51 protein-coding genes and 1 tRNA gene (2 of these 52 only partly in view) are annotated in these 57,081 nt (G+C 63.2%); 26 read left to right on the top strand and 26 right to left on the bottom strand.

Going from position 1 to position 57,081, the window contains the following annotated elements:
* A protein-coding gene (locus M2342_RS01375; RefSeq protein ID WP_319801072.1) for a multidrug efflux RND transporter permease subunit crosses the window boundary here: on the top strand, positions 1 to 1,531 show its final stretch. 1,691 nt of this gene lie to the left of the window's left edge; only the last 1,531 of its 3,222 coding nucleotides appear in the window; its start codon lies off the left edge, out of view; the stop codon is at positions 1,529 to 1,531.
* Positions 1,532 to 2,125: 594 nt separating this feature from the next.
* On the opposite strand, the gene M2342_RS01380 is transcribed toward M2342_RS01375, so the two are convergent.
* From M2342_RS01380 to M2342_RS01430, 11 genes are all read right to left on the bottom strand, one after another.
* On the bottom strand, positions 2,126 to 2,497 hold the full coding sequence (locus M2342_RS01380; RefSeq protein WP_264577756.1) for a CBS domain-containing protein: 372 nt from the start codon (positions 2,495 to 2,497) through the stop codon (positions 2,126 to 2,128).
* On the bottom strand, positions 2,494 to 3,801 hold the full coding sequence (locus M2342_RS01385) for a transporter (protein ID WP_264577757.1): 1,308 nt from the start codon (positions 3,799 to 3,801) through the stop codon (positions 2,494 to 2,496). The genes M2342_RS01380 and M2342_RS01385 overlap by 4 nt, the downstream gene beginning before the upstream one ends.
* A 49-nt stretch (positions 3,802 to 3,850) precedes the next feature.
* Positions 3,851 to 4,591 (bottom strand): hypothetical protein, encoded by a 741-nt coding sequence (locus M2342_RS01390; protein ID WP_181558609.1) that lies wholly within the window; start codon positions 4,589 to 4,591, stop codon positions 3,851 to 3,853.
* Positions 4,592 to 4,593: 2 nt separating this feature from the next.
* Entirely contained in the window at positions 4,594 to 5,280 is a 687-nt protein-coding gene (locus tag M2342_RS01395; RefSeq protein ID WP_264577758.1) for a C39 family peptidase, read from the bottom strand.
* Positions 5,281 to 5,288: 8 nt separating this feature from the next.
* Positions 5,289 to 5,636, bottom strand: coding sequence for a hypothetical protein (locus M2342_RS01400; protein WP_264577759.1), 348 nt, complete (start codon positions 5,634 to 5,636; stop codon positions 5,289 to 5,291).
* A 67-nt stretch (positions 5,637 to 5,703) separates the two neighbouring features.
* Positions 5,704 to 6,972, bottom strand: a complete 1,269-nt coding sequence (locus M2342_RS01405; protein ID WP_264576803.1) for a hypothetical protein — start codon at positions 6,970 to 6,972, stop codon at positions 5,704 to 5,706.
* A gap of 240 nt (positions 6,973 to 7,212) precedes the next feature.
* A complete protein-coding gene (locus tag M2342_RS01410) occupies positions 7,213 to 8,331 on the bottom strand; it encodes a helix-turn-helix transcriptional regulator (protein WP_264577760.1) in 1,119 nt (372 codons plus the stop codon).
* A 308-nt stretch (positions 8,332 to 8,639) separates the two neighbouring features.
* Positions 8,640 to 13,394, bottom strand: coding sequence for a DUF3320 domain-containing protein (locus M2342_RS01415; RefSeq protein WP_264577761.1), 4,755 nt, complete (start codon positions 13,392 to 13,394; stop codon positions 8,640 to 8,642).
* A 114-nt stretch (positions 13,395 to 13,508) separates the two neighbouring features.
* The gene (locus M2342_RS01420) at positions 13,509 to 14,114 is read right to left on the bottom strand and encodes a BRCT domain-containing protein (RefSeq protein ID WP_264577762.1); all 606 of its coding nucleotides are present in this window, start codon (positions 14,112 to 14,114) and stop codon (positions 13,509 to 13,511) included.
* A 159-nt stretch (positions 14,115 to 14,273) separates the two neighbouring features.
* Positions 14,274 to 15,026 (bottom strand): NYN domain-containing protein, encoded by a 753-nt coding sequence (locus M2342_RS01425; protein WP_264577763.1) that lies wholly within the window; start codon positions 15,024 to 15,026, stop codon positions 14,274 to 14,276.
* Positions 15,027 to 15,144: 118 nt separating this feature from the next.
* Positions 15,145 to 15,531: a hypothetical protein gene (locus M2342_RS01430; RefSeq protein WP_264577764.1), complete on the bottom strand. Its 387-nt coding sequence runs from the start codon at positions 15,529 to 15,531 to the stop codon at positions 15,145 to 15,147.
* A 314-nt stretch (positions 15,532 to 15,845) separates the two neighbouring features.
* Here M2342_RS01430 and M2342_RS01435 point away from each other — a divergent pair, with 314 nt between their 5' ends.
* Positions 15,846 to 16,259, top strand: coding sequence for an MbcA/ParS/Xre antitoxin family protein (locus tag M2342_RS01435; RefSeq protein ID WP_264577765.1), 414 nt, complete (start codon positions 15,846 to 15,848; stop codon positions 16,257 to 16,259).
* The gene (locus M2342_RS01440) at positions 16,256 to 16,969 is read left to right on the top strand and encodes an RES family NAD+ phosphorylase (RefSeq protein WP_264577766.1); all 714 of its coding nucleotides are present in this window, start codon (positions 16,256 to 16,258) and stop codon (positions 16,967 to 16,969) included. The genes M2342_RS01435 and M2342_RS01440 overlap by 4 nt, the downstream gene beginning before the upstream one ends.
* Before the next feature lie 193 nt (positions 16,970 to 17,162).
* Here M2342_RS01440 and M2342_RS01445 read toward each other — a convergent pair whose 3' ends face one another.
* Complete coding sequence (locus M2342_RS01445; protein WP_264577767.1) at positions 17,163 to 17,717, bottom strand: TetR family transcriptional regulator; 555 nt, start codon at positions 17,715 to 17,717, stop codon at positions 17,163 to 17,165.
* 174 nt (positions 17,718 to 17,891) lie between these two features.
* Here M2342_RS01445 and M2342_RS01450 point away from each other — a divergent pair, with 174 nt between their 5' ends.
* Together M2342_RS01450 and M2342_RS01455 are read left to right on the top strand one after the other, a co-directional pair.
* Positions 17,892 to 18,554 (top strand): O-methyltransferase, encoded by a 663-nt coding sequence (locus M2342_RS01450; RefSeq protein WP_264577768.1) that lies wholly within the window; start codon positions 17,892 to 17,894, stop codon positions 18,552 to 18,554.
* A gap of 36 nt (positions 18,555 to 18,590) precedes the next feature.
* On the top strand, positions 18,591 to 19,454 hold the full coding sequence (locus M2342_RS01455; protein ID WP_264577769.1) for an NAD(P)H-binding protein: 864 nt from the start codon (positions 18,591 to 18,593) through the stop codon (positions 19,452 to 19,454).
* 116 nt (positions 19,455 to 19,570) lie between these two features.
* On the opposite strand, the gene M2342_RS17065 is transcribed toward M2342_RS01455, so the two are convergent.
* Entirely contained in the window at positions 19,571 to 19,789 is a 219-nt protein-coding gene (locus tag M2342_RS17065; protein ID WP_413715154.1) for an antitoxin Xre/MbcA/ParS toxin-binding domain-containing protein, read from the bottom strand.
* A gap of 369 nt (positions 19,790 to 20,158) precedes the next feature.
* Entirely contained in the window at positions 20,159 to 21,232 is a 1,074-nt protein-coding gene (locus M2342_RS01460) for a glycosyltransferase family 2 protein (protein WP_264577770.1), read from the bottom strand.
* A gap of 463 nt (positions 21,233 to 21,695) precedes the next feature.
* Between M2342_RS01460 and M2342_RS01465 the strand changes: the two genes are divergently transcribed.
* Genes M2342_RS01465 through M2342_RS01480 form a run of 4 tightly spaced genes read left to right on the top strand, consistent with a single transcriptional unit; the run spans position 21,696 to position 26,364 of the window.
* Positions 21,696 to 22,064, top strand: coding sequence for a hypothetical protein (locus M2342_RS01465; RefSeq protein ID WP_264577771.1), 369 nt, complete (start codon positions 21,696 to 21,698; stop codon positions 22,062 to 22,064).
* A gap of 21 nt (positions 22,065 to 22,085) precedes the next feature.
* Complete coding sequence (locus M2342_RS01470) at positions 22,086 to 22,979, top strand: TniB family NTP-binding protein (RefSeq protein ID WP_264577772.1); 894 nt, start codon at positions 22,086 to 22,088, stop codon at positions 22,977 to 22,979.
* A gap of 9 nt (positions 22,980 to 22,988) precedes the next feature.
* Positions 22,989 to 25,133, top strand: coding sequence for a transposase (locus M2342_RS01475; protein ID WP_264577773.1), 2,145 nt, complete (start codon positions 22,989 to 22,991; stop codon positions 25,131 to 25,133).
* A gap of 55 nt (positions 25,134 to 25,188) precedes the next feature.
* On the top strand, positions 25,189 to 26,364 hold the full coding sequence (locus M2342_RS01480) for a hypothetical protein (RefSeq protein WP_264577774.1): 1,176 nt from the start codon (positions 25,189 to 25,191) through the stop codon (positions 26,362 to 26,364).
* 513 nt (positions 26,365 to 26,877) lie between these two features.
* Here M2342_RS01480 and M2342_RS01485 read toward each other — a convergent pair.
* The 5 genes from M2342_RS01485 to metX all read right to left on the bottom strand — a co-directional run bounded on the left by M2342_RS01485 (position 26,878) and on the right by metX (position 31,406).
* Positions 26,878 to 27,744, bottom strand: a complete 867-nt coding sequence (locus M2342_RS01485; protein ID WP_264577775.1) for a pirin family protein — start codon at positions 27,742 to 27,744, stop codon at positions 26,878 to 26,880.
* Positions 27,745 to 27,859: 115 nt separating this feature from the next.
* On the bottom strand, positions 27,860 to 29,083 hold the full coding sequence (locus M2342_RS01490; protein WP_264577776.1) for a multidrug effflux MFS transporter: 1,224 nt from the start codon (positions 29,081 to 29,083) through the stop codon (positions 27,860 to 27,862).
* A gap of 136 nt (positions 29,084 to 29,219) precedes the next feature.
* Positions 29,220 to 29,813 carry a methionine biosynthesis protein MetW gene (gene metW / locus M2342_RS01495; protein WP_181561002.1) on the bottom strand — a complete coding sequence of 198 codons (594 nt, stop codon included), beginning with the start codon at positions 29,811 to 29,813 and terminating at the stop codon, positions 29,220 to 29,222.
* Positions 29,806 to 30,261 carry a GNAT family N-acetyltransferase gene (locus M2342_RS01500; protein ID WP_264579962.1) on the bottom strand — a complete coding sequence of 152 codons (456 nt, stop codon included), beginning with the start codon at positions 30,259 to 30,261 and terminating at the stop codon, positions 29,806 to 29,808. Before M2342_RS01500 ends, metW begins: the two co-directional genes overlap by 8 nt.
* Before the next feature lie 5 nt (positions 30,262 to 30,266).
* Positions 30,267 to 31,406, bottom strand: a complete 1,140-nt coding sequence (gene metX / locus M2342_RS01505) for a homoserine O-acetyltransferase MetX (RefSeq protein WP_264579963.1) — start codon at positions 31,404 to 31,406, stop codon at positions 30,267 to 30,269.
* 138 nt (positions 31,407 to 31,544) lie between these two features.
* On the opposite strand from metX, the gene hisC reads away from it, so the two are divergent.
* The 3 genes from hisC to M2342_RS01520 all read left to right on the top strand — a co-directional run bounded on the left by hisC (position 31,545) and on the right by M2342_RS01520 (position 34,350).
* Positions 31,545 to 32,660, top strand: coding sequence for a histidinol-phosphate transaminase (gene hisC / locus M2342_RS01510; protein ID WP_264577777.1), 1,116 nt, complete (start codon positions 31,545 to 31,547; stop codon positions 32,658 to 32,660).
* Positions 32,660 to 33,568, top strand: a complete 909-nt coding sequence (locus tag M2342_RS01515; RefSeq protein WP_264577778.1) for a prephenate/arogenate dehydrogenase family protein — start codon at positions 32,660 to 32,662, stop codon at positions 33,566 to 33,568. The genes hisC and M2342_RS01515 overlap by 1 nt, the downstream gene beginning before the upstream one ends.
* A gap of 113 nt (positions 33,569 to 33,681) precedes the next feature.
* The gene (locus M2342_RS01520; RefSeq protein WP_264577779.1) at positions 33,682 to 34,350 is read left to right on the top strand and encodes a hypothetical protein; all 669 of its coding nucleotides are present in this window, start codon (positions 33,682 to 33,684) and stop codon (positions 34,348 to 34,350) included.
* 70 nt (positions 34,351 to 34,420) lie between these two features.
* On the opposite strand, the gene M2342_RS01525 is transcribed toward M2342_RS01520, so the two are convergent.
* Complete coding sequence (locus tag M2342_RS01525; RefSeq protein WP_264577780.1) at positions 34,421 to 36,790, bottom strand: ribonuclease R family protein; 2,370 nt, start codon at positions 36,788 to 36,790, stop codon at positions 34,421 to 34,423.
* A gap of 236 nt (positions 36,791 to 37,026) precedes the next feature.
* On the opposite strand from M2342_RS01525, the gene M2342_RS01530 reads away from it, so the two are divergent.
* The 3 genes from M2342_RS01530 to M2342_RS01540 all read left to right on the top strand — a co-directional run bounded on the left by M2342_RS01530 (position 37,027) and on the right by M2342_RS01540 (position 39,497).
* The gene (locus M2342_RS01530; RefSeq protein ID WP_264579964.1) at positions 37,027 to 37,659 is read left to right on the top strand and encodes a PilZ domain-containing protein; all 633 of its coding nucleotides are present in this window, start codon (positions 37,027 to 37,029) and stop codon (positions 37,657 to 37,659) included.
* 130 nt (positions 37,660 to 37,789) lie between these two features.
* Positions 37,790 to 38,110 carry a DMT family transporter gene (locus M2342_RS01535; RefSeq protein WP_264577781.1) on the top strand — a complete coding sequence of 107 codons (321 nt, stop codon included), beginning with the start codon at positions 37,790 to 37,792 and terminating at the stop codon, positions 38,108 to 38,110.
* Positions 38,111 to 38,246: 136 nt separating this feature from the next.
* Complete coding sequence (locus tag M2342_RS01540; protein ID WP_264577782.1) at positions 38,247 to 39,497, top strand: mechanosensitive ion channel family protein; 1,251 nt, start codon at positions 38,247 to 38,249, stop codon at positions 39,495 to 39,497.
* A 42-nt stretch (positions 39,498 to 39,539) separates the two neighbouring features.
* Here the strand turns inward: M2342_RS01540 and dapD are convergent, their stop codons facing one another.
* Positions 39,540 to 40,382, bottom strand: coding sequence for a 2,3,4,5-tetrahydropyridine-2,6-dicarboxylate N-succinyltransferase (dapD, locus tag M2342_RS01545; protein ID WP_264577783.1), 843 nt, complete (start codon positions 40,380 to 40,382; stop codon positions 39,540 to 39,542).
* Between the two features lie 252 nt (positions 40,383 to 40,634).
* Between dapD and M2342_RS01550 the strand changes: the two genes are divergently transcribed.
* Positions 40,635 to 41,063: a GlcG/HbpS family heme-binding protein gene (locus M2342_RS01550; protein WP_264577784.1), complete on the top strand. Its 429-nt coding sequence runs from the start codon at positions 40,635 to 40,637 to the stop codon at positions 41,061 to 41,063.
* Positions 41,064 to 41,081: 18 nt separating this feature from the next.
* Positions 41,082 to 43,196, top strand: coding sequence for a malate synthase G (locus tag M2342_RS01555; RefSeq protein ID WP_264577785.1), 2,115 nt, complete (start codon positions 41,082 to 41,084; stop codon positions 43,194 to 43,196).
* Between the two features lie 58 nt (positions 43,197 to 43,254).
* On the opposite strand, the gene M2342_RS01560 is transcribed toward M2342_RS01555, so the two are convergent.
* The gene (locus M2342_RS01560) at positions 43,255 to 43,677 is read right to left on the bottom strand and encodes a DUF4168 domain-containing protein (RefSeq protein ID WP_264577786.1); all 423 of its coding nucleotides are present in this window, start codon (positions 43,675 to 43,677) and stop codon (positions 43,255 to 43,257) included.
* A 204-nt stretch (positions 43,678 to 43,881) separates the two neighbouring features.
* Positions 43,882 to 43,956, bottom strand: a tRNA-Thr gene (locus M2342_RS01565).
* A gap of 110 nt (positions 43,957 to 44,066) precedes the next feature.
* Between M2342_RS01565 and M2342_RS01570 the strand changes: the two genes are divergently transcribed.
* From M2342_RS01570 to M2342_RS01610, 9 genes are all read left to right on the top strand, one after another.
* On the top strand, positions 44,067 to 44,234 hold the full coding sequence (locus M2342_RS01570) for a hypothetical protein (protein ID WP_264577787.1): 168 nt from the start codon (positions 44,067 to 44,069) through the stop codon (positions 44,232 to 44,234).
* 302 nt (positions 44,235 to 44,536) lie between these two features.
* Entirely contained in the window at positions 44,537 to 45,142 is a 606-nt protein-coding gene (locus tag M2342_RS01575) for a CerR family C-terminal domain-containing protein (RefSeq protein ID WP_264577788.1), read from the top strand.
* A 4-nt stretch (positions 45,143 to 45,146) separates the two neighbouring features.
* On the top strand, positions 45,147 to 46,151 hold the full coding sequence (locus M2342_RS01580; protein WP_264577789.1) for an HlyD family efflux transporter periplasmic adaptor subunit: 1,005 nt from the start codon (positions 45,147 to 45,149) through the stop codon (positions 46,149 to 46,151).
* A 49-nt stretch (positions 46,152 to 46,200) separates the two neighbouring features.
* Positions 46,201 to 47,955 carry an ATP-binding cassette domain-containing protein gene (locus M2342_RS01585; RefSeq protein WP_264577790.1) on the top strand — a complete coding sequence of 585 codons (1,755 nt, stop codon included), beginning with the start codon at positions 46,201 to 46,203 and terminating at the stop codon, positions 47,953 to 47,955.
* Positions 47,952 to 49,136, top strand: coding sequence for an ABC transporter permease (locus M2342_RS01590; RefSeq protein ID WP_264577791.1), 1,185 nt, complete (start codon positions 47,952 to 47,954; stop codon positions 49,134 to 49,136). The genes M2342_RS01585 and M2342_RS01590 overlap by 4 nt, the downstream gene beginning before the upstream one ends.
* The gene (locus M2342_RS01595) at positions 49,136 to 50,263 is read left to right on the top strand and encodes an ABC transporter permease (RefSeq protein WP_264577792.1); all 1,128 of its coding nucleotides are present in this window, start codon (positions 49,136 to 49,138) and stop codon (positions 50,261 to 50,263) included. Before M2342_RS01590 ends, M2342_RS01595 begins: the two co-directional genes overlap by 1 nt.
* A 5-nt stretch (positions 50,264 to 50,268) precedes the next feature.
* Positions 50,269 to 51,792, top strand: a complete 1,524-nt coding sequence (locus tag M2342_RS01600) for an efflux transporter outer membrane subunit (RefSeq protein WP_264577793.1) — start codon at positions 50,269 to 50,271, stop codon at positions 51,790 to 51,792.
* 345 nt (positions 51,793 to 52,137) lie between these two features.
* Positions 52,138 to 53,655 carry a chromosomal replication initiator protein DnaA gene (dnaA, locus tag M2342_RS01605; RefSeq protein ID WP_264577794.1) on the top strand — a complete coding sequence of 506 codons (1,518 nt, stop codon included), beginning with the start codon at positions 52,138 to 52,140 and terminating at the stop codon, positions 53,653 to 53,655.
* Between the two features lie 412 nt (positions 53,656 to 54,067).
* Positions 54,068 to 54,670: a murein L,D-transpeptidase catalytic domain family protein gene (locus M2342_RS01610; protein WP_264577795.1), complete on the top strand. Its 603-nt coding sequence runs from the start codon at positions 54,068 to 54,070 to the stop codon at positions 54,668 to 54,670.
* Between the two features lie 32 nt (positions 54,671 to 54,702).
* Here M2342_RS01610 and M2342_RS01615 read toward each other — a convergent pair whose 3' ends face one another.
* The 3 genes in view from M2342_RS01615 to M2342_RS01625 are tightly spaced (at most 57 nt apart) and all read right to left on the bottom strand, a layout consistent with a single transcriptional unit that may run on beyond the window.
* Positions 54,703 to 55,899: a L,D-transpeptidase family protein gene (locus M2342_RS01615; RefSeq protein ID WP_264577796.1), complete on the bottom strand. Its 1,197-nt coding sequence runs from the start codon at positions 55,897 to 55,899 to the stop codon at positions 54,703 to 54,705.
* A gap of 30 nt (positions 55,900 to 55,929) precedes the next feature.
* Positions 55,930 to 56,904, bottom strand: a complete 975-nt coding sequence (locus M2342_RS01620) for a TauD/TfdA family dioxygenase (RefSeq protein WP_264577797.1) — start codon at positions 56,902 to 56,904, stop codon at positions 55,930 to 55,932.
* 57 nt (positions 56,905 to 56,961) lie between these two features.
* Positions 56,962 to 57,081 carry the 3' portion of a zinc-finger domain-containing protein gene (locus M2342_RS01625; protein ID WP_181561563.1) on the bottom strand. The gene runs 111 nt beyond the window's last position, so only the last 120 of its 231 coding nucleotides appear in the window; its start codon lies beyond the right edge, outside the window — the gene reads right to left on this strand; its stop codon occupies positions 56,962 to 56,964.

Here is a 57,081-nt window from a genome sequence, read left to right on the forward strand (position 1 = left end):
GCTCACCGGTTGGCGGCTCTATGACACGCCGCGCGGTTTCGTGCCTCAGCAGGATCAGAGCCTCGCCGTCGTCGCGATCAATCTGCCGACCGGCGCCAGCCTTGCACGCACCGATGCCGTCGTGCGGCAGGCCATCGATGTCATGCTGGAGACACCGGGCGTTCAGGCAGCCTCCGTCTATGCGGGCGTGGATGCGATGGGCATGTCCGTCCAGTCCAGCGCCGGACAGCTTTATGCCATCATGGAGCCGTTCAGCGAGCGGTTGCCCAAGGGACTGACCGCGGACGTCATCGTCGCCGACCTGCGCAAGCGCTTCTCGAGCATGACCGAGGCGGACATTCGTCTCATCATGCCGCCACCGGTGCGCGGCCTTGGCACGGCGGGCGGCTTCCGCCTCATGGTGGAGGACCGTGGCGGGCACGGCTACGCGGCGCTCGATGCTGTGACACGCGATCTCGCCGCGGCGGCCGCTGAAGAGCCCGCCATTTCCCAGAGCTTCACTAATTTCAACATGCGCAGCCCGCGCATCGCGGTGGAGGTGGACCGCGATAAGGCCGAGATGCTCGGTGTGGAAAGCCAGGATGTTTATGCCGCGCTCCAGACCTACATGGCGGGCTCCTACGTCAACAACATGACCCTGCTTGGCCATAGCTTCCAGGTGATTGCGCAAGCGGACCCGGCCTATCGGGAGAATGCGGACCTGCTGGGGCAGATAAAAACGCGCTCGGCGTCCGGCACGATGGTCCCGCTCGACGCGGTCGCTAAGCTCACGCCCTCGACCGGGCCGTATCGCGTTCAGCGCTACAATCTCTATCCATCGACCGATATTCAGGGCGAGGCAGCGCCGGGCTATTCCTCCGGCGAGGCGATGGAAGCGATGGAGCGGATCGCCGCTCAGCGCCTCCCCGCAGGCTTTGGCTTCGAGTGGACGGACTTGGCCTATCAGCAGCGTGTTGCGGGCGGCAGCGGTGAACTTGCCTTCGGGCTGGCGATCATCTTCGTGTTCATCGCGCTGGCGGCATTTTATGAGAGCCTGACGCTGCCGCTCGCGATCATCATGATCATACCGCTCTGCCTGCTCTCCGCCATTCTGGGCGTGAACCTGCGAGGCGAGGACAATAATATTCTCACGCAGATCGGCATGGTGGTGCTGATTGGCCTTGCGGCGAAAAACGCAATTCTGATCGTGGAATTTGCACGCCAGGCCGAGGATGAGGGCCTGTCCTCCCGGGAAGCCGCGATCATCGCCGCGCGCATCCGCCTGCGTCCGATCCTCATGACCTCTTTCGCGTTCATCGCCGGCGTGGTCCCCCTCGCTTTTGCGACGGGCGCCGGTGCGGAATTGCGCCAAGCGCTGGGAACAGCCGTCTTCTACGGGATGATCGGCCTGACCCTGCTCGGCCTCATCTTTGCGCCAATCTTCTATGTGGCCTGCAGGATGCTCGGCGACCGGGTTTCAGGCACAATGGAGCGTCGACGCGCAAGACGCCATGTGTCTGACACTGCTGTTGAGAAGATCTCGCGGGAGTGAGCCCTTTCGCCGACTGAGGCCACTAGCAACTCGACTTCACATCATCTGCTGATACGGCCACGACCTTGGAATGCTCAAGCCCCCTGTGTCGGCGATACTCAAGCTCTCTACCCCCGATTGTGCTTCCCCAGAGTAGATGTAGATCAAATCGTGAACGATTCAACGGTCCTGGGCGAGTAATTCACGAATTTGTGGAAAGCGGCTCAGCGGTTCGATGAATTAGGTGTCGTCTGTCAGCAGCGCTGCTCTAATCCCAGCTCACGGGCCTTCCAGGCGGCAAAGCATTACTGCGCTCGTTACTTCCCAAAGGTAGGCAATCAATACTCGCTCTTCAGGTTTAAGAGGCGCGGTATCGAATGCATTTGACACCAAATAGATGATCCACTGCTGACTGCAATGTCCCACGATCCGCGTTCGCTTCCTGCGACAGTCGATCAAAGCCGGTCGTTGGGGTCGGCCTACTTGAACGACTGCTCCAGCCAATAGCAGTCATTCGGGACGTTCAGCCCGCCCTGCGAGACCCGACCCAATTCGAGACTTTGGCTTCGGATCTGTGCATCCCGACAGCGGACGTTCGATCAGTGCTAAGTCATTTTAACGGCCACGGGTGCGTTCCGCCTCATTTCCGATCCGTCGCGCCTTCAACAAATCGTGTCGCGATAGAATACCGATCACCTTGCTGGTGATCGGGTCGATGATCGGAACACGCCCGACGCCCGTCGCGACCATGAGATCGGCCACCACACCAACCGGTGCCTGCGCGGTTGTAAAGGGCTGTGACGCATCCGAAACGACATCAGACAAAGCCACGTCTCCCGGTGCGCTTTCAACTTGCCAGCGCAGCGCGTCGGATCTCGATACCAGACCGAGCAACCGCCCTTCTTCATCTATCACTGGATAGCTGCGGTGCCTGGCCGTGCTCCCGAAAAATGCGATCGTCTCGCCAACTACGTTCCGCGGCGTCACCTGCCCCTAGACAACACGAACGGGATGCGCAGCACCGTGCGCAGATCGGTGGCGTCTTCGGTCGCCCCCACCTCGACCGACCAGTTCAGCGTCGTGCGGTCCGTCGCGCGGTAGCTTACGCCGAACAGCAAGCGGCCGATCTGGAGATCGCGCGCTGTCTGCACCTGCGGGTCGCCCCAGTCCATCGTGGGCATCAGCAGGCGCTGCGTGGTGCGCGTGCCGAAGGACCAGCTGTGCGCATAACCCAGGTTGAAGGAGGTGCGCTGGTTCAATGACACGCCGATCCCCATGCTGACGGAGATCGCGTCTCCCGGCTTCACATAGGTGATACGCACCGGCGGGATGACCGTATCGACCCCGTGACCGAAATTGCGGGTGTAGCCAATGGAGCCAAACAGGACGGCGGGGTCACTGGGCAGAATTGCGGTCAGGCTCGGCGTCACGCCCCAAAAGCCGGACCCCGTGGCCGCACGGGTCGCGCGGCCCAGCGTATCCCGGGAGATGTCGAAGGGGTCGGTGCCGGTAGGCACCACAACCTGCAGATTGCCGATCAGGAATGGCCAGCCGCCGCGCGCGGAGCTCAGCTGATAGCGCGCCGACAGCTCGAGGTCGCCAATCCCCCGGCCGCTGGTGCTGCTATCGATGGTCGCCGCATCGGGATCGCCCGTCGTGCCCTGAATCGGGGCCAGCACCGACTTGTCATTGCGATAGACGAACGGAAGACGGGCGCCGATCTCGACATTGCCGAGGAGCCCATAACGCAGGCCGGCGGATGCCGTGAGCACGTCCTGCCGGCTCTCGTTGATGTCGAACACGCCAACGAGCACGGACTCCACCACTTCGATGCCGCGGAAAAGCGCACGGTTGCGGTCGGCCCGCGCATAATCGAGCTGAAGCTCGGCGGTGAGCTGACCGCGCCGGGTCACGACGCTGCCTTGCTCTCCCAGCACCGCGACCTCGGGCGGGCGATCGATATCCGGTGGCGCTTCCCCCACGGGGCCAGCCGGGGTCTGGGGCGCACCATTGGGCGCGCGCGGCGGCGGGGCAGCGTTGCTGGCGGACTGGACAGTTTGCGGCGGATTTGCTGCCGATGGCGTCGCCGTTGCACCACTTGATTGCGCATCCATGGCAAGGCGCTGCTCCAGCGCGCGAATGCGCGCCTCCTGCGCTTCCAACTGCTGTTGCTGCCGGGCGATGAGGCTGAGCGCCTGCTTCAGTTCGGGGCTGGCATTGCTCGACTGTGGCAGCGCGGTGCCCGTTGGCTGGGCCCATGCCGGTGATGCGGCCAGGACGCCGCCAAGCATTGCCACTCCCCCCAGGAGCCGACCTATTCTGGTCATTTGTGTCCTTCCTTCAACGAATAAGATCCCGCGTCGCGTCAAGCGCCATGCTGTCGATCCTCGGCATGGCCGAGCCGACGGTCGCGGGCGTGGCGTTCATCAGATCGAGGTTGATCGTCGTGCTGGTCTCGATCGCACGGTTGTTACCGCTGTTGAGGAGCACACTGCCCAAGGCCTGCCCAAACACGTGGGTGACCTCCAGATCCTGCTGCGACAAGGTCACCTTGAAACCGCTGCCTAGCCGATCGAGCCCGACCGTGCCGTTCTGGGTTTGCGCGCGATCGCCCGGGCCCAGCGGGAGTGGTGTCGATCCATCGGGGCTGAGGCCGATCTCCGCCTGCTCGCCCGTACTCACGGTGACGGCGCCGACGCTCGGACGATAGCTCCGCTCGACGAGCGAGACACCGCTCTCGCGGTCGAAACTGACCCAGACATCACCCGGGTTGCCCGCGTGTTGCGAGGGGCCGCTGGTGCCTGGCGCATCGGGCTGCCTCGTGGCTTGTGGCGCGTAGATGGCAAGGCGCGGCGCGCCCTGATCGACGGTGAAGACACTGCGCAGGAGCAATTGCCCGTCGACGCTCGTATCGGTCTGTACGGCCATGGCGACTTCCACACCGTTGGGGAGGAGGAATTTGCCGCGGCTTTCGGCAAGAACATCCTCCGGAACCGGCTCGTGTCCCTCGACCGGCGGTTGCGCGAAGACGGGGTTGCAGAGGACAACTGCTGCAACGGCCGAGATGAGATTGCGGTTCATGGCTAGAAGTCCCTCATGAAGGGCGCAGTCAAAGCCAGTGCTTGCTGGCTGAGCGGCTGAACGAATGCGGCGCCGACCGGTGCGCGGGAGAAGGCCCCCCACTGCCGATCCCCATTAAAGGCGCTGCGCCCCACCGCAGTGTCCTCGCCGATCACGAAATAAATGCCGTTCCAAGCGCGCTGGAACGCGGGTCGCGACATGGTGCGCAGACCGAGCGCCGGATCTCCGATCAGCAGCTCCTCCGCGCTGATGCCTTTGACCACGACGAAATGGCGGTAGCCGTTCGCCTCGATCAACGCGATGCCGGGCACGCCTGCCGCAGCGACCTGATCGAGCGAGACCTTGTATCCGTCCGCGCTGAGGCCGGCATTGGCAAGATAGCGCTTCATGTCGAGCAAGGAAAAGCCGAGCCGGGTAATCTGCGCGCGGTCTCCCACGCGCCACATGCCGTTGAACACGTCGGCTTCCGCCCTGCTCCGGCGATAATGATAAGTCAGCAACGTGGCGAGCGCAGCCGAACCGCAACTGAAATCAAATTGCTGCCGAACGACCGTCAAAAAACGCCGGTCCTCGAACGACGTGACAGGCGGCGTGACATCGCCGAGACCCGGCGCTCCGAGCTGGAACGTCGGCCCTCCGCTCACCTGCGCACTGCAGCCGGAGAGCAGCATGAGTGCGGCAAGGAGCATGCGCGCCATTATTGTGCGGGCAGCAGGGCGATGTTGACGTTCATCGAAGCATTGATCGCGACGTTGTTGCCGGAATTGGCATTGATGATCGAGAGGCCGGAAAGGTTCTGGAATGCGTTCCCATCGATGGCCACCGCCCCGGTCACGGAATTGCCGCTCACGCTGCTGTCCGATACGGCGGCAACATGCTCGGACTGGGCGATCTGGTTGAGATCCGCGCGGCCTGTCACCTGCTCGAGCGTGGCGACGTCGACGGGCGGCGCCGCGCCCTCAAATGGCGGTTGCGCAAGGGCAGCCGGGGCAAAACTGCCCGACAAGGTCACAAGCCATGCCCGGCGGAATAGAAATCGGTTCATGCATCCTCTCCCTTTATGATGTAAAAAGACTGGCCGGCGGTGGAGATCGCCGGCCAGTTGGAGAGGCTTAGCGAAGCGTGATGTCGCCCGCGGAGACCGCCACGCTCACCGACGCGTTCTGCGATGCGCCAACGCCGGTGTTCTGGTTGACCGCCTGCATGCCAGCAAAGTTCTGGAATGCGCTGCCACCCGTGCGGATGCTGTTGTCGGCCACCGGGGACTCGCCGCCACGACCGTCGAAGCTGACGCTCACGCCCGTGACATAGCTTGAGAGGTTGGCGCTGGCGACCAGGGCGCTGTCACCGAAGACGGAATCCGACTTGGCGGAACCGGCTGCGGTATCACCGCCGCTGAAGGCCCAGCTGTGATCGGAATTGTCCGAATTGTCTTCCCAGCTGTTGTTGCTGGCAACGGTGTTGGTCGAGCTGTCATCCTGAGAGGACATGTCGCGGCTGTCGGTTGCCGTGCCGCCGTTGTTGGCCGCAACCTGCGCGCCCGAAGCGGAGCTGTTGTCCGACATGTCATGCGTGGACGAGTCATTGCCGCTGTCGGCCGTGTTCACCGAATTATTGGACATGTCGTTGCCGCTATCGGCGACGCTATTGTCCGTGGACGTGTTCGTGGTGGTGTTCGACGTCCAGGCGCTGTTGCCGCTGTCGCTCGTGCTGGTGTTGCCGCTGTCAGCGGTGTTCACGGAGTTGTTCGACATATCATTGCCGCTGTCGGAAACAGTGAGGCTGTTGTCAGACATGTCATTGCCACTGTCGGCAATATCGACGCTATTGTCGGTGTTGGTCGTGGCGTTGGACGTCCAGGCCGAGTTGCCGCTGTCGCTCGTCGTGGTTGTGGTGTTGCCGCTGTCGGCGGTGTTCACCGAGTTATTCGACATGTCGTTGCCGCTGTCCGCCACATCGACGCTGTTGTCGGTGTTGGTGGTGGCATTGGAGGTCCAAGCCGAATTGCCGCTGTCGCTGGTGGTGGTTGTGGTGGCGCTATTGCCGCTGTCCGCCACGCTGTTGTCCGTGTTCGTGGTGGTGTTGGCCGTCCAGGCAGAATTGCCGCTGTCGGACGTCATCGTGTTGCCGCTGTCGGCGGTGTTGACCGAGTTGTTCGACATATCGTTACCACTGTCGGCAACGCTGTTATCAGTGTTGGTGGCCACATTTGTGGACGTGTTTGCGGTCCAGGCGCTGTTGCCGCTGTCGCTGGTGGTGGTGGTGGATTCGGCCATCCAGCTGTTGTTGCCGCTATCGCTGACGGTGTTGCCGTCCTGCGCCAGCGCGGGCGATGCCGCGATAAGCGCGGCGGCCGAGGCCGTGATCAGTAGAGTTTTCATCGATTGTCGTCCTTTCAGGGTTCCCACGCCGCCCTCGGGGCTTTCCCCGATCGACGCATCGACTCCGCCTCCGCGGAGACCCACCCTGAATAGGTTAACGGCGAATTAACCTTCACCCCCACCAAACTATCTCTTCCCCCCTCATAGCGCTGTATGAGTAACCCTCATTTGGGGGTGAATGTGATAATTGTGAAGACGAGCGAAAGCCTAACAATAGTTATAGGGGAATCTGGATGTAAATCAGAGCGTCGAGAAATGACCCAATGATGTTCGGGCAATACTCGATAACATCACTCTGATAAGATCAGATTGCCGGTTTGTGGCCGTTTTTCCGAAGATTTGTTTCAAATAACTTCGGGCGGTTGCTTCCGCTATTTTCATCTTGGCCGCAGCATCACTCAGCGCGAGGCCGCAAACCAGATGTTGGACCAGCTGACCCTCGGTCTTGGTGAGCCGATAGGCGTCGCAACAGCGCTGGAGCGCCAGGGTCACGTCCGTGTCCGAATCATAAATGCACAGAACGAAAGAGGGATCCGCGGAAATTTCCGGGGGCGTGAATGTCGGCGATAAAAGGGCCATAAGAGGCCGGCGATAATTCTTCCGGCTCAGGCTGATCAGCACCGCTTCGCCATCGTGCGACGCATGGTCCATGGCTGCGTGCAGCTTTGTGGTTTCGCCGCGATTGACGGCAACAAGGGAATAGCGCGACTTGTGCACCACATCCCGCTTCTGGAACATCAGCGTGGCGACGGCATTCTCGCCGATCACCGCTCCATGGCCGTCAAGAATTATAATCGCCACGTCGCTCAGGTCGAGCGCCGACTTATAGGCGATCAAGGCCCGCTGCTGGCTTCGCGCATGCAGCCAGAGACGAAAATAGCCCGCCAGCACGGGCTGCAGCTTCTTGGCCATCTGCTCGGCGGCGAGCCGCTGGACCATGTTGGCATGACGGTAAAGCGCCGTGAGGATCAGGCGCAGCCCACCATGTTGTGCCACGGCCAAGGTCATCGCACGCTTCGCTTCCTCGACCTGCGTCAGTTCGTGCCAAGCAACACGCGCACCTTGGCCGGTATAATGAAGCGCGTCGGTATCCTGGCAGGCGATCGCAACCGCCAAGTGCGGATCGGAGAGCAAGGCGCGGTTGGGGCTCACTCGCGCAAGCAGCTCTGGGCTGTTATCGTCTCGATGAAGGGAAAGAACCGCCTCGTCCGCAAAGACGCGACCGGCGAACTTGCTCAGTATCCAGTCCAGATCATCTGCAACCCGGTCAGATTGTCCGTCCTGATCGATCGGGCGCCCACCGTCCGGCTCTGCAAATATGCGGTCTGCGGCCACCTCGGTCTTCGATATCGTGACCATTCCTCCCCCTCAACCCACCATTGTATGGCATGCGCGTTAACCACAATGCGTGGGGGGCTGATTTGGCTCCGCTATCGCGGGATTGAGACTGCCCCGATTTGGTACATATCTGAAATTTGAGGATTTCATGCCGGCAATGCCCATCAATAGCCGACCATCCGGTAATGGGGACGCTACAATTCTGGCGAAACGACATTTACGTTATTAATGAACGGCCGCTTCTGAACTCCAGCATTTGTACGCTAAATGTTTGCTAAATTGGCGTCTACAGTCTTGAGCAGCCTATCAGAGGACCTTAGAGCCACCACCTATGGTCGAGGGATAACCAACAGTCCCGCTTGCTGTACCAGGCGTCCCACAGCGACCAATTCATCCACCCGTCGGACGATGATCTCCCGCAGCTGTGCACTGGTCGCAGAGAATCCGAACGCTCGCGATATCGCCAGGACAAGATCATCGACGCCGGCACCAAAATTTGCGGTGACAATCTGCATCGCCGCCAGTTCGATTTCGGCTGGCGGGAGCATTTCGGGCTTCCGTAGGGAGTTGGAGCTCACAATTGACCGATCGCGAACAACGGTCTCCTGACCAGGCGCTAGGTAGAATGGTCCTCCATCAAGGGACGCTCGCGACTTTGCGACGACGACCGCGCTTTCGATCACCTGCCGGATCCGAGAGCCTGCTCGTGCCAACCCCCAAAGTGAGCGCAGACGTGCGACAATCTCATCGAAATGGATTGGCCCCTCAATCTCCACGATCTTCGAAACATACTCAGCCAGGAGCCCGAGGGGCGCTTCGTGCAGCTCGAAAGCCGTGTTCACTGGAAAGTTCGCCTCGACGTAAGCCAGGGAAACCGAAGGGTTTTGAGCTGCGCTGCTCACAATGGCCGTCAGGACGTCCGTATCATCGACGATCTTTGCGTCGAACGATAGTGGGACAGCCTGTTGGCTTTTGAAGCCCTCTTCGTCACGAGCCGCCCATTCGGCGCGTGCTGCCGCAATGGCCTCTTCGATTTTCTTGAGTTCGGCCTGAGGCCGCAGATACCAGTCCGCGCTCCAAACGCGGTGAATGATCCAACCGTGGGCCTCCAGCACTTGCTGGCGGAGCCGGTCGCGATCTCTAGCCGATCGCGACGAATGATACTGGGCACCGTCACATTCGACGCCTAGTACGAACCGGCCGGGCTTATCGGGATCGCCAATTGCCAGATCGACCCGAAAACCAGAAGCGCCGATCTGCCTCTTTACATCATAGCCGAGCGCCTGGAGACGCTCACAGACTTGAATTTCGAACTCGCTATCGAAGTCCTCGCCGGACACCTCGCCCAAACCGAAGTGGCCCGTCTCCGCAAAGGTCAGGAACAACTTCAGCGCAGCCACGCCCCGGCTCTTGGTTCGTTCCAGATCGATGTCGGCGCCCGTGAAATTGCAGAACACTTCGCAGCGCAGCTTGGCCCGAGAGATCAGGACGTTGAGCCGGCGCTCGCCACCTTCGCCGCTGAGCGGCCCGAAATTATGGGCGAGATAGCCTTGCTCAGTTTTCCCGCAGCCCACGGAAATGAAGATGATGTCGCGCTCGTCTCCCTGGATGTTTTCCAGATTCTTGACGAAGAAGGGCTCAGTCGAGCCGCCGGCGAAGAACTCCTCAACGTCGGGATTGGCCCGCCGGAGCAGTTCGAGTTCCTTCAAAACTGCTTGCCGTTGGGCGACCGAGAATGTGGCGACGCCGAGAGATTGTTCGGGATGTTCGCGTGCATGGCGAATGACGGCCTGCGCGACGATCTTCGCTTCACTAGGATTGGTGCGTGTGCCGCCCCTGTCATACGGGGCATCTTTGAGCAGATTAAACTTGAGCCCCATGCCCGCCACTGCGTCGTAGGGACTAGGCACGATGAAAAGCCGATTTTCGTAGAATTCTCTGTTCGAGACGGCGATCAGCGATTGATGTTTGGACCGGTAATGCCAGCTGAGCATTCGAGACGGCAAACCCTTGGCAAGGCAAAGCTCGAGCACACTCTCGGCGTCTTTGGCCTGGATGGTGATGCCATCGTCGGCGTCCTCGGCATCTTCCTCTCCTACCAGCTTCTTGAAGAAGGCCGTCGGAGGAAGCTGCTTTTCATCCCCGACCACGACGATCTGGTCTGCCCTCGCGATCGATCCTAGGGCGTCGACCGGCTCGATCTGGCTGGCCTCGTCCATGACCAGTATATCGAAATGCATTACGCCGGGCTTGAGGAACTGGGCCACCGAAAGCGGGCTCATCATGAAGACTGGCTTAAGCTGTTGAATGGCCGGCCCTGCTCTCTCGAGCAGGAGTCGTATAGGGAAATGGCCGCGCTTGCGCGCAATCTCTGCGTTCAACACGCCCAAAGGGCCGATGCCGGCAGCTCCCCTTGGACGTCCTTCGGCATGGGCCGAGACGATTTGTTCTTGCGCGAGCCCGATCCGCGCGCGATCCAGCTGCCGGAAGAAATCTACAAGCTTGTTGTGAGCTGCGCCATCGAATGCTCGCAGCTCAGGCCAATTATCGAACAGCGCAGCTCGAAGTATCTCGGAATAGGCCCGCTCGAAGGCGGGGCAGAGCGTCCGATAATCGAGCGCTCCATGGTTCAGTCCGTCGACAAGCGAATTTGCCCCGGTATTATCAAGCGCGCGGGCGCGGCTGGCAAAAGCGATGTAGCTGCTCAATCCCTCGCCATCTTTCTGCCACTGGTCGAGACGATCCGAAAGCTCGATGAGCGAGATAGCCGCTTGCTCATCCCGGCCGAAGGCCAGTTGGAGGTCCAGTTTGAGATCCTCGAATAGCGCAGCCAGCAAGGACTGAAACTCGGGCAGCTTGTCTGCAAGCACCCGGCCGGCCACTTCAATCGCGTTCAGGTCAGCCTGAGCAAGTCTCTCCCATGTTGCTCGTGGAACGTCCGCGTTCTTCACGCGCCAGTCAACGATGGCCTCAAGCTCGTCCCAGTTGGAGGCTTCGCTCCTCCAGGCTGTCCCAAAGGCATCTGCTTTGCTGCTGGCCGCTTCGAACCGGGACTTTGCGGTCTGCGCGCCCATCATCTGATCGACTGTTTCCAAGCGTTCGGATTGCGGCTTGGGAAGCGGCAATTTGAGATAAGACCTTAGGAGAGCGATCTGCGCGCGATAGTTTCCATCAAGAAAGCGAAAGAGACTCCCACCTTTCACGACGATAGCGGTGCGAACAGCATTGTAGTCTGCTGCGAGGCCCGCATCGTTGAAGGTGCCCTCTGCCTGCGACCAGGCTGCTGAATGAGCCCTTCCAGCCTCAACGAGCGCAGACAACGCCGTTGCATCATGATCCCACATTGTATGACCCATGGTGGTCAGATCACAATTTCGGGGTGCAGGCACGACCGCGAGCGTCGCTAGTGATGCGCTCAAGTCGCTGATCGTCTCCGGTATTGGCGCACCCAATTCCCTGCTGGCTACTTCTGCTTGCGACCGCAGCAAGCTGAGTAGCTCGCGCGTTTTGTCCACCCGTTTTGAAAGCTCGTCGCGTTGAACAGGGTCCAATGGATCGCAAGAGGCTCCGCGCCAGATATGGCCGGCGACATCGCCCAGCGCCTGAGCGCGTTCAGCGACCTCTTGTGCCAGAACATAGGTTTTGCGGTATGTCTCGCGGTCCCATTTCTCGGCGCTCTGCAAGGTATATCCCGTCGGCGCACCCGACTCCTGAGCGGTCGCAAGTCTTCCAAGAATTGCCTGGGGTGTAAGACCACTGGGTGACAGCGGCGAATGAAGACGCACGGCAAAGCCGTTAAGCGCTTCGCGCGTTTCGCCAAGCTTTTCGACGATCGTGAGGTCGCTGCGCATTGGCCGAAGCTGCGCGTCACGCGTGCGCTTGAGCTCTTCAAGCAGTGTCCGTTTGTTTGCCTTGTTGGAATGCAGCTCTAGAGTGAGGGGGCCAAGACCAACATTCTTCAGCCGGCGATGGACGACCTCCAACGCTGCCATCTTTTCGGCAACAAAGAGAACGCGCTTTCCTCGCGCAACAGCCGAGGCAATGATGTTGGTGATGGTCTGGGATTTGCCGGTACCCGGCGGCCCCTTGACGACGATCGAGCGGCCGCCGGCAGCTTCGGCAATGGCCACGGTTTGCGAACTGTCAGCGTCGACGACGTGGTGGAGTTCGTGCGGCGGAATGGCTTCATCGATATGGGCGCCGTCACCGACGATGGCTGCGCTCTCTGGAAAACCATCGCGCAGCAGCGAGGTGATCATTTCACTCTGGTCGATGCCGGCTTCTTGCGGCCAGTTGTCGGGATCGAGGTCGCGATACATGAGGAACTTGGAGAACGAAAAGAAACCTAGCACCATGGCATTTGGGAGAACCTCCCACCGGGGTTGGTTTGCCACCGTTTCTGCGATTTTAGCGCAGTAGCCGGTTAGATCGACCTCGTCTTCATTGCCGAAGTCTTCAATCACAAGACCAAACTCGGCCTTCATCTTGGCCTGCAAAGTCAGATTTGGCGAAGGCGGTTCATCGCGCCATTTGAGCTTGAATCGATCCGCAGCACTGCTTCGTTCAAGTTGCACGGGCATGAGAACGATGGGGGCATGACGCGCGATGTCGGAGTTTTCATTGTCAAACCAGCGGAGAAGACCGATCGCCAGATACAGGATGTTGACTCCCTGCTCCTGCTCTAGGGTCTGCGCATCGTACCAAATGTCGAAGAGACGCTTCTGCAATCCTTCGGACGTGAGTCTTGTTTGAAGCTTCGTGTCAGCGTGACGAAAGGCGACACCCCGGTCGTCCAGTTCATCACCTTCTGGCTGCGGAATTCCGCCGGTGACATCATCCTCGGGGTCCAGCTGGGCCCGTTCCTCATCGGAGAGCGCGATCCCGGGGAGGAAGGTGAACGCCTTGTTCGACGTCAGCAGTCGGAAAACCTCTTCGGCTTTCTCATCGACGATTTCGATCGCGCGATTGTTACGTGTGCGAAGCGGTGTGTTGAGCAGTCTATTGCGCGTTGACAGATCAAGCAGCGCATGGCGCTCCTTTAGCAGACGATCACGGATCGAAACTGTAGCTTCGATATCGGCCATTTCAGAATCCCCCTTGGGCGAGGGCTACTACGATCTGAAGCTTTGGCCAAGATGAGCGAGCGTTGCTTTCATGAGTCGTCCATCACCAAACGAAACAGACTTGCATAGAAATAATTAGAGATGCGCGGACCAATGCTCCTCAGCGATAATCGAAATGGGAACGCCTGCACTTCGCATATCGACCGCTTTGAGGATCTTATTTCCAAACGACGAATGCTTCCAGGACTCGGTGGCATAGGCGCCGATCACAAGATAGTTGGTTGCCTTCGTGAGGCTCCCTCCCGTCCCACCCCTCAATATCACCGCTTCTTCGCAATGCTTCCTTTGTCCAAAATTGAATGTGCCTGTGAAGCAATACGTCATGCCTTCAAAGCTAACGCTGGGCGCAGGGTAACAGAGTGGAAGAGACGTTGCTTTGGAAGCTTCGCCCAGTTCAGCATCGCCTGCGGTAAACGCGCTCAACGCGGAGAACAGGTCGTTGCACTCCTCCGGGTCGGCAACACCGTCAGTTAGGATCGCCCTTACCCGATCGTACAAGGTGGCAATGAGGGGTTGCTGGCTGACTGAGAGATTAGCCACCAACCATTTTTCAAGAAAGTGCACTTCAGCGGAATTAATCGAGCCGTCCGCGATCAGACCTCGCGCTAAACCGATCAATTCGTCGACCTGCCTCGACTGTAGCCTATCGCTATTCAAATGATTCAACGTCTGTTCGTCCATAAGCGCCCCTCCGCCCGAAACTAACGTTCCTTACTTTGGAATAACGATCAAGTCGCCCTGCTTGATCGACGGAAGCGGCCGCCTCTCGACAGCTGAACGGACGACCGGTGTTGGGGAGGTGTGGAGTCAACGGAATGACTGAATTTTGGCGAAGCGCGACTATTTTCGCGATGAACCGCGTTTAGGTTTCAGTCGGATATAGACGCCGCGTCCGCGCGCGCGATCGATCTCGAACGCGCCGGTCTTTTCGACGAGATCGCCCAGCTTGGCGAACCCGTAGGTGCGAGGGTCGAAGTCTGAGTTGAGAACGGCCAGGCGTTGCCCCACGCCGCCCAGCGCCACCCAGCCGTCTTCATCGTCGAGCTGCGCCATGGCTGTCCAGATCAATTGCGCCGCTTCCGCGGCAGGCCGCGTCAGCGAGGAAGGGTGCGCATCGGGCTTGTCCGGCTCGTCCGGCGCGGGCGCTCCCGAGAGGAGATTCTCGGTATAGATGAAGCGGCGGCATGCTTGGCGGAAGCTCTCCGGGGTCTTCTGTTCGCCGAAGCCGTAGACATCCACCCCCTGCTCGCGGATGCGCGCCGCCAAGCGCGTGAAATCGCTGTCTGACGACACTAGGCAAAAGCCGTCGAACCTGCCGCTATGCAGGAGATCCATCGCGTCAATTACCAGCGCGATGTCGGAAGCGTTCTTGCCCGCAGTGTAGGCGAAGTTCTGGTGCGGCATGATAGCGTGCGTGGACAGAATCTCCGCCCAGCTCTTGAGCCGGGTGCCGGAGAAATCGCCGTAGATGCGACGGACGCTCGCCTCGCCGATCTTGGCGATCTCCTCGAAAAGACCCTGGGCGATCTTCGAAGAGGCGTTGTCGGCGTCGATAAGGACAGCCAATCGCGGAGAGCGAGGTTCAGTAGCCATCCCAGCTTTATGCCCGAACTCAACTTAGGACGCCACGTCGCTTGGCTTCTTCAAGAGAATCCCTGTGAGTGGATGGTAGCCTGCAGATGTCTAAAGTCCGCGCAGATCTAATCCACCTTCAGATCAAATGCCCATCTTCAGAGGCTTCTAGCGCCTCGACCACTGCCTGCCATTGGTCACGTGCCGCACCCTCGAAAGAGGCGACATCCTCTTCGCTGTATCTTGCGTGGATTTCGTAGTGCTGACCGTAAAGCGCATCGCAGTGATGGCACCCATTGCTGATATAAGAGCGCCCCCACGTCTGACTGTAACGCGATTTAAGCTGCCCGATATCCGCATCTGCCGGAAGGTTCGCCTGGATCTCGCCGATCAAATCCAGATAGTCAGTGAAATCGGAAACACAGCACTCGAGCTTCAAGTCGCCCCGCACGAGTTTAATCGACGGTACGATCTTGAACTCTGCACCGCAACTCCAGCAATCCACCGAAGCAACGCGGACCGTCACCCTAACTTCTGTCATAAGGGCAACGATACCGCTCTATCGGCCCAAGCGCTACGGCGTTCGGCTTCTTGCAACTCGGCGATTGAATGGCCGCTTTTAGGAAGCTCGATAGTGAACCCGAACGTCCGGCTTCAGGGCGGCTACAACCATGCCGTTCTTCAAGATCGTTGATCCCGCGAGGCGCAGCGACGGTTAAGCGCGGCGTTTGGTATCGAATGTTAGGTAGGAACGACAGCTAACGCATTCTGATCCCTCTTTCATGTTGCCATTTGGCATTGGAGTATATATATAATGCCATTATGTAATCGGAGGTGACCATGGCGCTTGTGACACTGATCAATACCGAGCCTCAGCCATTTCGACCGGAGCCAGTCACCGACGAAGAAGCCGCCGCTATGTTTCGTGCGGTGACGAGGTTATTTGGGCTGTGGGATCTGACGGACGAACAAGCCTCGGTCCTTGTCGATCTGCCACTCCGGACCTACCGGCGCTGGAAGGCCGGCGATTTGGGTAGGATCGATCGCGACGGAAAGGCCCGGCTTTCCAACTTGGTGGGGATCCACAAGGCGCTGCGGATCATCTTTAGCGACCCCGCTCGCGGCTATCGCTGGATCAAGTCTTCCAACGAGGCCTTCAATGGACGCTCGGCGCTTGATATCATGATGGGCGGTGAACTGACGGATCTGATGCGCGTGCGGCGTTATCTGGATGCCGAGCGCGGCAGTTGGTGATTGACCGCAATGCGATCGCGCAGGCCCATGTCGAATGGGCAAGCGCCCGTCGCATCATTCGAAGCGCCTATCCGCCGATCGATCTGTTCGAGGACATCGCCGATCCGGCGGACTGGCCGCTTCTGATTTCCGCGGAGCAGAAGACCAATCCTCGATTGATGGAGACGATCGGGGTGCTCGATCTCACCCCTCCCCAGCGTCGCGTCGGTGGTCCCGGCGCAAGCTATCTCATGGCGCCGTTCACGCACTTCAGTCTCGATCGACCAAGCCGATTTACGGCAGGGCACTTCGGCGCCCTCTATGTTGCCGACAGTTTCGAAACCGCTCTCTCTGAAACGATCCATCACCATCAGCGCTTCATGGCCAGGACGGCTGAGCCGCCAGGATGGACATCCCAGTTTCGCGAGATCGTCCTCGACGTCGATGTCATTGCGCACGATCTGCGCGATGAGGTGCTCTATACCGATGCACTGAATCCGGACGATTATTGTGAGAGCCAGAAGCTGGGCGCTGAGCTTCGAGCGGCCGGCTCAGATGGTCTCGTCTATCCGAGCCGGAGACAGGCTGGCGGCGGCTGTGTTGCGCTCTTCTACCCCGATCGCGCTGCCAACCCTGTCCAAGGTCGGCATTTCGACTATCATTGGAATGGATCTCGCGTCGATTTCTACCGAGAGCCAGCGACCGGCAACGTCTTTCAGATTACGCTGTGAGCGGCTGCATTCTGAATGACATATCCGCAGAGGGTGACGCCCTCAGCTATATCTCACTTAGGTTGGATCGGCGCATATGATTGGCTTGCGGGATGGCGTGACCGACCGGCAGCTTTCGGAGTTCGCATTTGGACACTCGGATCACTGCTATGTTGGCGGTAGTAGCCTCGGAAGCGCCCGCATCGCGATACCGCTATTGCTTCGCTAGCCGCTCCAGATAAGCGCAGAACATGTCGGCGAGCGCATCCGCATAGTCGATAATCTCGGCTTCGCTTCGTGGCGTTGAGGAAAAGCTGCTGCCTACCCCGCTGAGTGTCGTCTTGATGAGGTCGCCGGTGCGCTGGCGCCCTTCCTCGGTCGCATCCGGGAGCACTTCGCGCATGAAATCGTCGACAATGTCCGCCGAGGCGGCGCGGAATTCAATCGCTTCCGGGGCGTCGCGATAGAGCGGAGCCGCGTCGTGGAGCGCGCCGCGGACCGGCGCCTCCTCGCACTCGGACCGCAGAAAGGCGTGGACGAGCGTGCGCACCCGGACCATCGGAGGCTTGTTTCTGTCGGCTAGGATGCAGCGTAGCAGATCGGACGTGCGGCGCCACTCGTCGCTCTGGAGGCGGAAGAGGATCGACGCCTTGTTGGGGAAATATTGGTAGAGCGACCCGACGCTGACACCGGCGCGCTCGGCGACGCGGGCCGTGGTGAATCGCTGCGCGCCTTCGGCCGTCAAAACCTGAACAGCAGCATCCAGCACCGCTGAAACAAGGTCGTTCGAGCGGGCCTGTTTCGGCTGTTTTCTCGAGGAAACGCTGGCAGTTTCGTGACTCGGCACCAAGGCATCCGATCAATGCGAATAGGAAAGGCGACGAATTATTCGTATTTTCCCGGTCGAGCAACATCCAAGTCGCTCGATCATCGGAGACCTATCATGACCACGCTCGTCAGCGCCCCGGTGGCGCCACTGCTCGATCGCCTCTTCGCAGAGGCCGACGCCCATTCACCGCTTGCACACCCGGCCTTCGCTGCGATGTCGAAGGATGAGCAACAGCGGCTGATGCGTAGCAAGACGGACTATCGCTCCTTTTATGCTGAGCTCAAGGACTATGCGCTGCCGGTGTCGCGCGATGCCGGCCGACTGCTATATATGCTGGCGCGCGCCATGCGGGCAGAGACTATCGTCGAGTTCGGCACGTCCTTCGGTCTCTCAACGCTGCATCTGGCGGCGGCGCTGCGAGACAATGGGCGCGGACGGCTCATCACCAGCGAGTTCGAACCATCCAAAGTGGCGGCGGCCAAAGCGAACATCGCCGCAGGCGGCCTGTCCGACCTCGTCGAGGTTCGCGAGGGCGATGCGCTGGAGACGCTGGCAAGCGACCTGCCCGAGACCATCGACCTGCTCCTGCTCGACGGCGCCAAAGCGCTCTATGGCGACATTCTAATGCTGGTCGAGGGCCGGCTACGCCCCGGCGCGGTAATCTTGGCCGACAATGCCGATTATTGCCCGGACTATCTCGCCCATGTCAGCGCGACCGAGAATGGCTACATCACCCTGCCATTCACCGACGACGTCGAGCTGTCGATCCGGCTCTGAGCGACCGGACCCTATTCGGACAGATGGAGATTCAAGATGATCGTCATCACTGCACCGACCAGCCAGATCGGTAGCAAGCTCGTCGGCATGCTGCTGGACGCTGGCGCGCCTCTCCGCCTCATTGTCCGTGATGCCGGCAAGCTGCCCGAGGGCGTTCGCGACCGTGTCGAGCTACTCGAGGGATCGCATGGTGACCCCGCCATCGTCGATCGCGCGTTCGACGGGACAGACGCCCTGTTCTGGCTCGTCCCGCCGGACGTGACGAAAACGCAGGAGCAGGCCTATCTCGACTTCACCCGACCGGCTGCGGAGGCGATCCGCCGCCACGCCGTCCCGCGCGTGGTCGCGATCACAGCGCTGGGACGCGGCACGCCCTGGCAGGATCGCGCCGGTCTCGTCACGACCTCGCTCCGGATGGACGATCTGCTGATGGCGAGCGGGGCCGCCTATCGCGGCCTGGCGATACCTTCCTTCATGGAGAATACGCTCCGTCAGGCCGCCGTCATCCGCGAGAAGGGCCTGTTCTTCGGGCCGATCCGGCCCGACTGCAAGCTCCCCTTCACCGCGACCCGCGATATGGCGACGGCCGCTGCTCGGCTGCTCACCGATCGGGACTGGACCGGCCAGTCTGACCTACCTGTGCTCGGCCCGGAGGATCTGTCGTTCGATGATCAGGCGGTGATCCTCTCCGAAGTGATCGGTCGGCCGGTGCGCTACCAGCAGATATCGTTCGACCAGTTCAGGCAGCAATTCCTCGATCGTGGCGCGAGCGAATCCTTCGCGCAGGGCTATGTCGACATGTATCGCGCCAAGGATGAGGGCATCGACAATGTCGCCCGACGCTCGCCCGAGACGAGCGGGCAGACAAGCTTCAGGACGTTCTGTGAAGCGATTTTTTAGACTGAGGTGCGACTGGCGCCGTTCGACTGATGTGAGAGGTTGGCTGAAGGGGCGTCCGCTTTGGAGGCGAGCATCTGGCCATGAAATGCCTGACTCCAGGGCGGTTACCGGCATGATCACGCAAACACGCCGGCGTCCACGCCATCAATGTATTCGAGCACGTCGTCCGCACGACCCTCTTGAATTAGCGACATAGCCGTAGCGCCGCTGAAGCCAGGCAATGGGACAGAGCGAATCCATGCATATGCAATCAGGAGGGAACCAAAACGGGGGCCTACCTTGTCCAGAACATCGATCAGCTCGCGAAACCTTGTCTGACGACGGAGGCACCAGATCCACTTCGGCGGCGGAGCGCACTTGTCGAAACGCCAGCGGTTTTAGCTATGTCTGCTCTCGTAGTGAGCAAGACCCTCGCGATCTCACTTACGTCGAGCCACTGCTCGTCCGAAAAGGCAAATTTCTCCACGTGTGCAACCTCCGGACCTGCCAAAGAACGACATAGCTCATTGCTCGGCTCTGCAAAAGACGCGCGCACTTTAACCCTGAAGCTTGCCGGAGACCGGTTCGGCACGGTGGGTGGAAGGCGGACTGCCCGCTTCTTGATAGCGACCTTGATGAGAGGACTTTTGTTCAGAAGGCGGGCATCCTGCGGAGCGCGATTGTCGGAAGACAAGAGCAGGGACCTCCGAGGTTTTCGGCCGGCTTCAGGTCGGGGGTGCGCCAGCTAGAAGGCCCGGTTGCACGTCTATCAGGGAGAGAACGTCCATCAGCGCGAGGGATGGGCTCGTCGCAACTTCATCGGCGGATCTAAGCGGCAAAGCCGCGAGCACAGCCATAACGTCGTCCAGCAGCTCCAGATCATTGGATCGCGGCCCTAGGCTGTCGACGAGCGCGGGCAGGTATCTGAAAAGCGCCAGCTGATGCGCGCGTCGTAGACGCACCGCCTCGGGTTCGCCCCCGCGCAGGACGCGCTCGGCGAAGGCGTCGATGTCCGAGGTTGTCGTCTGCGCCCAATGACCGCGGCTCCGCAGCCACGACGCCTCCCTCGGGAACCCCACCGTGGCGTAGTGCAACCAGGGATCTTCTGCGACACGCCGCCGCGACGAAGCGGCGCCGGCTGGATTGACGCGAATCTTCCGAGCCGAATGGCGCAGTTTGGCGCGTATGAACATTCGCGTCGTCTCGGCGTGGATCCGGTCGCCCGACGGCGCGATCTCCTCGAATAGCCCGCCCCAAAGGAGATAATCCGCGAGGAGGAAGCCGCAGACCTTGTCGTCGACGACGACCTCGTCCTCATCCTTGGCCTGAAGGGGCTCGACCTTGTTGTCGACGAGGCGCTCCGCCGCCACGTAGCTCGGATGTACGGCCTCGAAGTCGGGTGGCCGGCGCGTCGCGCCCTCGAGCATCACGCCGCGGTCGACCGCGGCTTGCATCGCCGCTACGTAGCCGGCCTTGTAGATTGTGTCGGCGTCAGCCTGCAGGACGAGCACGGCGGTCGGGTCTGCCCCAGCCTTGCCTGCCAGCTCGGAAGCCGCAGCCACGCCCCGGCGGCGAGGGGGCACGAAGCCCCGTTCGCGCTCGTGGAAGAGATAGATTCGCGAAGGATCACGGTCGCGGAGTCGCGCGAGGATGTCGAGAGTGCCATCCGATGAGCCGTTGTCGACCGCGATGAAGTGGGCGTCCGGCGGCGCAGCGCCGGTAATAAAACCCAGCGACGCGATCGCGCCTTCGATAAGGTCGGCCTCGTCGAGGCACGGCATGACCACATAGGTCAGCATACCTGCGAAAGCAGGGCCAACCTCAATGACGGCAGGCAGCTGTGAGAGCAGGGGACGTGGGAGATCCGTGAGCTACCGTCGGCGTATCCGCTGGGGTCGATTGCGCGGAAGCGGCCGTGGAACCGTCGCGTCGCCATGGCCGCGTGCCGCCGGTCTATGCCCTCGTCCCCGACGCGAGCGGCGGCGCGGCTGCAGCAGGGCGGGTAGCCGAGCATTGTGCCGAGCGCGAGCGTGTGCCGGCCCGGCCGGCGGTCGAGGTCGATCACCCTGCGTGCGGTCGCCGGATCTCGCGAGATCGCCGCGAAGCCTTCGGAATCGATACTGGTGAAGAGGCCGTGCCGCCTCGCCCAGCGGCGCAGGTCGCCGCCGCGTGGGCCGACAATGACGCGCGCGGCCGGCTTCTGGCCCCGCAAAGGTGCGCGGAGACGATTTTAGATCGCCGGCTGATCGCCGTGCCCTGCGCATGGCGCTCACTCGCAGCATCGAAGAGGCGTGTCCGGAAATTGGTCTGAAGGCCAAGCGCGCTCGCAAAAAGCTGCACGATACGTTCCAGATGGACAAGACTCTCGAGGGGGGAAACCTCGCGGTCGATGAAGATATCGGCGCCGAATATGATGTGATTCCCAAAACAGTGGCGGCGGGCGAGCGTGGCGATGACGGGCGCCCCCAGCATTCACCCCAGCGCGGTAAGACCGCACGCAAGTGCAACGCTTCCAAGCGCAAGGCCGCCGCCGCCGGAACCAAGACCGACGCCGCTAAAAATGCAGAGGCCGCGCCGCTGGTCGCCGTCACCGACACCATGCGCACCGAGGCCCAGGCCAATTGGCGCTGAGCCCGAGACGGGAGACACATAATGAACAGCAATGAAATCGCCGCCCGAACCGCACGGTTCGATCTCATCCATATCGACAACCCGCGAGAGGATGCCGTCCATCGCGTCATCGAGCAGATGCGCGCTGTCGGCATGGCGACGGCCGGACAACCCCAAAAGGCCGTTCAATTCCTGTGTAAGAGCTTCACGGGCAAGTCGACCATCCTGAAGAGCATGGTTAGCCGCACAAACGCAGAGGCCGAGCGAGGCACTGTGCCCATCTTTTACCTCGAACTCGCCTCCTCAACGACGCCGAACCAGCTCTGGGAGCAGATGCTTGTGGCCTTGGGCGACGGGCTCGGTGGAAAAGGGCGAAATGAGGCCCAGCGCTTTTCCCGAGTGTGTGCGTTGCTGGCCCAATCCGGCGTCACGCTCATCATCTTCGACGAGATCCAACACCTCATCTCCCATGAGACCGCCCGTGTTGCCTGGCGAGTGACAGAAGCCATCAAGCGTCTGCTCAATGCCGGTATCGCCCCGATCGTGCTCAGCGGCGATCTGAGCGCCGATGCCCTGTTCAAGAGAAACCCCCAGTTGCGCAATCGAATGCGTGTCCCGCTGCAGTTACCGCCTCTCGATTATGCGAACTCAGATGACACCGGATACGCCTCGGTTTTCCTGGATCGCCTCGACCAACACATAGTCGACACCGGCATCATGAATGCCAGATCCAATCTCGGCGCCGGGCAAATCCCCTCTGCGCTCTGTATGGCCAGCGAGGGAACGCTTGGCACTGCCTGCAACATCGTCCGGGAAGCTCTGCAGATCGCGCTTAGCCGGAATGCGCGCAAGATCTCGGCCGAAGACATCGCTGCAGCCATCGACTGCTGGGCGATCCCGCAAGGGTTCTGCAAGTCCAATCCGTTAACTGCCTGAGGTCATGACATGGTCAGCACGCTCCCGATGCGGTTCCGCGGGCTTCATGCCGGTGAGGCATTGAGCGGCTTTGTCAGCGATTGTGCGACCACTTATTTCGCACATCCAGGCAGCCTGCTCGAACTTGCGGGCTGTCCGCTGAGTCTCGAGCGGACAGCCTTCATCTCCCGCGACGAAAGTGACCGCTTGGCGCATCTCCTGTCGCGAGATCCGGTCCAGATCGCCGAACGGACCTATCCGACCGTAAGATCAGCCCAAAGGGACATCCCGTTCATCGATTTTCACGGCGCGGTGCTGCGGCGGAGCCATCTGCTGGCAGGCAGGCGGCGCCTTTCGCCGGCCGCGATGCGCGCAAGCAATCATGTCCGGGCGCACTCTTTGATCCAGCCTATCATTTTCTGCCCTGAAACCTGGACGCTGCTCACCGATCGGTGCCTTGCCTGCGGCAAGCATCTGACATGGGTGGATCTCGAGCATGTCTCGCATTGCCATCGCTGCGGCGCAGATCAGCGCGACCATGAAACCGAGGAAGTGCCCGCCGATCTCCGTGACGCTCTCGGCCGTTGGGCTGATCTTGTGCATCCGCTCGCAGATCGCCGACAGGCGATCATGAGCCGTTTGCCAGAGAAACTGTGCGGTCTTGTCTTGGGCGAGGTTTTCGAACTTGTGCTTGGGATTGCCGATACCGCGGGCTCACAGCTCGGGGCGATTGCCTCTGCGATGAACATGATCATGGATTGGCCGAACGGTATTATCGCAGCACTTGATGCCGATGTCGCCGATAGCGGCAGCCGCCACTCTCTGTCGAGCCGGCTGCGCCGCCATGCGCAATTGCCCAATACGCTGCGCGCCGCCAGATCACTTCTCATCTACGATTTGGCGCGAGATCGCGGGCGCCAACTCGGCACGAAAGCAGAACTGGCCTCCGCCGCACGGAAAGCAGGCGGCATGACCGTTCGCGAAGCAGCCAAGCAGATCGGTCTTGCGCCGATCGACGTCGTCACCTTGCGTCGTGCCGGCGTAATCGAGAGCAAGTCCGTTACCCATGGACGCGCCCATCGCACGCTCCTGACTTATCCGTCCGTCGACATTGCGCGAAAGAGCCTCTCGGATCGCATGCCAGTACAAGAATTTGTGCAAGCGACCGGCTTTTCTCACCATGCCGTCGACCAACTCATCCAAGGCGGGCATCTGCAGCACAGGCGGAATGCGGCGATCGACGCACTTTATGATCGGCCAGTGCTGGCGAGGTCGATCGCGGAAACTTTCATCGAGCAAGTGCGGGCAGTTACCACGCCTCTCGGCTATGACGACGATGATTGGATACCACTTTCGAAAGCGTTTGCCGCCGTCGGCGGCCGCCCGAAGCCTTATCCCGCCTTCTTCACGTGGGTGTTCCAGATGAGATCTGGTCTTCGGGCGCCGATGAATACCCATGGTACTGTCGACATCAGCCAACTCCACGTGAGCCCAATGATCCTCCACCATCTGGATCGCTACAGGAGCAGGTTCGACGGGGCAGATAGGTGCGTGTCGTACGTCACCGCTCAGGAGATACTCAACTGTAGCGCTGCTGCAGTGCAGACGCTCATCGCCCGGAGCGCACTCGACCTTCAGGAGGGTGGTATTGTGCTGTCCAGCGTGCAGGCGGTCTCACGGCAGTTGATTAGCTTGGACGAGATCAATGCGCGGCTTGGCTTCCAAGAGCGAAGGGCCGTCACGTGGCTGCACCAGCAGAAGTTGCAACAGGTCTTTCCGGGCTTTGCGAGCCGCAAAGAGGTTCGCGCCTGCTTGGGAGCGCAAATCCCCCTGGGTTTGTGGCGTCGTTCGGCGATGCGACTGACCCTAAAGCAGGTCAAGCGCGGCCGTGGTGACCTGTCCGCTCGTGAATGGGATCTCGTTCGGGGCTGGATACCCCGTCAGCGGCGAAGCAGCCATGGCATCTGTGATCGCACGGTGACGAACGCTGCGATCTGGATTTCAGCAACCGGTCGCTGCTGGAAAGATTTGCCGAAGCGCTATGGCTGCGCCGAGGCGAGCTATGCTCGTTACCGTCAGTTGAAGCGCTGTGGAGCACTCGAGCAAGTCACCAGGATCCTCGAGCGAGAGTTGCAGCGGAACCAGTCGTGCGAGCTCTCACCGGTGTTGGTTTGATGACGCAGCAAAACCCTGATTTCCGCCCGAAACATTATCCCGCCAGGAGGAAAGCATGAATTGGCATTATGGAAGTGACATCTACGTATCGCGCGACGCTCTGATTGCGTTCGCGTGGTCGGCACCGATGCGCGACTTGGCGGCGAAGGTCCAACTTTCAGACGTTGGGTTGAAGAAGCTCCTTCGAGGCCATGGGGTCGTGACGCCTCCACAGGGGTATTGGAACAAGGTAGCAGCAGGAAAGCCGGTGCCAGCTCCGCCGAGATCGCCAGCCAGGCGGCCAGGTGAAACCGGGCGGATCGGTCTCGACCATCGCTTTCGGGGCTTGATTGAAGAAACACCGCCCATTGCCGTCCGCGGCCCCTTTGTATCCGACGCTGTTCCTGAGAGGCTCGAGGAACTGCATGCTCGGGAGCTTAAAGCCATTGGACGCATTGCCGTGCCGCGCGATCTGGACAGGCCGCACGTAGGTCTTGCCCAATTGTTGAAGCGCGAGAATGCGAGACGGCAGAAATCGCAGGGCAGTCAGTGGCATTGGGACCAACCTAGGTTCGACAATCCTCTGGGGCAGCGGCAACTTCGGCTGCTCAATGGCCTTTTCCTTGCGCTCGCGAGCAGGGGGCATTCGGCTGAAGTGCGGGAGGATAATGGCCGGTTGGCGGCTCGTTGCATCATTGGGCACATGGCGCTGGGTCTATCCATCACCACAGTAGGAAAGCATCGCACCGAGACTATCGCAGGGTATCAGCGGCCAGCGCGCGATTTGCCGGCCTCAACGCCGCTAGGCATGTCCCTCGCGAGAGAATTCCGGACGGAGTTGCAAACAGCTTGGCAGGATGACGAGGCCGGTAAGTTGGAGGCCAAACTGGCGGTGATCGCAACCGACATCATAGTCGCGGGCGAAGCCTCCTTCCGTCAGAGTTTGGTCGAAGCAATCGAACAGGAGGAGCGGGAACGGAAATGGGCGGAAGAGCGTCGGCAGCAGCGAATCGCTGAGCTTGAGGCTCGACGCCTTGCAGACCTAAAAATGAGCGGGCAGCTCCTAACTCAAGCCGAAGAAATTCGGAACCTGGTTGCGAGGGTCAAGGCTGCCGCCGTCGCGGGCAACGCCGACATTGATCGTGAGGAGCTAGTTGCCTGGGAAAACTGGGCGCTCGACTATGCGAATAGGGTAGATCCCGTTCTGTCAGGCCAGATAATTTCGCATGTTCGAGTACCTGAACTCAACTAGGTCTGTAGGAACTGCGACAGGACATGCCCCTTTGTCAGTCAGGCAAACACTCCAGCCTCGACTGAATCCAGATACTCATTTACGTCGCGCTCCCGTCCCGCGATGACCAGATCGGCAGCGGTCATTCCGTCAAATCCGGGGATCCGGCCGAAATAGTACCACCCGTCGCGTCCATCGCCGACCGGCATCGCGGAGCGATCTTCGCGGAGACTAACTCACGCATGTTTGCGCTTCGCCCATGCACCCCTTCTAACATTTCGTACATGCGACTGGGTTTTACTCGCTTAAGGGCCTGTCGAAGGCTGGGCTAGGTCGCAGAAACCACACCCGGATTATCCGAGTTAAGGCACTGATTTTGCAGTAAATATTAAGGACTTCTTTTGAGGCACTCTTATCTGAAAAGCTTGGTTTTTGAGGCACTGTAAAGAGATGTCACAGGCCAATCGGAAAACTGCCTCTGGCTGTTTTCTAAGGTTCTTCTGAGGCGGTCTTAACTGGTCTCAACACCGGCGATCACACGGGCGCGCCAAAGCGCCCGCTGTTGAAATCATCGATCGCGGCGTGGATTTCCGCTTCGCTGTTCATCACGAAGGGCCCGTAGCCGACAATCGGTTCGTCGATCGGTTCGCCGGTGAGGACGAGCAGGCTCGACTCACCTGCGGCCTGGATTTGAAGATCCTTGCCGTCCTGGCTCAGTAGCAACACCTCGGCCTCATCAAGCGGCTGGGTGCCATTGATTGTGAGGCGGCCGCTCAGCGCGACAATCAGGGCAATGTGTCCCTCAGGCAGATCGAGCGTCGTGTCCGCGCCTGCGTTCAGCCGCACATCCCACACGTTGATTGGCGTGAAGGTGCGCGCCGGCCCCTGAGTGTCGCCAAGTACGCCCGCGATGATGCGTGCGGTACCCGTATCAGCACCGAGGTCGAGGGTGGGGATGTCTTCGGCCGAAATCGCCTGATAACCCGCCGGCCCCATCTTGTCCTTGCCGGGGAGGTTCACCCAGAGCTGCACGATACGGAACGGACCGCCGCTGCGCGCGAAGGCGGGCGAGTGGAACTCCTCGTGCAGAATGCCGCCAGCAGCCGTCATCCATTGCACATCGCCGGGTCCGATGATGCCGCCATTGCCCGTGGAATCGCGATGCTCCACTTCGCCATCATACACGATGGTGACCGTCTCGAATCCACGATGGGGATGCTGTCCTACACCCCGCCTCGCCTGCGTCGGTTCGAACGCGTGCGGCCCGGCATAATCGAGCAGCAGGAACGGGCTGATCTGTTGCCCAAGATCATGATAGGAAAAGAGCGAGCGAACCGGGAAGCCATCGCCGACCCAGTGACCCTGATTGTTGCCGTAACGGCCGAGAATTGCCTTGCGCACGAACGATCTCCGCAGGCGGGCACGGGCCAGCCTTTCCCTATTCAGATAGGGTGACGGCCTCAGGAAATGAAGGACGGACGGCGCAGTTGCTCGTCCGGCGCTCGCCCGAGACCGCTCAGCGCGGCGGCAGTGGGGGCCGCATGGCGTTGCGGCGCGGGCGGGTGAAGAGGCGTCCGCGCTCGGCCAGCAGGATGAAGACGAGCGCGACCAGCCCGGTGGCCATGAAGCCTTCCGCCAGTGGCTGGGTGGTGCCATCGAACCGTTGTCCGGTCGCCGCCCCGATCAGCGTTGCAATCGCCATGCGCGCAAAGCTCTGGAAGCTGGCGGCTGATCCGGCGATGTGGCCGAAGGGCTCCATGGCGATCGAGCCGAAGTTCGATCCGGTAAAGCCGACCATGCCCATGTTGAGCGCGATCAGCACCATGAACAGCAGCAGCGGCTCGGGATGCATCTGGCTAGCCAGCAGCTGCGCGACGCTGACGACGATGAAGAAGATGAGCGCGAGGTGCGAGACCCTACGGGCGCCGAAGCGCTCGACAATGCGGCTGTTCGAAAAGTTCGCCACCGCCATCGACCCCGCCACGCAGGCGAAGGCGAGCGGGAAGAAAGCCCCGGCATCGAACACGTCGAAGAAGATTTGCTGCGCGCTGTTCAGGAAGCCGAACATGCCGCCCATCATGATCCCCGCGCCGAGCATATAGCCCAAGCCCTGACGATCCTTGACGACCGCCGCCCAGTTGCGGGCGATGACCGGCAGGGAAATGCGCTGGCGCTGATCTTCATCGAGCGTCTCCGGCAGCCGGCGCCATGTCCAGACCAGTACGATGCTGGCATAAGCTGCGAGGACGAGGAAGATCTCGCGCCAGGATGCCACGGTCAGCACCAGTTGACCCACGGAGGGAGCGATGACCGGCACCAGCATGAAGATGATGAAGATCACGCTCATCAGCCGCGCCATGGTGTCGCCCGAGTAGCGATCGCGGATCACGGACACGGCGAGCACGCCCAGGCCCGCGGCAAAGAAGCCGTGCACCGCGCGCATCGTGAGCAGCATCTCGTAGGTCGGCGCCAGTGCGCTCGCGAGGCCGCCTAGGGCCGAAAAGGTAATGCTGAGCAGCAGCATTGGCCGGCGACCGAACCGGTCGGCCAGCGGACCGGCGACCAGCGATCCGACGGCGTTGGCCAGCATATAGGCCGTGATCATATATTGCAGCGAATTGGGGTCGGCCACGTTCAGCGACGCGCGAATCGCGGGGAAGGCCGGCAGCATCGCGTCGATGGCGAGCGCATTGAGCGCCATGATCGACGCCATCAGGCCGACAAATTCACGTTCGTTCATGGGAAAGGGCTTGGCCGCAGCAGTCATGTCGTCGTTTCGCTGTTCTGTTCGTGGCACGCCCTATGCACCGCCTGTTGCCATCTGGCCACCCCGTTGTTGCACTGCAGCATAATTCGGAAGGGTGGTGTGGCGCCCATCAGGCATGCAGCAGGAAGACGGCGTGTTCGGCGAACAGATTGGCATTGGCTGATCCCGTCGTGCGGCCATGGTTAAGGAACCATTGGGCATCGATGGTCCAGCCGCGCTCACGCACCAGCGCCCGAAAATCGTCGATGGTGAGGTGGTGGATGTTGGGCGTGTCGTACCAGCGCTCGGGTAGCAGCGGCGTCACCGGCATCCGCCCGCCCCACATCAGCGAGAGGCGCCCGCGCCAGTGCGCGAAATTGGGAAAGGAAACAAAGGCCTGTTTGCCGATGCGCAGCAGTTGCTCGATCACCTTGTCTGGCCGCCGCGTGGTCTGGAGCGTCTGACTGAGGATCGCGAAATCGAAGCTCTTGTCGGGATAATAGCCAAGGTCGGTGTCGGCATCGCCCTGAACGACCGGCAGACCGCGCCCGACGGCCGCGGCAACATTGGCCGGATCGATCTCCAGCCCGCGCACGTCTGCGTGTGCTCCGTCGCGCATGGCCGCCATGAGGGCGCCATCGCCGCAGCCCACGTCCAGCACCCGAGAGCCTGTGGTGACATGGCGCGCGATCAGCGCAAGATCCGGACGCAGGCCGTCAGTCATGCGTCGAAGTCTCTTCGCCATTCAGCAGCGTGTCGAAGGCGGGGTCGAGCCGTTCCATGTAGCGATCCGGCTTTCGCGGGCTGCGGAAGCCGAGCGGCGCATAGACGCCATGCGCATCCAGCGTGGTCAGCCCGATACGCCGGATGCCCTGGAAATCAGGATGATCGAGAAACCACTTGACCATGCGGCGTCCCAGCCCGGCCCCGCGCGCGGTCTCGTCGACCCACACGTCGCTCAGCCAGGCAAAGGTGGCATGGTCGGTGATCATGCGGGCGAAGCCGACTTGGGTGCCGTTGCGATAGGCGCCGAGGCAGTGCGATCCGTCAATGGCCCGGTCCACCAGCGCGCGGGCGATGCCGGGCGACCAATAGCTCGAGGCCAGCCAGCCGTGAATGCGCGCGCGATCCAACCGGACCGGATCGTCGCTCAACGTGATATCAGCGGGCATTCCGGTCACGTGCCGCCTCTCAGGAAGCCGTCGAGCACGCGATTCATCTCCGGCGCATCCAGCAGGAAGCTGTCATGCCCGAAGGGGCTCGAAAGCTCGACGAAGGTCGCGGCCCGACCGGCGGCATGGAGCGCGTGGACGATGTTGCGCGACTCTGTCGTCGGGTAGAGCCAGTCGGTATCGAAGCTGATGATGCAGAAGCGCGCCTGCGTCCGCGCGAACGCACTCGCCAGGCTACCGCCATGATCTTCCGCCAGATCGAAATAGTCCGTCGCCCGGGTGATATAGAGATAGCTGTTGGCGTCGAACCGCTCGACGAAGCTGATGCCCTGGTGGCGCAAATAGCTCTCGACCTGAAAGTCGGCATCGAAGCCGAAGGTCTTCGCCTCCCGTGCCTGCAGCTTGCGGCCGAACTTTTCGGTCAGCCCGGCTTCGGAGAGATAGGTGATGTGCGCGGCCATGCGCGCCACCGCCAGGCCCGCCGCCGGGGGCTCGCCGCTCGCATAATAGTCGCCGCCGCGCCAGCGCGGGTCGGCCATGATCGCCTGGCGCCCGACCTCGTGAAAGGCAATGTTCTGCGCGCTGTGACGGGCGGTAGTGGCAATCGCCAGCACGGCGCGCACGCGCTCCGGATAGAGGGTCGGCCATGCCAGCGCCTGCATCCCGCCCATCGAGCCGCCGACCACAGCGGCAAGCTGGGCCACGCCCAGATGATCGAGCAGCATCGCCTGCGCACGGACCATGTCGGCGATGGTGATGACCGGGAAGCGCATCGCAAAAGGCGCGCCGGTGGCAGGATCGATGCTGGCCGGGCCGGAAGAGCCGAGGCAACTGCCCAACACATTGGCGCAGATGATGAAGTGCCGCTCGGGGTCAATGGGCTTGCCGGGTCCCACGGCGCGCGTCCACCAGCCGGGCTTGCCGGTCACCGGATGTTCCGATGCGACGAACTGGTCGCCGGTCAGCGCATGGCAGATCAGCACGGCATTGCTGCCCTGCGCGTTCAGCGTGCCATAGGTTTCGTAAGCGATCTCAACGGGCGTCAGGCTCGCGCCGCTATCGAGCCGGAGCGGCCCTGCCAGCCGGATGGACCGCCGCAGGCCGAAGCGCTGGTCTGTGGAAGCGATGGCACTCTCCATGGACATGATCCAGCGCTTGAGCCGAAGAACGGGCATTGTCAATCGCCGGCCGGGCGGGGCGGTGGAGCGCGCATCCTCGCGGAGGTTTGGGCGAATCGCACAGGCCTTTGCCAATTGCACACAGCGGGGCTAAAGCGCCACGCCATGACAGACGATCTTCAAAAGCCCGCCGCACCCGTCGCCAAAGAGTGGATCATGGCCATCGCGCCTTATGTGCCGGGCAAGTCGAAGGCGGACGATGGCCGCGAGGTCGTGAAGCTTTCGTCCAATGAAAATCCCTTCGGCACGGCCGAGCCGGTGCGCGCGGCATTCCGCTCCGCTGCCGACTGCCTGGAGCGCTATCCCGACTCCGCTGCGGTGGAACTGCGCGAGGCGATTGCGCAGCGGCATGGGCTCGATCCGGCCCGGATCATCTACGGCACCGGGTCGGATGAAGTGCTGCACATGGCTGCCGGCACCTTTGCAGGCGCGGGCGACGAGATCATTTTCATGCGCTATGGCTTCTCCGTATACCCGATCGCGACGCGTCGCGTCGGCGCAGTGCCCGTCGAGGTCGCGGACAAGGATTATGCGACGGATGTCGATGCCATCCTGGCCCATGTCACGGACCGCACCCGACTGGTATTCCTCGCCAATCCGAACAACCCGACCGGCACGTTCACACCCCGCGCGGAGATCGCCCGCCTGCATGCCGGACTGCCGCCGCATGTGCTGCTGGTGCTGGATCAGGCCTATAGCGAATATCTCGACGCCGAGGATGACGATGGCGGGCTGGAACTGGCCCGCACCGCACCCAATGTGCTGGTCACGCGCACCTTCTCCAAGATCTTCGGCCTTGCTGCCGGCCGGGTCGGCTGGGGCTATGCCAGTGCGGAGGTGATCGACGCGATGCATCGTATCCGCCAGCCCTTCTCCTTCCCGATCGCCTCGTCCCGCGCGGCGGTTGCGGCGCTGGAGGCGCAGGACTTCGTGGAGAAGAGCCGCGCTCACAACAGCGAATGGCGCGCCTGGTTCGAGACGGAGATCGGCGCTCTCGGTAACAAGGGCCTGCGCGCCGTCCCCTCCAAGGCCAATTTCAGCCTTGTGCTGTTCGAGGGCGAGACGAGCGCCGAGACGGCCTATAAGGGCCTGATGGACGCCGGCTATATCGTGCGCTGGCTGCCCGGGCAGGATCTGCCCAATGCCCTGCGCATCACCATCGGCACGCCGGAAGACATGAAGGGGCTCGTCGCTGCACTCCGCCGGATCGTCGGCGCCTGATGCTGCCCTTTTCGCGCGTTGCCATCATCGGGCTGGGCCTGATCGGATCGTCGCTGGCGCGCGCCCTGCGGGCCTATGCGCCGACCGTGCGGGTGGTCGGGCACGATGCCAATCCGGAAGTGCGGGACACCGCGCGCCGGATCGACCTATGCGATGACGTGACGGACACGCCCGGCGCTGCGGTCATCGATGCCGATCTGGTGGTGCTGTGCGTGCCGCCGGGCGCGATGGCGCCGGTTGCCGAGGCGGTCCGCGACGATCTGGCAGCCGATGTCATCCTCTCGGAGGTGGCCTCCTCCCAAGCCAGCATCATCGCCGAAATCCACCGGGTCCTGCCCGATGTGACGCTGGTGCCGGCACATCCGGTTGCCGGCACGGAGAATAGCGGCCCGGAGGCAGGCTTTGCGACGCTGTTCCGCAACCGTTGGTGCATCCTCACGCCGCCGGCCGGGACCGATCCGGTTGCGGTCACGCGGGTCGAGGCGCTGTGGCAGCGACTGGGCGCAAATGTCGAGATCATGGATGCCGCGCATCATGATCTGGTGCTGGCCGTCACCAGCCATTTGCCGCACCTCATCGCTTATACGATCGTGGGCACGGCCAATGATCTGGAGAGCGTGACGCGCAGCGAAGTCATCAAATATTCGGCCGGCGGCTTTCGCGACTTCACCCGCATCGCCGCATCCGATCCCACCATGTGGCGCGATGTCTTCCTCACCAACAAAGACGCGGTGCTGGAGATGCTTCAGCGCTTCTCGGAGGATCTCTCGCAACTGCAACGGGCCATTCGCTGGGGCGATGGCGATGCGCTGTTCGAGCATTTCAGCAAGACGCGGGCGATCCGCCGCTCGATCATCGAGCAAGGGCAGGACGACGCCGCGCCTGACTTCGGGCGGCAGCACGAATAATCGGCCGCCGAAACACAGCGATCGCTTCCGCAGCGTATATCCCTGACAGGATATGACGCCTGTACCCGGCTCGGGCATGAGCGCGCCCTCACGACATTTGGGGGGAAAGCAAAATGCCTATCAAGATGAAGACCTGTCTCGCACTGAGCACCGCCACGCTTCTGGCGGTGTCGCCCGCCTTCGCAGAAGATGCGCGCTACTCGGTCGGCGTCACCGCCGGCACGCTCGGCGCCGGGCCGGAAATGGGGATGCGGATCAATGAGACGTTCGGCATACGAGCCAGCGCGTCCTTCTTCGATTTCAGCCATGACATCGACGTGAACGACCTGACCTATGAGGGCAAGCTGAAGCTCGAGTCCTATGGCGCCGTCGCGGACGTCTATCCGTTCGGCGGCGGGTTCCGGCTTTCCGGTGGTTTCCGCATCGCCAAGAACCGGGTCAGCGCTACGGCGACGCCGACCGAGCCGGTCACCATCGGCGATGTTACTTATACCCCGAGCGAGATCGGCACGCTCTCCGGCACGATCCGCGCTAAGGACTTCGCCCCGCTGCTGACCGTGGGCTATGCGGGTGGCCTGACGCGCGGCATCAAGTTCGGCGTGGACGCCGGCGCCATGTTCCAAGGCACGCCGCGCGTGGATGCGCTGCGCGCCACCGGCAGCCTCGCCACCAACGCGGCTTTCCAGGAGCAGTTGCTCAAGGAACAGGCGGACGTCGACGACGAGGTCAACAAGTACAAGGTTTACCCTGTGCTGCTGTTTTCGTTGTTCTACGCCTTTTGACCTGACAGCGCAGGAATGAACGACGGGGCGCGCCTAAATAGAGCGCCCCTTTATCCAATGTCCCGCGCGATCAGCGGCGTTTGACCGGCCCCTTGCGGCGCGCGGTGTGCCGGATGTTCGGCGGACGTCCGGGGCGGCGTGCGGTTGCGCTGCTACCGGGGCGGCGACGGTCCTTGCGTTCGGGCATGTGGCTGGCGCCGTGCGGAATCTCGAAGCGCAGCGCGCCGCTTACTGGGTCGGATTCGGCGATGCGCAGGTCGATGCGGTCGCCCATGGCATAGCGATCGCCGCTATCCTCGCCGATCAGCGCCTGCTGCACTTCGTCATAGCGAAAATATTCCCCGCCGAGCGTCGAGACCGGGACGAGGCCATCGCCGCCCAGTTCGACAACGGTGGCGAAGAAACCGAAGCTCTGCACACCGGTGATGCGGCAGGCCATGATCTCGCCGACATGCTGCGCCAGAAACGCCGCGACATAACGGTCGACTGTTTCGCGTTCCGCTTCCATCGCCCGACGCTCATATTGGCTGATCCGCTCGCCGATGGGCGCGAGATCGGCCACGTCTTCCGAAGAGAGCCGCGTGTCGCGCGGGAGCGACTTGTCCGCCGGGGCGGGCATTTCCAGCCCATAGGCGCCGACCAGCGAGCGATGCACCAAAAGGTCCGAATAGCGCCGGATCGGTGAGGTGAAGTGCGCATAGGAGCCGAGCGACAGGCCGAAATGGCCGAGATTGCGCGGGCCGTAATAGGCCTGCGTCTGGCTGCGCAGGATCTGCTCCATGATCTGCGGCCGCGCGGCGGCATCATCCGGAATCTGCTCGATCAGCCGGTTGAAGGTCTTGGTGGTGATCACCTGCCCGAGCGCCAGGCTGATGCCGTAGGTTTCAAGATACTCCTTAAGCGTCGTCAGCTTCTCCCGGCTGGGCGGCTCATGGACGCGGTACATGACCGGCGCCTTCTTGGCTTCCAGCGCCTTGGCGGCGGCGACATTGGCGGTGACCATGAAATCCTCGATCAGCCGGTGCGCATCCAGCCGTTCGCGGATAGCGATGCTGACGATGCGACCTTCCTCGTCGAGCACGACCCGGCGCTCGGGCAGGTCGAGATCGAGCGGACCACGGGCATCGCGTGCCTTGGCGAGCGCCCGCCAGCAAGCCCAGAGCGGCACCAGTGCGTCGTCGATCAGCCCATCGCCCTTGAGGCGCTCGATCAGGCCGGTGTCGAGTCGGATGTCGGAGAAAGTCCGCTCGGGCTTGCCTTCCACGCGGTCGATCGCGCCCTGTGCCATCTCATAGGGAATGTTGGCGGCGACACGGATGATCGCGCGGGTAAAGCGCCAGGATTTGAGCGCGCCGCCCGGCCCAATGACGAGATGACAGGCCAGTACGGCGCGATCCGCGCCTGCCTTGAGGGAGCACATGTCCGACGAGAGCGCGTGCGGCAGCATCGGCACGACACGGTCGGGGAAATAGACGCTGTTGCCGCGCTTGCGCGCGGAGCGATCCAGTGCCGAGCCGGGCCGTACATAATAAGAGACGTCAGCAATGGCGACGATGGCCTTGAAGCCGCCTTCATTGGCGGGATCATCGTCCGGCGCGGCCCACACGGCATCATCGAAATCGCGGGCATCGACCGGATCGATCGCCACGATGGGCAGGGCGCGCAGATCTTCGCGCTCATCGGCATGGAGGGGCAGGTCGTGGACCTTCGCCGCTTCGGCCTCGGCCTCCTCGGGAAACACGTCGGGAATGCCATATTTGTGAATGGCGATCAGGCTGAAGCTACGCGGCTGGAAGGGGTCGCCAAGCACGTCCGTCACCCGCGCCGTGACGCGCGGCGGTCGGCCACTCTTCTCGGCCAGCACGAGATCGCCCGGCTGCGCATCGCCCTGGTCGCTGATCGGCGTCTCATAGCGGATGCGTTTATCGACGGGACGCAGGATCAGCTTGCCGCGCTCGTCCTTGGCGACCACGCCGAGCATCTGCTCGGTCGCGCCGGCCAGCTTCTTCATGGGATGGGCGACCCAGCCATGACCGGCCTGCTCGGTGCGCGCCAGAATCCGGTCGCCAATGCCCAGCGCGCCGCGCTTGCCGCGCTCGATGACGCGCAGCTTGGGAATAGGGTGGCCCTCGGCTTCCCAGCGCTCCGGCACGGCGATGACCTGACCGCCATCGGACTCGACCACGCGCAGCACGGTGACCTTGGGGACGCCGCCCATCAGGTTGAAGGCCCGCGCCTTGCCGGTTTCGAGCAGGCCTTCATCGGCCATGTCGCGCAGCAGGGCCTTGAGCGCGATCTTCTCGTTGCCGCGCAGACCGAAGGCCTTGGCGATCTCGCGCTTGCCTGCCGGCTGATCGGCATTGCTGATGAAATCGAGGATCTGTTCGCGCGTCGGCAGGCCGGCGGGCTGAGGACGGGTGGGCTTTCTGGGTGGTGCCATAGCGTCGATATAGGCACGTGCCGGCGCCGGCGCTAATCAATTGCAACTCGGCCCGTTCGGCGCATTTCGGGACTCGGCGAGGAGCGCGAGTCGACGGATGGGATTTGCGCCGGCAAGCGAGCCTGCTATTTGCGGGGAGATTTCCTCAGCCCCGCAGACGTCCGGGAGGTCGGACGGACGCCGGGCCGAGCGACGGATCTAGAGAATGTTTTTTGGATAGGAAGCCGATTGTGCCGATGCCGGCAGACCAGTCCAACCCAGCGGCCGCTCGGCCTTCCCGCACGAACCTGCTCCTGTCCGCGACCATCGAGGCGGAGGGGATCGCCGCTCCGGTGCGCATCCGTAATCTCTCCGAGCACGGCGCGTTGCTGGAAGGCGCTGCGCTGCCGCCGGTCGGTGCTGGCCTTATCTTGCGGCGCTTGCAGCTTGAGATGGGCGCCACGGTCATTTGGGTGGACAAGAATCGCTGCGGCGTGCGCTTTGAGGGCACGATTTCGGTGTCCGGCTGGCGCGAGGGCAATTGGATCGCTGCCGCAAGTCAGACCGGGCTGCCCCGCGTCGATGCGCCTCTGCCGTCATCACGGCCCGCTGGGGCTGGGACGGCGCCCCGCGCCTCTGCCCCGACTGCGGAGCTGGATCGGCGAATCGCCGAGGAACTGGATGTGCTCCGGCATCTGATCGAAGACCTCGGCACGCAACTGGTCGAAACGGTGGATGTCACGAGCCGGGCGACCGCCCTGCAGCAGTTCGATCTTGCGGCGCAGACGCTTGGCTATCTGGCCGAGGTGCTCAAGGCGGCCGATCGAGCAGTCGCCATTGACGCCATCGGCATGGAACGCCTCCGCCAGCGCCTGCTCGGCGGCGGCTGAGGGCTTGATCGACTTAGGGCCTATGTGCCCTTGATCGCACGCGGTGTGGCGCCTAAATTTTCCTTGCGGCGACCACGTTCCCGCCTCTGACGTCAAGACCGGGACGGCCCGGCGCTTTCAGGAGGCTGTCATGGCGTGGATTGCGCTTTTTATCGCGGGTTTGTTCGAGGTCGTCTGGGCAACGGCCATGAAGCAGTCGGATGGCTTCACCCGGCTATGGCCCACCTTCGTCATGATCGGGGCGATGCTGCTCAGCTTTGCCTGTCTGGCCTGGTCGCTGAAGATTTTGCCACTCGGCACGGCCTATACGATCTGGACGGGCATCGGCGCGCTCGGCGCATTCGCTGTCGGCATCGCGTTTTTTGGGGAGGCGCTTACAGTGCTGCGATTGACCGCAGCGGCGCTGATCGTTTCGGGCCTCGTCCTCATGAAGATTTCAACGCCGGTCTAGATCGTCTGGAGTAGCCAGCGGCCCGCACAATCCGGCCGCTGGTTTGACTTCATGCCTAAAGGCAGGCAGGTTGGCCGCCCAATTTGAGATAAAACAGGAGCTTATCGCCGGCCCCCTCGCGGTCGCGCCCATTGTCATGATTGATTCTATTCCCTCGGCAACCGACCCTTCCTTTTCCATTCCCCTTTTCGATCGGTGGTTCGCCGGTCTGCCGGCCTGGGCTGAAAGCCTCGCCGGGCTGGCAATCCTGATCGCGGTCGCGGCGCTCGCGAACTTCATCTTCAAGTCGATCCTGCTGCGCATGGCGCTGCGCGTCCTGCCGCACGATACGCCTGCACTTGGCCGCGCGGTGGCCCGGCTGACCAATATCGTCCCGGCTATGGTCGTCTCACGCGGGATCGCGGCCGTGCCGCATCTGCCGCCGTCGCTGGTGACGGTGGTGCAGAATGTGGCGGGCGCGTTCGTGATCCTCACCATCGTGCTGGCGCTCAGCCATGCACTGACCTTCGTCAACGATCTCTACCAGCGGCGGCCGCACGCCGTGAACCGGCCGATCAAGGGCTATATCCAGGTTCTCAAGATCGTGCTGTTCGCGGCGGCGGCGATCCTGATGATCGCCCAGCTGATGGATAAGTCGCCGCTGCTGCTGCTTTCGGGCCTTGGCGCCATGGCGGCAGTCGTCATGCTGGTGTTCAAGGATACGATCCTGTCGCTGGTGGCGTCCGTCCAGCTGACCTCCAACGACATGCTGCGCGTGGGTGACTGGATCGAGATGCCGCAGCTCAATGCTGATGGCGACGTGATCGACATCGCGCTGCACACGGTGAAGGTGCAGAACTGGGACAAGACGATCACCACCATCCCGACTCACCGGCTGATCGAGGAGAGCTTCAAGAACTGGCGCGGCATGTCCGAATCCGGCGGGCGGCGGATCAAGCGCTCGCTGATGATCGACCAGACCAGCGTGCGGTTTCTGTCCGATCAGGAAGAGCAGAGCCTGCGCCGCTTTGCGCTGCTGGGCGACTATTTGGTGGAAAAGCAGGCGGAGCTGGAGCGATGGAACAGCCGCATCGCCCATGACGGCCTCGATCCGGTGAACAGCCGGCGGGTCACCAATTTCGGGACATTCCGGGCTTATATGGCCGCCTATCTGCGGGCCAATGCGCGCATCTCGAAGGAGATGACGCTGCTGGTGCGGCAATTGGACCCGACGCCGCAGGGCATTCCGCTGGAAATCTACTGCTTCACTACCACCACGGCTTGGGCGGCCTATGAGGCGATCCAGGCCGACATCTTCGACCATATGCTGGCCGTGCTAGACTCTTTCGATCTGCGGGTGTTCCAGGAGCCGAGCGGACGGGATCTGCGCCAACTCAAAGCCGCCTGAGATGGGAAAGGGGGCGAGGTCGGGCCCCGCCCCCTTTCCCGATCAGTCGCGCAGCAGGTCGTTGATGCCCGTCTTGGAGCGGGTCTGTGCGTCGACGGTCTTGACGATGACAGCGCAATAGAGGCTCGGGCCGGGCGTGCCGTCCGGCAGCGGCTTGCCGGGGAGCGAGCCGGGCACAACCACCGAATAGGGCGGCACCTCGCCCATATAGACCTTGCCGGTGGCGCGATCGACGATCTTGGTCGACTGGCCAATGAAGACGCCCATCGACAGTACCGAGCCCTGGCCGATGCGCACGCCCTCGACGACTTCCGAGCGCGCGCCGATGAAGCAATCATCCTCGATGATCACCGGGTCGGCCTGCAGCGGCTCCAGCACGCCGCCAATGCCGACGCCGCCAGAGAGGTGGACGTTCTTGCCGATCTGCGCGCAGCTGCCGACCGTCACCCAGGTGTCGACCATCGTGCCGTCACCCACGAACGCACCGATATTGGTGAAGCTGGGCATCAGGATGACGTTCTTGCCGACATAGCTACCGGCGCGAACGATGGAACCGGGTACAGCGCGGAAGCCGGCGGCGCGGAATTCCGCTTCACCCCAGTTTGCGAATTTGGAGGGCACCTTGTCCCACCAGTGGCCGGCGCCGGGGCCATTGTCGATCAACGCATTGTCGTTGAGGCGGAAGGAGAGCAGCACGGCCTTCTTGAGCCATTGGTTGACCTGCCAGCCATTAACGCTGGGCTCGGCCACCCGCGCTTCGCCGCTATCCAGCAGCGCCAGCGCCTTCTCCACCGCCGCACGGACGTCACCCGTGGTGGACAGGCCGATATTGGCGCGGTCCTCCCACGCGGCATCGATGGTGGCGATCAGCTTGGTATCGGTCATGACGTCCCTCGTATTTCATCGCGAGTGCGGAGTGTGGGCCGCCCCTTAATGCGTTTTGGCGCGATGCTGAACCGCTTTGTGACCGGGGCGTTGGCATTTCGGCAGTTGCTGTGACCGATGTCCTGTCGCCAGCAAGGCGTTGCGCTTCGCGGCTGATTCGACGCGGACTTTGCTGGTCTCGACTGAACGGGCCGGCTATGTCCCCGCACAGCCAAATCCCGATGATCGCACGTGAGCGGAAGGAACAGATTTATGAGCCGGATCAGTTTGCAACAGGCCAATGCGGTTATCGAGGGCGTCTTCGCGCAAGGGCAGGCCGCAGGGTTCAAGCCGCTGAGCGCCGCCGTCGTGGATGCTGGCGGGCATTTGATCGCCTTTCAGCGCGGCGATGGCGCTTCTTTCGCGCGCGCGCAGGTGGCGACGGGCAAGGCGGCCGGGGCGCTCGCCATGGGCGTTTCGTCACGCAAGCTGGGGGATATGGCGCAGGAGCGCCCCTGGTTCATCGGGGCTTTTGCGGCCTCCGCGCCGCATGCGGTGATCCCGGCGGCCGGTGGCGTCATCATCGTCGACGATGAGGGCGTGGCGATCGGCGCGGTCGGGGTGACCGGCGACACATCGGACAATGACGAAGCGGCCGCGCTGGCCGGGCTGGCAGCGGCTGGCCTCAAGGCGCAGGGCTGAACGGCGGGGATGCAAGGCATGACGAACAAGGTGGACCGCGCCGGGCTCTCGGTGGCGCAGGAACTGGCCGACTTCATCGAGCAGCGCGCGCTGCCGGGTACGGGGCTGACTGCGCAAGACTTTTGGGCCAGGACGGCAGCGATCTTTGCCGATTTTGCGCCGCGCAATCGTGCGCTGCTGACGAAGCGCGACGATCTTCAGGCGCAGATCGACGCCTGGCATGAGGCGCGGGCCGGCCAGCCGATCGATCAGCAGGCCTATGAGGCTTTCCTACGCGAGATTGGCTATCTGGTTCCAGAGCCGGCGCCCTTCACCATCGATCCGCAAAAGGTCGATGCCGAGCTCGCAACGCTGGCCGGGCCGCAACTGGTGGTGCCGGTGCTCAACGCCCGCTTCCTGCTCAACGCGGCCAATGCGCGCTGGGGTAGCCTGTACGATGCGCTCTACGGCACGGATGCCTTGCCGGGAACGGCCAAGCCGGGCGGCTACGATTCCGAGCGCGGCGCGCAGGTCATCGCCTGGGCCAAGGCCTTTCTCGACAGGGCCGTGCCGCTGGTGTCCGGGAGCTGGGCGGACATGGGCGATCCCGCCAAGGGCTTCGCCATCGCGGACGGCACCCAATATGTCGGCCAGACGCCCAAGGGCCGCCTGTTCCGCAAGAATGGCCTGCATATCGAGGTGGTGTTCGACCGCAATCACCCCATCGGCAAGAATGACCCCTCGGGCATCGCTGACGTGGTGATCGAATCGGCGCTCTCGACCATTGTCGATCTGGAGGATTCGGTCGCGGCCGTGGATGCGCAGGACAAGGTGGCGGCCTATGCCAACTGGCTCGGGCTGATGCAGGGTGACCTCTCCGCGACGTTCGAGAAAGGCGGTAAGACGCAGACGCGCAGGCTCAATCAGGACCGGGTTTTCAAGGATCGCGAGGGGTCGGAATGGTCGCTCAAGGGACGCAGCCTCCTGCTCGTCCGCAATGTCGGCCATCTGATGACCACGCCGGCGATTGTGCTGCCCGATGGCGCCGAGGCGCCCGAGGGCATTCTCGATGGTATCGTGACCAGCCTGATCGGCCTGCACGATCTCAATGGCGCCGGGCCGGTGCGCAACAGTCTCGCCGGCAGCGTCTACATCGTGAAGCCCAAGATGCACGGGCCGGAGGAATGCGCCTTCACCAACGATCTGTTCGATGCGATCGAGGATATGCTGGGCATGGACCGGCACACCATCAAGGTCGGCGTAATGGACGAGGAGCGGAGGACGTCTGCCAACCTCATGGCCTGCATCGCGGCGGTCAAGGATCGGGTGGTGTTCATCAACACCGGCTTCCTCGACCGGACGGGCGATGAGATTCACACATCGATGCGAGCCGGGGCGATGATCCGCAAGGGCGACATGAAGAGCGCCGCCTGGATCAAGGCCTATGAGGATCGCAACGTGCAGATCGGTCTGGCCTGCGGATTCTCTGGCCGGGCGCAGATCGGCAAGGGCATGTGGGCGGCGCCGGACCGGATGGCCGACATGCTTGAGCAGAAGATCGCGCATCCCATGAGCGGGGCGAACACGGCCTGGGTACCCTCACCGACGGCGGCGACGCTGCACGCGACGCACTATCACACCGTCGATGTGGCGGCGCGCCAGCAAGAGCGCGGGCGCGAGCTGGTGGCGCCGCTTTCGGGCCTGCTCACCGTGCCGCTCTCACCTGGCACCAACTGGTCCGAGCAGGAGATCGTCGAGGAGCTGGAGAATAATGCGCAGGGGATTCTCGGCTATGTCGTGCGCTGGATCGATCAGGGGGTTGGCTGTTCCAAGGTGCCGGACATCAACGACATCGGCCTGATGGAAGATCGCGCGACGCTGCGCATTTCTTCCCAGCATATCGCCAACTGGCTGCTTCATGGCGTGTGTACGCCGGCGCAGGTCGATTCGGCCTTCGAGAAGATGGCGGCCAAGGTCGACGCACAGAATGCCGGCGATCCGCTCTATCGACCGATGGCAGGCCATCCGGAGAGCCTTGCGCTGAAAGCCGCACGGGCCTTGGTGTTCGAGGGCGTCGCGCAACCAAACGGCTATACCGAGCCCCTGCTTCATGCGTGGCGATTGCGGGTGAAGGCGCAGGACAACCGGGCATGAAAATGGGCGGCTCCGCAGGGAGCCGCCCAATTCGTTTCAGCGTTGTGCGCGCCGCGTCTTAAGGATTTGCGGTCGCCGGCTGCTGGCTCGCCATGTCGGCCGAGGCCAGTTCCTGGATCTTCTTCACGAGATCCGGATTGGTCCGGGTCGCCTGGGCAATCTCGTTGTACCGCGCCGGCGTCAGGCCATTGGACTGCACGGCGGCGAGCATCTGCTCCTGCTTGGCGTCTGCAGCGACCGTTGCGTCCTTCTGGATCTTGTCCGCTTGGATGGCGGCCTTGGCAAAACCGACCAGCTCCGCATCCGTAAAGCTCGCTGGAGCAGCTGCCGTGGCCGGTGCGGCCGGAGAAGCTGGCGCTGCGGGCGAGGCGGGGGCAGCCGGCTGTGTAGTGGCCGGCGCTGCGGTGTCCTGCGCCATGGCTGGCACAGCAATGCCGCCGCTCAGCAGCAGCGCAGCGGTGTAAAGCAGTGATGACTTCATGACGGATACCTTTCAGATGTTTTGAACCGTGCTTGAAAGGTAGGGAGCGACGGGGAGGGGGCAAATAAACGTCGATTACACGTTTAATCACCGGGGTGAGGTGTGTCTGCAGCGCCACTCATGCACCGTAAGTCGATGATTTCTCGTGGCCCACAACCACCCTTCACGGGCTGGCTCTGCGTTCTTCACAGCAAATGGGGAAAATGGTGCTGCCGGCGAGGATTGAACTCGCGACCTCAGCCTTACCAAGGATGCGCTCTACCACTGAGCTACGGCAGCACTGCCGTTCGCAGGGGTACCCCGCGTCAGCAAGGCCGCGCCTATGGCCTTACCGTCTGGCCTTGTCAAGGCGACTTGCAGCGTAAAAGCCGGATTCGTAAAGTAAGGGCATGAGTACCCCGCCCTCCGACCGCCAACGCCGGCTCGCCGAAGCGCTGCGGGCCAATCTGCGCCGCCGCAAGGGGCAGGCCCGTGCCAAGACGGATGCGCCGGATTCAAAGGCCACGCTGGATCAACCTGTCGAGGGGCGCGAGGAGGAGGCTCCTACGGATCGCTAGGGCGTCGCAGCGGCTCAACCAGCCTTCCTGACGGTTACTGTCACCATTTGACATTGTTCGTTCGATCGAACAAATATCCTTCATGCGGCCTCCATCGTCATTGTGCTGGTCATCGTCGAACGCCGCTCGACGAAGGATGTCGAGATCGAGCGGGTCAGGGACGTGCCACCAGCCCGTCCGCCACGCCACGACGGGCGAAGAAAATGCATGAGGCCGTGACCCGCACGCGCAAGAAAGCGCTAGCAACGGATATCGGGGCCGCATCCGTGGACACGGAAAGCCCTGCAAGAAGCGATCTTCCGTTGCAGATTATTGAGGCAGCTCTTGAGCAGTTCGGCCGCTTCGGCTTCGACGGGGCCAGCACGCGCGAAATTGCTCGCGCCAGCGGGACGGCGATGTCCTCGATCACCTATCATTTCGGCTCCAAGGAAGGGCTATACCTCGCCTGCGCCGACCATATCGCCTCCGTCGTCGCCAGTATCTACGCGCCGCTGATCGCCATCATCGAGAAGCAGCCGCCCCAGACCCCCGCGCAGGCCCGCACGCAGATGCTGGCGCTGCTGGAGACGCTGGCGCGCTTCCTGCTCTCGTCGCGCTCGGCGACCTTTGCGCAGTTCGTGGCGCGTGAGCAGCAGCACCCGACCGAGGCCTTCACGCGCCTCTACGATGGATTGATCGGGCCGCTGGTGGAGACCGCGATTCTGCTCTCCGCCGTCACGCGGCCATCGCTTGCCGAAGCGGAGCGCCGCCCGCTGATCCTCCATATCATGGGCATGGCGCTGATTTTGCGCCTCGGTCGCGCCTGCGTGGTGCGGACCATGCAAGTGCCCGATCTCGATTCCGCTACGGGCGAGGCGCTGGTCGCCAGCCTGCTCAAGTCCGCCGAAACCCTGCTCACCGAGGAATGACGCCATGACCCGCCAGCGCCTGATCGTGCTCATCATCGTCACCGTCATGCTGATCGCTGCCGTGAGCACGCGCGGCTTCGGGCTGCTGGGGCGGGATGACGGGCCTCTGACGCTCTATGGCAATGTCGACATTCGGGAAGTGGATCTCGGCTTCCGGGTCGGCGGACGGATCGCGCAGATCCCGGTCGAGGAAGGCCAGCGGGTCAAGCAGGGCATGCTGCTGGCCGAGCTGGACCGGGCCTCCATCGATAGCGCCGTCGCCCAGTCCGATGCGCGCGTGGCGCAGGCTCGCGCGGAACTGATCAAGCTCCAGCGCGGCAGTCGGCCGGAAGATGTCGCTCAGGCGCAGGCTCGCTTTGCGGCAGCGCAGGCGGCGGCGCGCGATGCCCAGCGCGACTATGAACGCCGGCAGCCGCTGGTCGCCCCGGGCGCAATCAGCCGCGATGTGTGGGAATCGACCGTCGCCATGCGCGATCGCGCTAATGCCCAGCTCGCTGAAGCGCAGGCGGCGCTGACCCTGGTGCGCACCGGCGCGCGGCGCGAAGATATCGAGGCGGCGCGCGCGGCGCTGCAGGCGGCAGAGGCATCCCGCAAGGGCGTTGGCACCGATCTCGATGACGCCCGCCTGCTCGCGAGCGTGGATGGTGTGGTGGTGACCCGTGCGCGCGAACCCGGCGCGATCGTGGCGCCGGGCGAAACCGTCTTCACGCTGGCCATCGATCGCCCGGTGCGCGTGCGGGCCTATGTGGCGGAGAACCAGCTCAGCCGGATAGCCCCGGGCATGACGGTCACGATCACGGCGGACGGCAACCCCAAATCCTATTCCGGCATCATCGGCTATATTTCGCCGCGCGCGGAATTCACCCCCAAGACGGTGGAGACGAGCGACCTGCGCACCGACTTGGTCTATCGCTTGCGGATCGTCGTGGATGATCCGGACGGCAAGCTGCGGCAGGGCCAGCCGGTGAGCGTTGCCATCGCCGATCCCGCCCCCACAGCGAAGCGCTGACCATGCGCGGGACGTCGCCATCGCGACGGAATAACGGCGGCAGGCCGATATGAGTGACCTCGCGCCAGTCGCTGGCGATAGCCAGCCGGTCGCGACGGCCACGGGGATCGTGAAAGCGTTCGGCGACACACGTGCGCTCGGCGGGGTCGACCTGGTGGTGGTGCCGGGCAAGGTCACCGGGCTGGTGGGGCCGGATGGTGCCGGCAAGACAACGTTGATTCGCGTGCTGGCCGGGTTGATGCGGGCGGATGAAGGCACCGTTTCCATTCTCGGCGCGCCGCCTGCCGATCGCCTTGATTCGATCGGCTACATGCCGCAGCGCTTCGGCCTCTATGAAGACCTAACCGTGCGCGAGAATCTCGTCCTTTATGCCGAGATGCGGGGCCTGCCGCGCGATGCGCAGGAGAGCGTCTTCAAGCGCCTCCTCGAATTCACCGACCTTGCCCGCTTTCAGGCGCGCCCGGCCGGCAAGCTCTCGGGTGGCATGAAGCAGAAGCTGGGCTTGGCCTGCGCGCTGGTGAGCACGCCGCCATTGTTGTTGCTCGACGAGCCGGGCGTGGGCGTCGATCCGATCAGCCGCCGCGAGCTGTGGGCCATGGTTGCCGAGCTGACCAAGGAGGGCATCGGCGTGCTCTGGTCCACCGCCTATCTCGATGAGGCCGAGCTGTGCGACACGGTGTATCTGCTGAGCGACGGCCGGACGCTGTTCACGGGCCCGCCGGCCACCCTGACCGATGCGATCAGCGACCGCGTGATTCGGGTCACCGGTTTTGCCGAGCGCCGCCGGCAAGCGCTCACCCGCGCGCTCGACCGGCCGGACGTGATCGACGGCACCTTGCAGGGCCGCGCGATCCGCCTGCTCATCGGCGAGGGCCATTCGGTGCCCGACGCCGACGCGCTCGATATGGGGCCGGAAACGCAGGTGTCTCGGGCGCCTGCGCGCTTCGAGGACGGGTTCATCGAGCGGCTGGGGGGCGGGCCGGATGGGACCAGCGCGCTGGCGGCGGCCTATCGCGAGATTCCCGCCAGCGATGCACCCGCCATCGAAGCCAGGGGGCTGACCAAAAGATTTGGCGACTTCACGGCGGCGCGCGATGTGAGCTTCACGGTTCCGCGTGGCCGGATTTTCGGTCTGCTGGGGCCAAATGGCGCGGGCAAATCGACCACGTTCAAGATGCTGTGTGGCCTGCTCACGCCGAGCGAGGGCAGCGGATCGGTCGCCGGGCACGATCTGCGCCGGGCCGCCGCACAGGCCCGAGGATCGCTGGGCTATATGGCCCAGAAATTCTCGCTCTATGGCGATCTGTCGGTCGCCCAGAATCTCGACTTCTTCGCTGGCGCTTATGATCTGGCTGGCGCACAGGCGCGCGCGGCGATCGAGCGGGTTACCGACATTTTCGAGCTGGGCGGCAACCTCAAGCGCAATGCCGGGACGCTGCCGCTCGGCTTCAAGCAGCGCCTCGCTCTGGCCTGCGCGGTGATGCACGAGCCGCCGGTGCTGTTCCTGGATGAGCCGACATCCGGTGTCGATCCGGTCATGCGCCGCGAGTTCTGGACGCATATCAACGGACTCGTCCGGCGCGGCGTTACGGTGCTGGTCACCACCCATTTCATGGACGAGGCCGAATATTGCGACGATGTGACGCTCATCTATCGCGCGCAGCAGATCGCCAGCGGCCCGCCCGACTCGCTCAAGGCGAAAGCCGGCGAACTGACCGGCAAGGATGATCCCACGATGGAGGACGCGTTTATCGCCCTCATCGAGGCGTCCGACGCCCACCGGGAGGCGGAGGCCGCGGCATGAGTGGGACCGATCCCGATCCGACGCTGGCGCAGGTGGAGGCGCGTGCCGGCGCCATGGCAGGCTCTTCCCGCCGCCGGCTGCTGGCGCTGATCGTCAAGGAATATGCCCAAATCCGGCGCGATCCTTCGACCTTCCTCATCGCCTTTGCGATGCCGCTGCTGCTGCTCTTCCTTTTTGGCTATGCGATTTCCCTCGATCCGCGCGACACCAAGATCGCTTTGGTCGTGCAGGATGACAGCGCGCCGGCCGCGCGGCTGGCGCAGGCCTATGCCCATTCGCCCTATTTCCAGGTCACCCCGCTCAATGCCGTGCTGCCCGCCCGTACACTGATGCAGCAGGGGGCGATTCGCGGCTTCGTCGTCATTCCGCCCGATTTTGGCCGGGCCATGGCCCAGGGAACACCGCAGCCGATCCAGATCGTCACCGATGGCACCCAGCCCAATCAGGCGAATTTCGTCGCCAGTTATGCCGAGGGGGTCCGGCAGACATGGATGGCCGACGAGCTGGGTCTGCGCCTCGGGCGCAGGGCTGCGCCGCCCATCGATGTCTCCCAGCGCATGTGGTTCAATCCGGGCCTGCAGAGCCGCTATTTCCTCGTGCCCGGCGCCATCGCCATCGTGATGACGATGATCGGGACGCTGCTCACCGCGCTGGTCGTCGCGCGTGAATGGGAGCGGGGCACCATGGAGGCGCTGCTGGCTACGCCGATGCGGATGACTGAGTTCATTCTCTCCAAGGTGCTGCCCTATTTCCTGCTCGGCATGGTCTCCATGGCGCTGTGCACGGTGATCGCGGTGACCGCCTTCGGCCTGCCCTTCCATGGATCGATCTTCGCCCTGTTCGCCATCGCCGCCGCCTTCCTGCTGCCCGCGCTGGGACTGGGGCTGTTCATCTCGGCGACGACGCGCAACCAGTTCGTGGCCAGTCAGGTGGCGTTGCTCGCCTCCTTCCTCCCGACCTTCCTGCTCTCCGGCTTCATCTTCGAGATCGGATCGATGCCTTGGCCGATCCAGGCGCTGACCTATGCCGTGCCGGCGCGCTACCTCATTCCCGCGCTGCAAACCGTGTTCATGGCCGGGGACATCTGGGCGATCATCCTGCCCAACATCCTCATCATGCTGGGCTTTGGCTTCCTATTCTTCATCCTCTGCTTCCGCGCCACGCGGCGGAGCCTCGACTGATGCCGATGCTACAGTTGCCTGCCCGCTTCACCCGCCTGCGCGCGATGATCGTCAAGGAAATCTGGGCGCTGCTGCGCGATCCCAAGTCGCGCATCGTGCTTGTGCTGCCGCCGCTGATTCAGTTGCTGATCTTCACCTTCGCCACCACGCTGGACGTCAAGAATGTCGACATCGGCCTCGTCGATCGCTCCGGCGGCGTCCATGCGCAGGAACTGCTCCAGCGCATCGAGGGCAGTCCGCGCTTTCGGGACGTCATCGTGCTGCCCTCCATGGCGGCGATGGAAGAGGCGATCGACGAGCAGAAGGTGCTGGCGGCGCTCGTCATCCAGGAGGATTTCGATCAGCGCCTCGCGCGTGGGCAGAGCGCCACGCTTGGCCTGGTGCTGGATGGCCGCCGGTCCAATGCCGCACAGATCGTTGCGGGCTATGTGAACCAGATCGCGGCGGGTTATGGCGCGGAACTGGCGCCGATCAGCGCGCGCATGGCCGGCGGCAGCGCGGTGACCCATTGGTACAATCCCAGCCTCGACTATATGTGGTTCACCCTGCCGGGGCTGGTGGCGCTGATCATCTCCATCGCCGGCATCGCCATCACCTCGCAGGCGGTGGCGCGCGAGCGGGAACTTGGGACGTTCGATCAGCTGATGGTCTCGCCCATGCGGGTGCATGAGATTCTCATCGGCATGATGGTGCCACCGCTCTTGGTCGGCATGGTCAACGGCGTGTTGTTTCTGGTGGTGGCGCAGGTTGCCTTCGGGGTGCCTTTCACCGGCTCCTTCCTGCTCTTCCTCATCGCGATGCTCTTTTACCAGCTTGCCCTCATCGGCCTGGGTCTGCTCGTCTCGGCTATGTCGATGACGCAGCAGCAGGCGTTTCTCGGCTCGTTCATCGTCACCGTGCCGCTCATCCTGCTCTCCGGCTATGCCGCGCCGATCGAGAATATGCCGGACTGGTTGCAGATCATTACGCACGCCGATCCGGTCCGCTATTTCCTCATCATCGTGCAGGGCCTGTTCTTGAAGGCCATGCCCGCCGCCGTCGTGTTCCATCAGCTCTGGCCGCTTGGCGTCATAGCCCTCGTCTCTCTGAGTGCGGCGGCCTGGCTGTTCCGTGCCCGAATGGAGTGAAGTCCATGCGTGTTACCTCTCTCCCTCCGCTCGCCGGCGCTGCGCTGGCACCACTGCTGCTCTCCGCCTGTGCGCTCGGTCCCGCCTATGCGCCGCCGCAGACCCATGTGACGGATCGCTGGCTGGGCGAGGCTGGGACGGGCGCCGTGCAGGCCGAGCGGTGGTGGGAGCAGTTGCACGATCCTATGCTCAACGGACTGGTCGAGCAGATGCTGGCCGGCAACCCGGACCTCCGCGAGGCACAGGCGCGGGTGGCGGAGGCGCGGGCAAATCGCGATGCCGTGCGCGGCGGGCGCCTGCCGCAGGTGACGACGAGTGCGAGCGGCAATCAGGTGGTGCTGAGCGAGAATGGCCAGATGCCGGTGGGCCAGATTCCCGGCTTCGCGCGGGACTTCCCGCTGTTCGATGTCGGCTTCGACGCCAGTTGGGAACTTGATCTGTGGGGCCGGCAGGCGCGCCAGAGTGAGGCCGCGCAGGCACGTAGCGAGGCGGCGGCGCTTTCGGCGCAGGCGGTGCGGATGCAATTGATCGCCGAACTGGCGCGGGCCTATGTCGGTCTGCGGCAGGCGCAGGCGGATCTTGCGGTCGCGCAGGACATGCTTTCCGCGCGCACGCAGCTTGCCGATCTGGCGGGGCTGCTGGAGCGTGCTGGCGAAGCCAATGCCATCGATGCCAGCCGCGCGCGGGGCGAGGCCGAGACTGCCCGGCTCTCGGTGACGCAGGCGCAGGCCGGCGTGCGGAGCGCGGCCGTGCAAGTGGCGCGGCTGGTCGGCAAGGAACCCGCCGCGCTGGTCCCGCAACTGGAGCAGCCGGGCGCCATTCCTGCGCCGCCGCAGGCCATTGCGGCGGGCCTGCCCTCCGAGCTGTTGCGGCGTCGGCCGGATATTCTCGGCGCCGAGCGGGAGCTGGCGGCAGCCACGGCCGACATCGGCGTGGCGCGGGCCGATCTGTTCCCGCGCCTGTCGCTCAGCCTGGCTGTCGGCCAGCAGGCCCGCGCGATCGGCGATCTGGTGAGCGGGGACAGCACCCGGCTGCAGGGCGGGGGCGGCCTGTTCTGGCCGCTGTTTAACGGCGGGCGGGCCCGGGCGATGGTGCGCGCGGCCGATGCGCGCGCGCAGGCAGCGGCGGCCCGCTATGATGGCGCCGTGGTCGGCGCGCTGGCGGACAGTGAAGACGCGATCAATCGATTCGACCGCAGCGTGGAGGGGCTCACCGCTGCACGCGAGACGCTGGCGCGGGAAGAGGCTGCCTATGCGCTGGTGTCCCGCCGCCAGGCCGCTGGCGAGGACGACCGGCTCGCCCTGGCGCGGGCCGCTCTGGTGCGCCAGTCCGCGATGCAGCAGCTGAACCGCGCGCAGGCGGGGGCGGTCCAGGCTGCGATTGCACTCCACAAGGCATTGGGCGGTGGCTGGTCGTCCGAGTCGCAGGCCTCGATGGAACCCGACGGAGCGCGCCGTATGAGAACAAGAAGAGGACAAGCGCAAATGGTGTCCGAACGGTTAAACTTTCGGGCCGCAGGAGCGCCGTGACCTGATCTTCGGAATCCCAACGATTCGCAGCGGGCGCAGCAAATTCCGGCCTCTCAAGGCTGAAAAAATGTGTTAAATATCAGTTGGTTATCTGTTTAACCGTCCTTCCGGTCGGGATTCCGTGGTCAAGCATTTTATTTCAGATTTTTGACAGAGGGCGTGCTTGATCGGGGGGGCGAGCACTGCCACAACTTGCCCTCGGCGGGGCTCGAATCGTAGCCACGTCATACAGCGGTCTGAGTTGAACACTGGACGTGGGAGGGGCACTCCCGCGAGGGATTTTCGCGTCCAGCGTCTGACAGCAGATCACCTGCGAGGAGTAGGACGATCGGGGATCGGGAAGACATGGGGCAACACGTGAATCAGCAGCATTTCAGCAGCGTTGCCGACGGCATCGGGCCAGCCGACATTGGCGAGCAGCCCGAGCGCGAGGCGCTGGAACAGGCATGGACGGAGATCCGTGCGGGGCTGCGCAGGGCCGTCGGGGTTCGCCTGTTCGATCAATGGATTCGGCCGTTGCGGCTGGGCAGCTTCTGCGCTCAGTCCGGCACGCTCGATATCGAGGCGCCGTCGGAATTCGCGGCGAGCTACGTCTCCAGCAATTTCGCCACGCGGATCGCACTGGCCTGGCGCACGACGCCCGTCGGCGTGCATGACCTGCGCATCGTTCGCGCCAGCGAGGCGCCTGAAACGGTGCTGGTCACCCCGCGCGGCTTCCGCCCGCAAGAGAGCACGGCGCGTCCGGGCCAGTCGACGCGGGCGCTCGCGTCCTCGCAGGACGCATCGACCAACCGGGAGTCGGCGGGGCGGCGCGCTGCGCTGCGCTTCGAGCCGCGTCACGATTTCGCCGGATTCATGACGGATGAGAGCAATGTGCTGGCGGCGTCGGCGGCTAAAGCCATGGCCGGGGCGACCCGTCCGGCGTTCAATCCGCTGTTCATCCATGGCCCGACCGGCTTTGGCAAAACCCACCTGCTCCACGCCATTGCGCAGGCCTATGGCGAGACGCTTGGCGGCACCACCGGCGCGCCTCCGAGGGAGGGGGCGATCCTCTATATGTCGGCCGAGCGGTTCATGAACGAGTTCGTGGCAGCGATTCGCGCCAACGACACCTTCTCGTTCAAGGCCCGGCTGCGCGAAGCACGGATGCTGCTGATCGACGACATCCAGTTCATCGCCGGCAAGGGGCCGACACAGGAGGAATTCCTCCACACGCTCAACGATCTCATCGATGCCGGCGCGCGGATCGCGATCGCCGCCGATCGGCCGCCCCAGCAGTTGGGCTCGGTCGATCCGCGCATCCTGTCCCGCCTCGCCGGCGGGCTGGTCGCCGACATCCAGCCTGCCGGCCTTGAGCTGCGCATGAAAATTCTGGAAGCGCGGCGCGAGGCGGTGGCGGACATTGCCGTGCCGGACGACGTCATCGCCCTGCTCGCCGGGGCCATCCGCACCAGCATTCGAGAGCTGGAGGGCGCCTTTAATAAGCTGGTGGCTTATGCCCAGCTCGTCGACAAGGCGATCACCACCGAACTGGCGCAGTCGATGCTGGCCGAATCGCTGCGAGCCAGCCACCGGCGCATCACCATCGACGAGATCCAGAAGCTGTGCGCGGCCCATTACCGGATCGACCAGTCCGAAATGCGCTCACAGCGTCGCGCCCGTGCGGTTGCACGTCCGCGTCAGGTGGCGATGTATCTGGCCAAGAAGCTCACGCCGCGCTCGCTGCCGGAAATCGGTCGCGTGTTCGGTGGACGGGACCACAGCACGGTGATCCACGCCGTGAAGACCATTGAGGCGATGCGCCTCGACAATCCCGAGATGGATGCGGATATCCGCACGCTGCAGAAGCAACTCGAGGGCTGAAGGGGTGACGAGGCGGGTCGGGTGCGGTGTGCATCCGGCTCGGCTTTGGTCCTTTCGGGACTGGATCCGGCTGGGCTGGTCACGCGTGGCCACCAGCCGAGATAATCATGCCCCGCCTCGGCCAGCTTGAGATGATCACCTGCTCTCCACCCATCCACCCAGTGCTCCTGCGCAGGCAGGAGGCCAGGGCGGTTTAGGCGGTCCCATGCGCCCTAGGCTCCTGCCTTCGCAGGAGCACGGGGTGGTCAGGTCGTGGGGTTTTCTTCCCCAACGCGCGGCCATCGAAAGGCACGATGCACCGCACGGGACTTGGCAAATGAGGGCTCTTCCCCTATTTTCCGATCTATCGAAGCCTCCGTGGGGACGGGATGCGGGGCGCGTTGCAATCATCGATTGATCGAAAAGAGCCGTCATGTCCGTTGTGCATCGCCGTCAGTTTCTTACGCTCGCTGGAGCGGCCGCATCGGCTGCTCTGGTGCCTGCCAGTGTGCGCGCCGCCGTGCGCACGCCGCCGCAATGGGCCAAGCTCGTTGCCAAGGCGGAAGCGGCCATGGACCAGTATAGCGTCAAGTTGCGCGACCGGTTCGTCGTCGTGGACTTCTCGCTGCCCTCGGCCGCCGCGCGGATGTTGCTGGTCGATCGCGAGAGCGGCCTCCACCGGGTGCTGACCGTCGCGCATGGGCGCGGGTCCGATCCGGCGCATAGCGGTTTCCTGCACAGCTTCAGCAATGCGCCCGGCTCCAACGCCAGCTCGCGCGGGGCCTATCTTACCGGCGCTCATTATACCGGCCAGCATGGCCGCTCGCAGCGGCTGATCGGCCTGGAGACGAGCAACGACAATGCCGAATCGCGCGCCATCGTGATTCACGGCGCCTGGTACAGCAATGACGACATGGTGAAGCGCCTCGGCAAGCTGGGGCGCAGCGAGGGCTGCTTTGCCGTGAGCGAAACGCAGATCAACCCTCTGCTCGACTGGCTCGGCCCCGGACGGATGCTCTACGCCGACAAGGTGTAAGGCGCCGCTACTGACGAGCGTGTTACGGGCGCCTAGCCGGCCAGACATCCCATGCTGGAGAGTTGCCGGGTCGCGGCGAGGTTGCCGGCGCCGAGGGCCGCGGCAATATCGCCATCCAGCCCATAGACATCATCGAACCTGTTGAGCCGGCCTTTCGCATCGGCGCGCGCGGTCATGTAGACGATGTAGACCGGAATCGGTGCGGACAGCTTGGCCGTCACGGTGGTGCCTGCGGCGACTGCAGCGTCGATCCGCGCTCGACTCCAGTCCGTACCGGTGAGCATCGCCACGGCGAGGTCGAACGGTTGGTCCGTGCGCACACAGCCATGGCTGAAGGTGCGCTCTTCCTTCTCGAACAGGCTCTTGCTCGGCGTATCGTGCAGGAAGATGGCGAGCGGATTGGGCATGTCGATCTTCATCTGCCCGAGTGCATTGCCGGGGCCTGGTTGCTGCACGACCTGCAGGCTGCCGCCCTGCTGGGTCCAGCTATAGCCCCGCGCGCGGGCCGTGGCCGGGCGCGTGCGGATCAGCGCGCCGACGCTCTCGCGCACGATCGACTGCGGCACGGTCCATGTCGGATTGAGGATCACGCCCGTGGCGGTGGTGGCGAATTGCGGAGTCGGCGTGCCCGGCTTGCCGACGATCACCCGTTGGGTGGCTAGCACCGCACCGCGATCGACCAGTTGCGCCACATATTCCGGCACGTTCACGATCAGATAGCGCGGCCCCATGTCGCGGGGCAGCCAGCGCCAGCGTTCGAGATTGGCGCGCAGTCGGGCACGGTCCGCCCCGGCGTCGGCCGGCAGGCTCAGCAGCGCGGCCCGAAGCCTGCGATAATCGGCATGGGCAGGGGCCAGCCGCTCCAGTTCGGCGGCGACATCGCCACTGCTCAGCGCGCGGTCGATCAGGGCGAGCACCGCGTCCGGGCTGAGATTCGGGGTGCGGAAATAGGAGAGGCGGCGCTGGTCGGCAGGCACCCGGCCATTGGCGAGGTCGCGGGCCATCAAGGCAAAGCTGCGCGTCGCGGCGATGTCCAGGCCGCGCTGGTCTCCAGCGCCAAGGGCAGTGCTGAGCCGGTCCAGCTCATAATCGCGCGGATCGAGGCCGTGCGAGTCGATCTTCCGGCCATAATCGAGCAGCGTGGTTGCCGCCGGGCGGGACCAGGGCGTGCTGGCCTGCGCCGGCATCGCGATGAGAAAACATAGAAGAGCGAGCAAGATACGAGGCATGGGCCGTCCTCCCAAGATGATCGGTCCCTCCTAGGCCGGCACCGCAACCCCGCCATGATATGCATCAATCTCCGCCGTCAGGCTGCGCATGGCGGGATGAATCGGCCGTCCGTTCGGGATGTTCAGCCACAAGCGCAGCAGCAGGCGGCGCGCATCGGGCGTGTCATGGAATTGCTGGCGCGAGTGCAGCACGAGGAAATTGTGCCAGAAGAACATCTCGCCGGGCTGCAGCACGAAATCGGCGCGGACATCGGGCCGCAGCGCGATCTCGTCGAACAGGGCAAGCGCCTCGCGGAACGCAGCAGGCAGCTTCTCCGGCTCGCGGCCATGGCGCAAGAACACGCGGTTGTTGAACCCGCTCGTCTTGCCGCCCAAGTTCCAGAAGAAAGGCAGCGCCTCCTCGTGAGGCTGCGGCCGCTGGGGCCAGTCGATATAATGGCCCTCGTAGAGGCGGGCGAGAAGATCGGGTCGCTCGCGGGCCATGATGTTGTGGATGGCGAGCAGGCTGACAGCACCACTCTCGCCACCCTGCGCCGAGGCACGAAGGCCGTAGAGCGAGAGCACCTCGTGAAAATCGGTATGGGAGCGCAGTTCCAGATCGGACGTGTAGCCGCGCGGCGGCCCGCCCTCTTCCTTCTGGACATGGGCGATATGGTCGCCACGTGGGCTTTGCACGACGCCGGTGCCGATATGGGTGCCAAGCCCCCAATAGAGCCGCTCATGATCTGCCAGATCATAACGGCCCGCATCGATCCCGGAGAGAATGACCGCGCCGCAGCCATGGAAAAGCTGCCAGCGCGCTGCCTTCATCAGCGCGTCGATTTCAGGGCAGGAGAAATCCTCGCGCCGGATGTCATGCGCGACTCGGCCGCGCACGCGGAGCACGCCGCGATCGATAGCGTCGCGTTGCGCAGGGGAAAGCCGATGGGTGAAGCCCTCGCGTCCACCGATTTCGGTACTGGTCCAGACAGCGGGATCGTCGACCGGCACGGGATGCAATGGCATGGGCGGTCGATCCTCTCCGTTGATGGCCCGGTCTTCGCCGGGTGGGTCGTCAGCCGTTCAGAGGCTGGCGCCGGACGAAATGTCTGGCTTGTTCACAATGTCCGGGGTGTCGGCCGGGCCACCCGCCAGCACGAAGCGCCTGTCGCAATAGCCGCAATCGACATAGCCATGCTCGTC

The organism is Sphingobium sp. B8D3A (genome assembly GCF_025961995.1).
Taxonomy (GTDB): Bacteria; Pseudomonadota; Alphaproteobacteria; order Sphingomonadales; family Sphingomonadaceae; genus Sphingobium.

Coding starts and splice junctions, on each gene's coding strand:
- M2342_RS01455 (WP_264577769.1), top strand. CDS start 18,591: ATGATCGTCATCACTGCACCGACCAGCCAGATCGGTAGCAAGCTCGTC.
- M2342_RS01620 (WP_264577797.1), bottom strand. CDS start 56,904: ATGCCATTGCATCCCGTGCCGGTCGACGATCCCGCTGTCTGGACCAGT.
- M2342_RS01420 (WP_264577762.1), bottom strand. CDS start 14,114: ATGGACGAACAGACGTTGAATCATTTGAATAGCGATAGGCTACAGTCG.
- M2342_RS01400 (WP_264577759.1), bottom strand. CDS start 5,636: ATGAACCGATTTCTATTCCGCCGGGCATGGCTTGTGACCTTGTCGGGC.
- M2342_RS01395 (WP_264577758.1), bottom strand. CDS start 5,280: ATGCTCCTTGCCGCACTCATGCTGCTCTCCGGCTGCAGTGCGCAGGTG.
- M2342_RS01515 (WP_264577778.1), top strand. CDS start 32,660: ATGCTGCCCTTTTCGCGCGTTGCCATCATCGGGCTGGGCCTGATCGGA.
- M2342_RS01385 (WP_264577757.1), bottom strand. CDS start 3,801: ATGCTTGGCGGCGTCCTGGCCGCATCACCGGCATGGGCCCAGCCAACG.
- M2342_RS01490 (WP_264577776.1), bottom strand. CDS start 29,083: ATGAACGAACGTGAATTTGTCGGCCTGATGGCGTCGATCATGGCGCTC.
- M2342_RS01610 (WP_264577795.1), top strand. CDS start 54,068: ATGTCCGTTGTGCATCGCCGTCAGTTTCTTACGCTCGCTGGAGCGGCC.
- M2342_RS01405 (WP_264576803.1), bottom strand. CDS start 6,972: ATGAAAACTCTACTGATCACGGCCTCGGCCGCCGCGCTTATCGCGGCA.
- M2342_RS01480 (WP_264577774.1), top strand. CDS start 25,189: ATGAATTGGCATTATGGAAGTGACATCTACGTATCGCGCGACGCTCTG.
- M2342_RS01410 (WP_264577760.1), bottom strand. CDS start 8,331: ATGGTCACGATATCGAAGACCGAGGTGGCCGCAGACCGCATATTTGCA.
- hisC (WP_264577777.1), top strand. CDS start 31,545: ATGACAGACGATCTTCAAAAGCCCGCCGCACCCGTCGCCAAAGAGTGG.
- M2342_RS01525 (WP_264577780.1), bottom strand. CDS start 36,790: ATGGCACCACCCAGAAAGCCCACCCGTCCTCAGCCCGCCGGCCTGCCG.
- M2342_RS01580 (WP_264577789.1), top strand. CDS start 45,147: ATGACCCGCCAGCGCCTGATCGTGCTCATCATCGTCACCGTCATGCTG.
- M2342_RS01500 (WP_264579962.1), bottom strand. CDS start 30,261: ATGCCCGCTGATATCACGTTGAGCGACGATCCGGTCCGGTTGGATCGC.
- M2342_RS01435 (WP_264577765.1), top strand. CDS start 15,846: ATGGCGCTTGTGACACTGATCAATACCGAGCCTCAGCCATTTCGACCG.
- M2342_RS01595 (WP_264577792.1), top strand. CDS start 49,136: ATGCCGATGCTACAGTTGCCTGCCCGCTTCACCCGCCTGCGCGCGATG.
- metW (WP_181561002.1), bottom strand. CDS start 29,813: ATGACTGACGGCCTGCGTCCGGATCTTGCGCTGATCGCGCGCCATGTC.
- M2342_RS01460 (WP_264577770.1), bottom strand. CDS start 21,232: ATGCTGACCTATGTGGTCATGCCGTGCCTCGACGAGGCCGACCTTATC.
- M2342_RS01415 (WP_264577761.1), bottom strand. CDS start 13,394: ATGGCCGATATCGAAGCTACAGTTTCGATCCGTGATCGTCTGCTAAAG.
- M2342_RS01540 (WP_264577782.1), top strand. CDS start 38,247: ATGATTGATTCTATTCCCTCGGCAACCGACCCTTCCTTTTCCATTCCC.
- M2342_RS01425 (WP_264577763.1), bottom strand. CDS start 15,026: ATGGCTACTGAACCTCGCTCTCCGCGATTGGCTGTCCTTATCGACGCC.
- M2342_RS01535 (WP_264577781.1), top strand. CDS start 37,790: ATGGCGTGGATTGCGCTTTTTATCGCGGGTTTGTTCGAGGTCGTCTGG.
- M2342_RS01470 (WP_264577772.1), top strand. CDS start 22,086: ATGAACAGCAATGAAATCGCCGCCCGAACCGCACGGTTCGATCTCATC.
- M2342_RS01585 (WP_264577790.1), top strand. CDS start 46,201: ATGAGTGACCTCGCGCCAGTCGCTGGCGATAGCCAGCCGGTCGCGACG.
- M2342_RS01615 (WP_264577796.1), bottom strand. CDS start 55,899: ATGCCTCGTATCTTGCTCGCTCTTCTATGTTTTCTCATCGCGATGCCG.
- M2342_RS01530 (WP_264579964.1), top strand. CDS start 37,027: ATGCCGGCAGACCAGTCCAACCCAGCGGCCGCTCGGCCTTCCCGCACG.
- dnaA (WP_264577794.1), top strand. CDS start 52,138: ATGGGGCAACACGTGAATCAGCAGCATTTCAGCAGCGTTGCCGACGGC.
- M2342_RS01600 (WP_264577793.1), top strand. CDS start 50,269: ATGCGTGTTACCTCTCTCCCTCCGCTCGCCGGCGCTGCGCTGGCACCA.
- M2342_RS01520 (WP_264577779.1), top strand. CDS start 33,682: ATGCCTATCAAGATGAAGACCTGTCTCGCACTGAGCACCGCCACGCTT.
- M2342_RS01450 (WP_264577768.1), top strand. CDS start 17,892: ATGACCACGCTCGTCAGCGCCCCGGTGGCGCCACTGCTCGATCGCCTC.
- dapD (WP_264577783.1), bottom strand. CDS start 40,382: ATGACCGATACCAAGCTGATCGCCACCATCGATGCCGCGTGGGAGGAC.
- M2342_RS01555 (WP_264577785.1), top strand. CDS start 41,082: ATGACGAACAAGGTGGACCGCGCCGGGCTCTCGGTGGCGCAGGAACTG.
- M2342_RS01475 (WP_264577773.1), top strand. CDS start 22,989: ATGGTCAGCACGCTCCCGATGCGGTTCCGCGGGCTTCATGCCGGTGAG.
- metX (WP_264579963.1), bottom strand. CDS start 31,406: ATGTCCATGGAGAGTGCCATCGCTTCCACAGACCAGCGCTTCGGCCTG.
- M2342_RS01550 (WP_264577784.1), top strand. CDS start 40,635: ATGAGCCGGATCAGTTTGCAACAGGCCAATGCGGTTATCGAGGGCGTC.
- M2342_RS01570 (WP_264577787.1), top strand. CDS start 44,067: ATGAGTACCCCGCCCTCCGACCGCCAACGCCGGCTCGCCGAAGCGCTG.
- M2342_RS01465 (WP_264577771.1), top strand. CDS start 21,696: ATGGCGCTCACTCGCAGCATCGAAGAGGCGTGTCCGGAAATTGGTCTG.
- M2342_RS01390 (WP_181558609.1), bottom strand. CDS start 4,591: ATGAACCGCAATCTCATCTCGGCCGTTGCAGCAGTTGTCCTCTGCAAC.
- M2342_RS01560 (WP_264577786.1), bottom strand. CDS start 43,677: ATGAAGTCATCACTGCTTTACACCGCTGCGCTGCTGCTGAGCGGCGGC.
- M2342_RS01590 (WP_264577791.1), top strand. CDS start 47,952: ATGAGTGGGACCGATCCCGATCCGACGCTGGCGCAGGTGGAGGCGCGT.